Origin of the sequence: Aquipuribacter aurantiacus (assembly GCF_051216895.1) — a bacterium.
Classification (GTDB): domain Bacteria; phylum Actinomycetota; class Actinomycetes; order Actinomycetales; family JBBAYJ01; genus Aquipuribacter.
Window position 1 is genome coordinate 97,612 of sequence record NZ_JBPKAO010000002.1, and the last position, 56,011, is coordinate 153,622.

Here is a 56,011-nt window from a genome sequence, read left to right on the forward strand (position 1 = left end):
TACTTGCCCAGGTAGGTGCCGTCGGCGTCGACGACCGCCGCGGTGTTGTAGAGGAACCCGGCCGCCTCCCGCTCGTACACCGGCAGCACCATGACCATGCCGAGCTCCTTGGCCAGGGCCGAGAAGCGCTGCACGGTGGGCCCGTCCGGGACGGCCTCCGCGTAGTCGTAGTACTCCGTCTCCTGCACCTGGCAGAAGTAGGGGCCGTAGAACAGCTCCTGGAAGCACATCACCTGCGCCCCCTGCGCCGCGGCGTCGCGGGCGTGCTTCTCGTGCCGGTCGAGCATCGACTCCTTGTCGCCCGTCCACGCGGTCTGGACGATGGCGGAACGCACGACGCGGGACATGGGACTCCTCCGATGGGTCTGGACCTGCTCCGGAGCGCCTGACGGTAGGTGAGCGGGCCGCCCTCGTAAAGGCCGGGGCCCAGGGGCCGATACGGTGCCCGGAGGACGTCCCACGACGACGGAGAGGCGACCACGGTGACCGACGAGGTCTTCTGGATGGTCGCGGCCCTGCTCGCGGTGGCCGCAGCCGTCGGCTCGCTGTCGGTCAGGCTCCGGCAGCCGCTCATCATCGGCTTCATCGCGGTGGGGATCCTCGTCGGTCCCACGGTGCTGGGCTGGGTCGACGCCACCGACGGCGGCGGGGAGGTCGTGCTGCTGGCGGAGCTGGGGATCGCGATCCTGCTCTTCCTCGTGGGGCTCAAGCTCGACCTGCACCTGATCCGCACGACGGGGCCCGTGGCCCTGGCGACCGGGCTCGGGCAGGTGGTGTTCACCTCGGTCGTGGGCTTCGGCCTCGGGCTGGCGCTGGGCCTGTCGCTGGTGGCCGCCCTCTACGTGGCCGTGGCGCTGACGTTCTCCAGCACGATCATCATCGTCAAGCTGCTGAGCGACAAGCGCGAGATCGACCAGCTGCACGGTCGGATCGCCGTGGGCTTCCTCATCGTGCAGGACATCGTGGTCGTGGTCGTGATGATCACCCTGACCGCCTTCGGGGGGACGGGGGAGGGGGACCTGGCCACCGAGCTCGCGCTCACCGCGGGACGCGGCCTGCTGTTCCTGGCGGTGATCGCCCTCGCCATGAGGTTCGTCCTCCCGGCGGTGCTCGGCTGGTTGGCGCGCTCGAAGGAGCTGCTGGTCCTGTTCGCCCTGGCGTGGGGAATCTCCTTGGCCGCCGTCGGGGACTGGCTCGGCTTCAGCGCCGAGGTCGGGGCCTTCCTGGGTGGTGTGTCGTTGGCGTCCACGCCCTACCGCGAGGCCATCGGGGCCCGCCTGGTGAGCTTCCGGGACTTCCTGCTCCTCTTCTTCTTCATCGACCTCGGCTCTCGCCTGGACCTCACCCAGGCCGGCGACCAGGTGCTGCCTGCGGTGGTGCTGTCCCTGTTCGTCCTGGTGGGCAACCCGCTCATCGTCCTGACGATCATGGGCGCGATGGGCTACCGACGGCGGACCAGCTTCCTGGCCGGGCTGACGGTGGCGCAGATCAGCGAGTTCTCGCTCATCCTGGCCGCGCTCGGTCTCAGCCTGGGTCACATCGGCAACGAGACCGTCAGCCTCATCACCGTCGTCGGGGTCGTCACGATCAGCGTGTCCACCTACATGATCCTGTACTCGCACCGGCTGCTCCGGTGGCTCTCCCCGGTCCTGGGCGTCTTCGAGCGGGACGGTCGCGACGCGGAGGCGGGGCTGCGCCACGAGCCGACAGGGACCGAGGTGGTGGTGCTGGGGGCCGGCCGCTACGGCGGCCGGCTGGTCGAGGAGCTGGTCGGGGCGGGGACCGACGTCCTGGTGGTCGACGCGGACCCGCACGTGCTGACCCGGATGGACGCGCTGGGCGCGTCGACGCTGTACGGCGACGCGGAGGAGCCGGAGCTGGCCGGGTCCCTGCCGCTCGCCTCGGTGCGATGGGTCGTGAGCACGATCCCCGGGCGCGACGTCAACCTGGCGCTGATGCACGGCCTGGACGAGGTGGGCTACGAGGGGCGGGTCGCCGTCACGGCCCACCTCGACCTGGACCACGACCGGTTGCTCGAGGCCGGTGCGGACCTCGTCCTGCGGCCGTTCGCGGCCGCGGCCGAGGGTGACGCCCGGCGCTTCACGAGCAGCGGCACCTGAGGGGACCGCGCGGCACCGCCCGGGACGGCGGCGCGCGCGGCGCTGCCGGGCGACAAGCCGTCGGCCTCGCTAGCGTGGCGGCATGACCCTCATGCAGCCCCGTGACCTGACCGGCTCCGTCGTCGCCATCACCGGAGCCTCCGCCGGCATCGGCAAGGCCGTCGCCGAGGCCCTCGTCGCCGCCGGCGCGAACGTCGTCGTCGGCGCCCGTCGGATCGAGCGCCTGACCGAGCTCGCCGAGGAGCTCGGCACCGACCGGGTCGTCCCGGTCCAGATGGACGTCCGCGAGCCCGCCGACAACGCCCGCCTGGTGCAGGCCGCCCTGGACACCTGGGGCCGGCTCGACTCCGTGGTGGCCAACACCGGCATCGGCTCCTACGGCTCGGTGCTCGACGGCACCGACGACGAGATCCGCACCATGGTCGACACCAACTTCACCGGCACCGTCTTCACCGTCCGCGCCGCCCTGCCCACCATGCTCGAGGCGGGGGCGGGCGACGTGGTGATCGTCGCGTCCGTGGCCAGCTTCCGCGGCGGGCCCGACGAGGCCGTCTACGCGGGAACCAAGTTCGCGCAGCAGGGCTTCGCCGGGTCGATCGACCGGGAGCTGCGCGAGAAGGGCATCCGCGTCACCACCATCAACCCCGCGGGCGTGGAGACCGAGTTCGCCATCGGCAAGGGCCGCACCGAGGGCGACCCGTCGCTCGCGGAGTACCTGCGCCCGGAGATGGTGGCCCACGCCGTCGTCACCACGCTGCAGCAGCCGCGCGAGATGCGCACCCAGTCCTGGGCGATGTGGAGCATGGGCCAGGGCAGCTGACGCCCTGGACGGCAGGACCGACGCGTGACGGCCGCGGGACGGGGCGGCAGCCTCAGCCCGCGGCCGACAGCGCGACCCCGGCGCCGGTGGCGACGCCCATCAGGGTGAGCTCGACCAGGCCGATGCGGACCAGGTCCGACCAGGGCACCGGCCGGCCCGCCCTGGCCCGGCCCACCACGCGGCGCCGCTGCCGCCGGCCGGCGGCGGCCAGGGCGAGCAGCAGGGCGACCTTGACGGCGGCGAGGCCGGACCACACCGGGCCCGGGTCGCCGCCGTGCCAGCGCAGCAGCACCGCGACCACCCCGGACAGCGCCACCGCCGCGAAGCACAGCCCCGCCAGGCGGGAGAAGCGCGGCAGCAGGGACGCGACGTCGTCCCCGGCGACGACGCGCAGGACGAGCAGCGCCCCCAGGCCGCCGCACCACGCGGACGCGGCCAGGACGTGCACCGCCAGCGCCCCGACGGCCGCGCCGTGGCCGACGGCGTGCCCGGACCCGCCCAGCAGGGCCGTGGCCAGGGCGGCCGCGGCGGCGAGGCGCAGCAGGGTCTGACGCCGCTGCGCCCGGGCGGCGACGGCGGCGACCACCAGCATGGTCAGCGCCGAGTAGGCCAGCATCCGGTAGCCGCCGACCGCTCCCATGAGGACCAGCAGGTCCGACCCGGCCCCACCCGCCCCCAGGGGACGACCGGTGAGGGCGGCGCCCGCCACCACGACGTGGGCGGCGCCGGTGGCCGCGGCGACCGCGGCCGCACCGGCGGCGAGCCGGACGCCGGGGTGGGCGGGCGTCCACGCCGGGGCGGACGCCGAACCCGCACCCCCGGGAGCCGACACGGCGCCCGCGGTGAGCAGCAGCAGACCGAGGGCCGACGCACCGGCGACGTCGCGCCCGGCCCGCAGGGCCGGGGCCAGCCACCAGGGCGGTCCGTCCCGGCCCAGCAGCCCCGGCGTGCCCGCGCCGAGCGCCCACGCGGCCAGCACGGCGGTGGCGACGGTGAGCGTCGTGACGAGGACGGCGACGGCGACGATCGCCGGCCCGGCCGGGACGCGCGTCACCGGACCGGGTCCGGCCGGGGCGAGCAGGGGCGGGCTCGCGGACGGCGGGGTCATCGGGGCGGGGTCATCGGGGCGGGGACGACGGGGACCCGATCAGCCGACCGGCTGGGCGACGCCGCCGGCGGTGCGGGCCCGGCCCAGCGCGTGCTGGACGAGGGTGACCAGCAGGTGGCGCGAGGACGCCGGGTCCCGCGCGTCCCCGGTGGTGATGGGGACGTCGGGGTCGACCGCTAGCGCCTCGCGCAGGACCGCCTCGGGGTAGGCGTCCGAGCCCGGGAACTGGTTGACCGCGATGACGAACGGCAGACCGGCCTTCTCGAAGTAGGCGACCGGGCCGAACGCGTCGGCCAGGCGTCGGGTGTCGACCAGGACGATCGCCCCGACGGCCCCCGTGGCCAGCTCGTCCCACATGAACAGGAACCGGTCCTGCCCGGGGGTGCCGAACATGTACAGGACGAGGTCGGTCGACAGGGCGCTGCGGCCGAAGTCCAGGGCCACCGTCGTCGTGGTCTTGTCCTGCACGGCGCTGGTGTCGTCGACCCCGACCGACAGCGCGGTCATGGGTGCCTCGGTGCGCAGCGGGGTGATGTCGGACATGGTGCCGACCAGGGTGGTCTTGCCGACGCCGAAGCCGCCGGCGACGAGCACCTTGACGGGGACCGGTGTCCGGGTGGTCTCGTGCGGGTCAGGGGGTGCCGAGTGCATGGAGCACCTCTTCCAGGAAGGCCGGGGAGCGGGGGTCGGAGGTGCGGCTGACGATGAGGAAGCCGGAGTCCTGACCGTCGGCGACGAGGATCCGGGCCACGGCCAGCGGCAGCCGCAGCAGGGCGGCGACCTCCGCGACGGAGCGGGGCTCCAGGCACAGCCGGACGACGTCGCCCAGCTCGAAGCGCAGCGCGGCCGCGGCCTCCCGACCGGCGTCGGTGGCGCGGACCTGGGACTCCAGCGGCAGGGTGGCGCGGGTGCGGCCGGACACCATGGCGAACGGCCGCACCATCCGGCCGGTCACAGGTCCTCCCGCTGGGCCTGCCCCACCTGCGCCGGCACAGCGGTGGTGCCCCGCAGCCCGGGGGTGAGCACCCGGCCGATGCGCTGCACGAGCAGGCCGAGCTCGTAGCCCACCAGCCCCAGGTCGACGTCGCGGGAGGTGAGGACGATGACGGCGGCGGTGTCGCCGATGCTGGCCACGATCATGAAGCCCCGGTCGATCTCGACCAGCGTCTGCACGGGCCGCTCGGCGCCGCAGGTGGTCGCCGCCGAGGCGGTCAGGCTGGCCAGGCCCGACGTGATGGACGACAGCAGCTTCTGGGTCGCCGGGTCCAGGCCGGGGGTGCTGGCCAGGTGCAGCCCGTCGGCGGTGGCGGTGAGCGCGTGCAGGACGCCGGGGACCTTCTTCTTCAGCCCGGACATCACCCAGTCCAGATCGGCGCCCGGCGCGTCGGGGGCGACCGGGGTCGCGCTCATGCCTGACCGCCGTCGTCGCTGCCGGCCCAGAGGTCGACCGGGGCCGCCTGGGCCACCTCGTCGTCACGGTTGCGGCGCGGCAGGGCGGGGAGCCCTCCGGCGGGGACACCCTGCTCGGTCGCACCCGGTACGGGATCGGCGTCGGGCCCGGGCCGGCGGGACGTGAAGGCCGCGAAGGCCGAGGCCGCGGGCACGGGCTCGACCGCAGGGACCGGTGCCGGGGCGACCGCCGGCCCCGGGGTCCAGAGGTCGGGGCCCGGGGTCCGCGAGGGCTGCGCCTGCGAGGGGACGCCGTGCGACCGACGACCCGGCAGCCGTCCCGGCACCGCCTGCTGCACGGCCTGCTGGGCGGCCTGCTGGACGGCGGGGGCCGGGACGGCCGCGAACGCCGGCTCGAACGCCGGGGTGACGGGGACCTCCTCCTCCAGGACCAGCCCGGCGGGGACGACGACCTGCACGGCGGTGCCACCGGGGCCGGCCTCGAGGTCCACCTGGAGCCCGTAGCGGCGGGCCAGGGCGCCGACCACCTGCAGCCCCAGCCGGGCGTCGCCGGGGGTCAGGGGGTGGGCGTCGGAGTCGGCGACGGCCCCGGTGCCGAGCAGGGCGCGCGCCTCGGCCAGCGTGCCGGCGTCCATCCCGACGCCGTGGTCGCGGACGACCACGACGAGGTCGCGCGAGGGCGAGGTCTCCGCGGACACCTGCACCCGGGTGCTCGGTGGCGAGCTCGCGGCGGCGTTCTCGACCAGCTCGGCGAACAGGTGGGACAGGTCGGCGGCGGCCCGGCCCTCGACGCTCGGGTCCTCCCCGAGCAGCAGGTCGACCCGCTGGTAGTCCTCCACCTCGCTGATCGCGGCGCGCAGCACGTCGGTCAGCGGGACCGGCTCCCGCCAGATCCGGGCCGGCTCCGCGCCGGACAGCACCAGCAGCGACTCGGCGTTGCGACGCATCCGGGTCGACATGTGGTCGAGGCTGAACAGCCGGTCCAGCACGTCGGGGCGCTGCTCGTCGGTCTCGAGCACCTCGATGGTGTCGAGCTGGCGCTGGACCAGCGACTGGTTGCGCCGGGCCAGGTTGAGCAGCATCTGGCTCTGCGCCTGCCGCTGGGCGATGTCGGCGCGGGCGCGCTCCAGGTCCCGTGCGCTCAGCTCGGTCGCCAGCGACGTCGCCCGGCGCTGCTCGGCCTCGGTGTTGGACCAGAAGATGACGAGGCCGATGCTCAGCATCGCCACCCCGGCGGCGTGGATCGCGGACCACAGCCACGGGTCCGCCTGCCCGGCGGCGTGGTTGAACACCAGGTCGGGGACGACGCCCGAGCCGAGGCCGTGGCTGAGCGCGGTGAACCCGATGTACCAGGTGAACGGCAGCCAGTCCTGGTAGAGCGCGATGAAGCCGAGCACGATGAAGAAGTGGAAGTGGGACTCGATCTGCCCACCCGTCACGTGGACCAGCACGATCGACGTCCAGGACAGCCCCGCGGTGACGAGGACCGCGCGCAGCCGGGGGCGGCGCCGGCCGCCGAAGGACGCGGCGCCGGCCGCGAGCAGCGCGGGCAGCACCTCCAGCGCCGTCAGCAGCGGGTCGTAGCCGCGGGCCACCCCGATGACGAACAGCACGGGGACGTGCGCGAGGAGGATCCGGACCAGCAGCCGGTGCCGGCCGGCGAACACGTCGGGGGCCAGCAGGTTCCCCGTGGGCACGAACCTGGTGATGGGGTGTGCGGCGGACATCGGGGTCCTCGTCTCCGTCGGTCGGGACGGCCCGGGTGGCGACAGGGCCTCGTCCTCCCTTCGGCGCGCGCGGTCCGCCGGATCAGTGCGGCCGCCCGCGGTCACCGGATCGGAGCACCGCCGGTCACCGGATCGGAGCAGGGGGCCGTCCGCTCAGAGCAGGCGCCAGCGCTGCAGCAGCGCCCGGGACAGCGCGACGGCGGCGGGTGAGGGGGCGTCCCAGCGGTGCGGCCCGAGCCGGCCGACCCAGCCGGCACCGCGCAGCGCGTTGGCGCTCAGCAGGGTCTCCGACCGGGCCAGCACGGCGTCGTCCAGCGCGCCGAGGCGCACCTGCCAGCCCATGGCCCGGGCCAGGTCGACCAGCACCTGCCGGGTCACCCCGGGCAGCACGCGGCCGTCGCACGGCGGGGTGAGCAGCGTCGGGGCGTCCCCGCCGTCGGCGGGCAGCACCGCCAGCAGGCAGGTACGGGTGGTCTCCAGCAGCTCACCGGCCCGGGTCCGCAGGGCCACGTCCTCGGCGTCCGGGGTGTCGCTGCGTCCGGCGGCGAGGGCGGCCCCGACCCACCGGCGGTCGGCGAACTTGTGCCGTTCGAGGCCGTGCTCGGGTGCCTCGGCCACCCCCAGCAGCAGGGGGGCGGCGACGTCGGCGGGCACGGGGCGGTCGGCCGGCTCGACCTCCACGACCGTGGGGCCGGGCGTACGGCCGACGACCGGGAGCGGCTGACGCACCCGCAGCCGGTGCGCGCCGGGACCCGCGTCCCGGGCGGCCGCCACGAGCAGGGCCTCGACGTCCTCGGCGAGGGTCAGCCCCGTCAGCTCCCACACCGAACGGTGCAGCCGGGCCACGTGGTCGGCGACCTCGACGGCGCGGGAGTCGACGGCCAGCACGGTCTCGATCAGCCCCTGCCCCGGGTCGGCCACCCCCTTGCGGGCCGCGGTCGTGCGGGCGGGGACCGGCGGCCGCACCCCCAGGGCCCGCAGCAGCGGGGACGCCTTGGTGAGGACCTCGAGCCACTCCTCGGCGGGGGTCGAGTCCGCGACGATCCCGCCCCCCACGCCCAGCGCGGCCGTGCCGTCCGGCGCGACCTCGAGGCTGCGGATGGTGACGGCGAGGTCCTGCAGCCGGGGCCCCAGGAACCCGACCGCCCCGGTGTGGGCCCCGCGCGCGGCCGGTTCGAGCCCGTCGGTGACCTCGGTGGCCCGCTGCTTCGGGGTGCCGGTCACCGACCCCGGCGGGAAGGTGGCCCGGACCACCTCGCCCGGACCGGTCCGCGGCAGCAGCCGGCCGCTCACCTGCGACACCAGGTGCGACACCCCGGTGTGGGAGCGGACCGCGAGCAGCTCCTCGACCCGCACCGACCCCGGCTCGCAGACCCGGGACAGGTCGTTGCGGACCAGGTCGACGATCATGATGTTCTCGCTGGTGTCCTTGGCCGAGGTGCGCAGGGCCGCCGCCTCGTCGGCCGGGCGGGTCCCCTTGATGGGGGCCGAGCGGACCTCCCCGCCCCGCAGCTGCAGGTACAGCTCCGGCGAGGCACCGACCAGGGCCCCCCACGGGCCGGTCATCAGGGCGGCGCGGTCCGGGGCGAGGGCGCGGACCAGGTCGGTCCACGCGTGCACGGCCGCCCCCGCACCGTCGGCCAGTCGCAGCCCGAAGCGGGTGCACACGTTCGCCTGGGCGATGTCGCCGCCGCGGACCGCCGTCACCACCTGCTCGACCGCGGCCATGTGCGCGGCCGGGTCGGGGGCACGCTCCAGACGGGTCCCGGGACGCCGGCCGCCGGCGGGGGACCCGGCGGCCACGCCGGCCCGGGCGTGCTCGGCGAGGGCCAGCGCGCGGGCGGACCCGGTGGAGTCGCCGTCGTCCAGGGCCTCGGCCCACCAGCGCTCGCCGTCGAAGCGGAGCACGTGGTCGTGGAAGCAGGACACCACGACGGGCAGGCGCGGGCCGACCGCCGCAGGTGCCGGGCTCCGCACCCGGCCGGTGGCCCGGCCCAGGGCGTGGCCGAGCAGCGTGAACCAGCCGCCGCCCACCGCGCCGGCCGGGGCGCGCAGGTCGCGGGTCAGGGGGACCTGGGCGGAGTCCAGCGTGGCCACGACGGCCTCGAGGTCCAGGGCCCGGCCGGTCGGGTCCTCGTCGTCGCCCGCCTCCTCCACGACCAGCTGCGGGTCGGCCGAGACGAGGAACGGGGTGCCGCTCCAGGTGCCGCTGAGGGCCGACAACCGTCGGGTGCCGGCCAGCCCGGCCAGGGCGAGCATGACCTGGGCCGGTCCGTCCGGACCGGTGGGCAGGCCGTCGACCGGGTGGGCGACGAGCCTGCGGACGGAGACCAGGGGCACCGGGGGAGACTATTCCGGGGTCCGGCCGGTGGCTCCACGGGCCCGCGTCGCCGGCGGCGTGCAGCACGACGAGGGTGCAGCCGTCGTCGTGGGTCACGGGTGCACCTCCTCCGTCCGTCGTCCGAGCGCTCTCGAGCGCGCGGGACCGGGCCGGGGCCGTCCACACGGTCGGGCGGGCCGACCGGGCCGTCCACACCCGGACCAACCGGGTGGTCGCTCTGTCCGGGGCAGGGCCTAGCGTCGTCGACGTGCCCGCTGCTGCCCCCTCCGTCCCCTCCGTCCCGGTCGACCCGCTCGTCGACCCTGCGACGCTGCCCGCCGACGCCCGCGAGGTGCTCCGCCGGCTGACGGCGCGCGACGACGCGGACTTCCGGGAGGACCAGCTCGAGGCCGTCCACGCCCTGCTGGTGGACCGCTCGCGCGTGCTGGTGGTCCAGCGCACCGGGTGGGGCAAGTCGGCGGTGTACTTCGTCGCCACGGCGTTGCTGCGGGCGGTGGGCGCCGGTCCGACGGTGATCGTCAGCCCGCTGCTGTCGCTGATGCGCAACCAGGTCGAGGCGGCGGCCCGGGCCGGGGTCCGCGCGCACACCGTCAACTCCGGCAACGTCACCGAGTGGGCCTCGGTGCGCGAGCAGCTCGCCGCGGGCGAGGTCGACGTCCTGCTCGTCAGCCCGGAACGCCTCAACAACCCCGACTTCCGCGAGAACTGGCTGCCCGAGCTCGCCCAGGGCATCGGCCTGCTCGTGGTCGACGAGGCGCACTGCGTGTCCGACTGGGGCCACGACTTCCGCCCCGACTACCGACGCATCCGCGACCTGCTGTCCTCGTTGCCGGCGGGCACCCCGGTGCTGGCGACCACGGCCACCGCCAACGCCCGGGTCGTCACCGACGTCACCGAGCAGCTGGCGGTCGGGGTCGGGGCGGACGGGCAGGTCGGGCACGAGCACGAGGTCGTCACCCTGCGCGGTCCGCTGGGCCGCGACTCGCTGCGCCTGGGTGTCCTGCAGCTGCCGGCGGCCGACCGGCTGCCGTGGCTGGCGGAGCACCTGGGGGACCTGCCCGGCTCCGGGATCGTCTACACGTTGACGGTGTCGCAGGCGACCGACGTGGCCGAGGCGCTGCGGGCGGCCGGGCACCAGGTGCGCGCCTACTCCGGCCGCTCCGACACCGAGGAGCGGGTCCAGCTCGAGCAGGCGCTGCTGGACAACAGCGTCAAGGCGCTCGTCGCCACCTCGGCGCTGGGCATGGGCTTCGACAAGCCCGACCTGGGGTTCGTGGTGCACCTGGGCGCCCCGGACTCGCCGATCGCGTACTACCAGCAGGTGGGTCGTGCGGGACGTGCCGTCGAGCACGCCGACGTCCTGCTGCTGCCCGGGCCCGAGGACGAGTCGATCTGGGCGTGGTTCGCCTCGATGGCGTTCCCCGGCCCGCACAGCGTCGAGCGGGTGCTCCAGGTGCTGCGGGCCAGCGACCGGCCGCTGTCCACCCCCGCGCTGGAACCGCGGGTCGAGCTGCGCCGCAACAAGCTCGAGCTGCTGCTCAAGGTGCTCGACGTCGACGGCGTGGTGCGACGGGTGCGGGGCGGCTGGGTGGCCACCGGGGCCGAGTGGCACTACGAGTCGGCCCGCTACGCCCGGGTCGAGGCCGCCCGGGCCGAGGAGCAGCAGGCGATGCGCGACTACGTGCGCTCCGACACCGGGGTCTGCCGGATGCGGTTCCTGCGCGAGCGCCTGGACGACCCGGGCCCGGACGGCGCCGGTGTGCCCGACTGCGGTCGCTGCGACGTGTGCGCGGGGCCCTGGTACCCGACCGCTCTGACCGGGGCCGGACGGGACGCCATGGACGAGGTCGTCAACCGGCCCGGCGTCGTCGTCGAGGCGCGGACGTCCTGGCCCACCGGGATGGCGAGCATCGGCGTGGACGTCAAAGGTCGGATCCCCGAGGCCGAGCGGGCCGCCGACGGGCGGGCCGTGGCCCGGTTCACCGACCTGGGCTGGGGCGCGGCGCTGCGTCGCGCCACGGCGAGGGACGAGGAGGGCCGCGCGGTCGACGGGCCGGTCGCGGACGAGCTGTTCGGCGCGGTGACCCGGGTGCTGCGGGAGTGGGACTGGGCGGAGCGACCGGTGGCCGTCGTCGGGGTCCCGTCACGGGCCCGACCCCAGCTCGTCGCCTCGCTGCGGGCGCGGTTGGCATCGGTCGGCCGGCTGCAGGACCTCGGCGAGCTGCAGCTGCAGCACGGCGGACCCGCCGGGGGAGCGGGCGGCAACTCCGCGGTCCGCCTCGCCGGGGTCTGGGACCGGCTGGCGGTGCCCGCGGCGACGGCCCAGGTGCTCGCCGACCTGCGCGGCCCGGTCCTGCTGGTGGACGACGTCGTCGACTCCCGGTGGACGCTGACCGTGGCCGCGCGCGAGCTGCGCCTGGCCGGGGCGCAGGCGGTGCTGCCGCTGGTGCTCGGCTCGGCGGGGTAGGCGGGTCGTGCCACGCCCGACCTGTCCCTGGAGGTCGTCCTCGTCCGCTGAGCAGCCGGTGGCCGACGGCCCGGGCGTCGCCGGTCAGCGCGCCCGGGACCGCTCGTACAGCGCCACGAAGTCGTCCACGCCGAACCGGCCGACGGTCTCGGCCAGCAGGTCCAGGTCCAGGTCGGCCGCCTTGCGGTAGCGCAGGCACGAGCGGCCCATGTCCAGGCGACGCCCACCGGCGGTCCACCGTGCCCGGAAGTCGCGCTCGCTGTCCGGGTCGGCGTACAGGCTCATCAGGTAGAGGGCGTTGTGCCGCTTCTGCATCGCCAGGCCGGTGTGGCTGAGCGGGGCGCCGTCGTAGGTGTCCGGGTACCTGCTCAGCGGCACGACCCAGCCGATCATCCCGAAGGCCATGGTCTCCTCGAAGCCGGGACGGATGCTCGCCCGGACGACCTCGAGGACGGCCTCGACCTCGCCGCGGCGGTCGTCCGGCAGCGCCGCCAGGTACGCCTCGGGGGTGCTCGCCGCGCTCTGCACGCCACGATGCTAGCCAGGTGGCAGGGTCCGCACCTCGGACGACGTGCTCGTCCTGCGGGCCCGACGGCGGTACCGTCGCCGCGTGGTCCCCCTCACCCCTCCGCCGCCCGCCTGACAGGGGCCCGACGCGCCACGTGCGCAGCCCGCGCCGACCAGCGCGCGGCCGTCGGTGGGTCCCCTGAGACGACGTCCGCAGACTCGCCCAGGCCGCCCGGAGGACCCCTGTGAGCCACGACCGCCCCGCCGCCGGCCCCGCCGCCCTGCCGGTCGAGGGCCACCGGTCCCGTGGCCCGCTGCTGGTGGTCCTGGCCGCCGTCTGCTGGGGGACGGGTGGGCTGGCCGGCAGCGTCCTCGGTGACGTGTCCGGCCTGTCACCCGTCGCCGTCGGGGCCTACCGGCTCGTGGTCGCCGCCGTCGTGCTGCTCGCCCTGCACGCGGCCCGCGGCCGGCTGGGCGACCTGCTCGCCGTCGTCGTGACCCTGGCGCGACGACCGGCCGACGCCGGGCGCGTGGTCGGGGTCGGGGCGGGGCTGGCGCTGTTCCAGCTGTGCTACTTCCTGGCGGTGGAGGCGGTCGGCGTCAGCGTCGCCACCATGCTCACCCTCGGCCTGGCCCCCGTGCTGGTGACGGGGGGCGCCGCGCTGCTGCTGGGCGAACGGGTCGGCACCCGGTTGCGGGTCGTCCTCCCGGTGGCGGTGGTCGGGCTCGTCCTGCTGGTCGGCGCCGGGGGCGGCGCGATCGGCGGTGACGGGCGGACGGCGGCCGGCGCGGTGCTGGCCTGCACCTCGGCGACCGGGTACGCCGCCGTCACGCTGCTGGGACGCTCCCTGGCGGCCCGGGTGCCCAGCGAGAGCGTGACCTCGCTGGGGTTCGTGGTGGCGGCGCTGCTGGCGCTGCCCGTGGGGCTGACGGTCGGCATGAGCGCGCCGCCGGCCCCGGTGACCGTGGCGCTGGTGCTCTACCTGGGCGTCGTCCCGACCGCGCTGGCCTACGGGCTCTTCTTCGCCGGGCTGCGGGGGACCGCCTCGGGGACGGCGTCGGTCCTGACGCTGGCCGAGCCGCTCACCGCCACCGTGCTCTCGGTCGCGCTGCTGGGGGAGCGGCTGGGGCCGTGGCAGTGGGTCGGGGCCGGGCTGCTGGCCGCCGGGGTGGTGGTCCTCTCGCTCGGCGGCGGGTCCGCCCGCCGCCTACCCTCGGCGGGTGGACGGACACGGGCACGGGCAGGCCGCGACGAGCGCTGAGCGACCGGCCGGGACCGACCTGCTCGGCTGGGTGCTCGCCCCGGTCGGTCTGGTCCTGGTCGGGGCCGGGCTCAGCATCAGCATCGACGCCGCGCTCCGTCGGGCCGGAGGTGCGGCCGCGCGTCGCTGGGTCGGGCAGGGGACCACCGGGTTGGTGGTGCTCAACACCGGGCTCTCGGTGTTCGGCGACGCCGTCAGGCGTCGCTCGGTCGCCCCGCGCGTCGGGACCTCGGCGCCGCCCGGACGTGGGCGCGCTCGCCCTGCGGGCCGAACAGGCTGATCAGCTCGACGGGGCCCGGGCCCGCGGCCCCGAACCAGTGCGGCACCCGGGTGTCGAACTCGGCGGCCTCGCCCGAGGTCAGCACCACGTCGTGCTCGGCCAGCACCAGCCGCAGCCGACCCGTCAGGACGTAGACCCACTCGTAGCCCTCGTGGGTCTGCGGGTCGGGCTCGCCGTCGGCGACCGGCACCACCATCTTGAAGGCCTGCAACCCACCGGGCTGCGTGGACAGCGGGATCACCGTCATCCGCCCCAGCGCCCGGGGTCTGAGCCGGACCCTGGGGTCGCCCACCGGTGGGGCGTCGACCAGCTCGTCCAGCGGGACCTGGTGCGCGCGGGCCAGGGGCAGCAGCAGCTCCAGGCCCGGCTTGCGCAGGCCCGACTCCAACCGCGACAACGTGCTCACCGACAAACCCGTCGCCGACGACAGCTCCGACAGGGTCATGCCCCGCTCCTGGCGCAGCCGGCGCAGCCGGGGGCCGACCCGCTCCAGCACGGCGTCGAGGTCCTCCATCGGCGGCTCCGGGCTCATCACGCCATTGCACTCCAGGCAGACCCCTGTGTCGAAGCAGCAGGTCGTGGCGTCGGCTCAGGGCGTCTGGACGGAGTCCTCGCTGACGTCCCGACCGGAGCCGGCGACCTGCGGGTGCCGCAGCCCGGGGTGGTCGGCCGGCAGGACGCGGCGCACGGTCCACCAGCTGAGGGCGACGACGGCGGTGACCAGCGGCCACGACAGCGCCGCCCGGGTGATGCCCAGCGCGACGACCTGACCCGCCGACCACAGCGAGACGAAGACCACGAAGCGCAGCACGTAGCTGCCGACCCACCACCAGCTGGCCAGCGAGTAGGCGCGCACCAGGTGGGGGTCCTGCCGCCACGACGTCCGCTGCCGCAGCACCCCGCCGACGACCAGGCCGAGCAGCGGCCGACGCAGCCAGATCGACAGCGTCCAGGCGACCGCGCTGACCCCGTTGGCCAGCAGCTGCAGGAGGAAGAAGTCCTCGGCCCGGCCCGTGCGCGCCACCACCAGCGCGCTGGCCAGCGTCCCGAGCAGACCCAGCAGCGCCGCCCGTGGGGGCCGTCCGCGCAGCAGCCGCACCGCCCCGAGCGCAGCCGCCACGACGACCGAGACCACGACGGCCAGCCGCAGCTGGTCGGTCGCGACCAGGACCCCGACGAACACGAGCCCCGGGGCGGAGGCGTCCAACGCCCCGGTGCGACCACCCAGCAGGCGGACCAGGCTGTCGGGGTCGGAGGCCACGTCCCGAGGCTAGGCGGCGGGGACGGAGCCCACCAGGACGATCGTCCCGGCCGCCGGCCCGGGCGGTCCGGGACGCTCCCGGGCACCACGCGGCCGCTCGGGACCCGGGGACCCCGGGGGCCCGGTACCTACGATGGCTGTCATGCCCTCACGAGCCGGAAGCCCCGGCCGCACCGCGACGGACCGGCCGAGGACGCGGCCGGGTCGGCCGCCCGCACGACGGCGGCGGTGAGCGGCATGGGTCTGGACGCCGCCCTGGTCCTGGTCTTCATCCTGGTCGGGGGGCTGTTCGCGGGCAGCGAGATCGCCCTGGTCTCCCTGCGCGACAGCCAGATCGAGGGGCTGCGCCGCCGGGGCGGCCGCGGCGAACGGGTCGCGCTGCTCGCCGCCGACCCCAACCGGTTCCTGTCCGCCGTGCAGGTGGGCGTGACCGTCACCGGGTTCTTCTCCGCCTCGTTCGGGGCCGCGACCCTGGCGCCGGCCCTGGCGCCGGGCCTGGTCCGGCTGGGCCTGGGCGAGGGCGCGGCGCAGACCACCGCGTTCATCGGGGTGACGCTGGTCATCGCCGCCCTGTCGCTCGTGCTGGGTGAGCTGGCCCCCAAGCGGCTGGCCCTGCAGCGCGCCGAGGGCCTGTCGCTGCTCGCGGCCGCTCCGCTCGACGTCATCGCGCGGGTGCTGCGTCCGGTGATCTGGCTGCTGTCGAGGGCGACGGACCTGGTGGTGCGCCTGCTGGGCGGCGACCCGGACGCCGGCCGTGAGGAGATGGGCGAGGAGGAGCTGCGGTCCCTGGTCCGCGAGCACGAGGCCCTCGACCCCGACGAGCGTCGCATCGTCAGCGAGGCGCTCGACCTGGCCGACAAGATGGTCCGCGACGTCCTGATCCCGCGCACCGAGGTCACGTTCCTGGACGGGGCGCTGTCGGTGGGCGGTGCCCTCGACGTCGCCGTCGACCAGCCGCACTCCCGATACCCCGTCGTCGGCGACAGCGCCGACGACGTGCTCGGGTTCGTGCACGTGCGCGACCTGTACGGGGCCGTCCGTCGGGGTCGGGCGGCGGAGCCGCTGCGCGACAACCTGCGGGCGGTCCCGTTCCTGCCCGAGACCCTGCCGGTGCTCACCGCCATGAGCGTCATGCGCAGGGCCGCCGTCCACCTCGCCGTCGTCGTCGACGAGTACGGCGGCACCGCGGGCATCGTCACCCTCGAGGACTTCGTCGAGGAGGTGCTGGGCGACATCCGTGACGAGTACGACGAGCAGCTGGTGGAGCGCGCGGAGCTCCCGGCCGGGGTCGTCGAGCTCGACGGGCTGACCCACGTCGACGACGTCGGGGACCACGTCCCCGGCCTGGTGCTCGACCCGGGCAGCAGCGAGGCGGGGTTCGAGACCGTCGCGGGGTTCGTGATGGCCAGGATGAACCGGGTGCCCGAGGTGGGGGACCGGGTCGGGCTGCACGGCTACCAGCTCGTCGTCACCGAGATGGACGGCCGACGGGTGTCCCGGGTCCGGGTCACGCCGCCGGCCGGTGACCTCAGCGGTAGTTGACGAACTGGAGCGCGACGTCCAGGTCGGCGCCCTTGAGCAGGGCGATGACCTCCTGCAGGTCGTCGCGGCTCTTGGCCGAGACCCGCATCTCGTCGCCGGTGATCTGGGCCTTGACGCCCTTGGGGCCCTCGTCGCGGACGATCTTGCCGATCTTCTTGGCGATCTCCTGGCTCAGGCCCTCCTTGAGGGTGGAGTCCAGGACGTAGGTCTTGCCGGAGGCCTTGGGCTCCCCGGACTCCAGGGCCTTCAACGAGATGCCGCGCTTGATCAGCTTGGTCTGCAGCACGTCGAGGGCGGCGGTGGTCCGCTCCTCGCTGCTGGCCTCGATCCGGATGGTGTCGTCACCGGACCAGCGCACCGAGGCGTCGGTGCCCTTGAAGTCGTAGCGCTGGGAGAGCTCCTTGGCCGCCTGGTTGAGGGCGTTGTCGACCTCCTGGCGGTCGAGCTTGCTGACGACGTCGAACGAGGAGTCCGCGGCCACGGTGATGCCTTCCTGATCGGGTGCGGTGGGCGTCCGGGGCGGTCGAGACCTGGTCCCCAGGCTTGCTATCCTCGCACCGCCGCGCAGGAGCACGCTCCTCGTGGCACGACCGGCAGGTTGCCCGAGCGGCCAATGGGAGCGGACTGTAAATCCGTCGGCATAGCCTTCGAAGGTTCGAATCCTTCACCTGCCACACCGAGCCCCGGGGCGCGCGAGCGCCCCGGGGCTCAGTCGTGCCGTCAGCGGTCGACGGGGTCGACAGGGCCGCCCTCGGCCTTCCACACGCCGTAGCGGTAGGTCGGGTCGATCTCGGTCAGCCGGGTGGGGGCCCCGATCATCAGCGGTCGCGGGTCGAGCGTGCCGATGACGAGCTCGCCCGGCTCGACGCGCACCATCTCCTGCGCCGGGTCGACGACCCGCAGGTCACGGTCGCCCAGCCAGTACTGGAACGCGGTGCCGGTCAGCAGCAGCGGTCGGTCGACCACCAGCATCACCGGCGCCGACGGGTACTCCTCCACGGTCTCGCGCAGCGTGAACAGGTCGCGCAGCCGCTGGTCGCGCTCGTCGATGGTGCGGTGCTCGGCCACGAACGTCCCGGTGACCGCCAGCAGCGCGACGACCCCGACCACCAGGGCGCTGGGCAGCCGGCGGACCTGGGCCCAGCGGATGCCGGCCAGCAGGACCAGCGCCGCGACCGTCGCCTGGACGAAGGGGACCCGCAGGTCGTCGGCGCCGTACTCCCAGCGCCACATCTCGATCCCCGGGACGTTCAGCTGCACCAGGCCACGGACGATGCCGCCCACGGCGAACAGCACGACCGCCACGGCGGTCCCCAGCAGCAGCACCGCCAGCATCGCCTGGCGCCAGATGGTCCGGTCCAGCCGCCGCGTCACGAGCACCGTGAGGCCCACGACGGCCAGCAGCGCCCAGATCGGGTCGGTGTACCGGCCGTAGACGACCTGGTCGAGCCGGCCGGCGCCGACCGTGAGACGGGTGGACAGGTAGGACGCGGCGATGACCAGCTGCGCGGCGGTCACCAGCAGCAGCACGGCCCAGGGGCCGGGGGTCCGTTCCCGCCACTCGCCCAGGGCGCGGCGCGCGGCCCAGATGACGCCGACGACGGTCAGCCCGCCCCAGGCCACCGCGCCGTACCAGGCCTGGCCGATGGTCAGCGACGTCATGAACCCGATGTGGAGCTGGCCGATCTGGTCGCCCGCCGCGGAGAACCGGTCGACCTCCCCGTACAGGGCCGCCTCCACGAGCCGGTTGCCGACGACCCCGGCGACCGCGCCGACCGCGGCGACGGCCACCACCAGGGGCCCGGTGCGCGGGCGGACCCGCCACGCCCACCAGGCCAGGACCAGCACCAGCAGGCCGACGGTCGGCAGGAAGCGGGAGTGCACGAGCGACAGGTAGCCGGTCAGCGCGGCCAGGGCGAACGCCGTCCCGGTCCGGCTCGCGACGGGCTCGAGCGGGGCCCCGGAGGCGGGGCTGCGTCCGGTGCCGTCGTCGTACAGCCGCAGCACCAGCAGGAACGCCGTCGCGACGAGCACGCCGAGGAGCGCCTCCGGCAGCGCGTACCCGGTGTACAGCGCCCGGCCGGGGGCGATGCCGACGACCACCGCGACGGCCAGCGCCGCCCGGGGCGTCGCGCCGAGGCGGCGGGCCACGGCCGCCCACACCACGACCGCCAGGGTGGCGAGCAGGACGTTGAACGCCACCGTCAGGTGCATGAACCGGACGGGGTCGTCGACCACGCGCCACAGCGGTGCCACCAACGCGCCCCAGCCGGCGGAGTAGCCGCCCGCGTGCGGCGGCATGATCAGGTCGGCCCCGCCGCCGCCGCCGAGCAGCCGGGCGGCCATCAGGTAGCCGATCTCGTCCTTGGTCTGCACCGGCGCGACGGCGTCCAGGCTCAGCGCGCCGTTGACCGCGGCGGTGGCACCCAGGCCGAGCACCCACTGCCAGGGACGGGCGGCGCCGGCGGGCCGGCTGCGTCCTGTGCGCCCGCGCGAGGCGGTGGTGGAGGTCGAGCCCGAGCCGGAGGTGGGCGTCGCGGGATGCTCCCGGGAGGCGTCGATCGTGGTGTCCATCGTCTCGGATTGTCCCTCACCCAGAGCGATGTCTGGTGACGCGGCGGTGTCGGCGCGGTCACGGATCGGCCACGGACCCGGTGGCGCCGCGGTGCCTCCGCGGTGTGCGCGAGCACGCCGTGGGGTCCTGTACCCTTTTCGTCGTTGCCCCGATAGCTCAGTGGTAGAGCATCTCCATGGTAAGGAGAAGGTCTAGGGTTCAAATCCCTATCGGGGCTCTGACGGGTGTCTGGGTGCAGACGCCCGACCAAGGCGGTGTAGCTCAGTTGGTTAGAGCGAACGACTCATAATCGTTAGGTCGTCGGTTCAAGTCCGATCACCGCTACCGACCGTCCCCAGGCACGACCGCCGAGAAGATCGTTGAAAGGTTCCCGAGATGGCCTCCAAGAGCGCTGACGTGCGTCCCAAGATCACCATGGCGTGCACCGAGTGCAAGGAGCGGAACTACATCACGAAGAAGAACCGGCGGAACGACCCCGACCGGCTCGACCTCGCGAAGTTCTGCCCCCGCTGCAGCAAGCACACCCCTCACCGCGAGACCCGCTGAGCGAGGTCGCGGCCGCACGTCCCGTGACCGACGACGCCGCGCTGGCCGGCCGCCGCTACTCCGCCCCGGCCACCTACGTGGTCGGGCGTGAGGTGGTCCGGCAGTTCGCGGAGGCGCTCGGTGCGGACCACCCCCTGCACCACGACGAGGTGGCCGCACGCGAGGCGGGGTTCGTCGACGTCGTGGCCCCGACCACCTTCGCGGTCGTCGTCGCGCAGCCCGCGACCGACGCCATGATGGCCGACCCCACGGTGGACCTGGAGTACTCCCGGATCGTGCACGGGGAGCAGACGTTCGTGCACCACGCCCCGATCGTGGCCGGTGACGAGCTGACCGCGACGATGACCGTGGCCGGCGTCCGACCGGCCGCGGGTGCCTCCATGCTGACGCTGGTGACCGAGGTCGCCACCGTCGCCGGGGAGCCGCGCAGCACCGTCACGGCCCTGCTGGTGCACCGGTGAGCGCGCGCCGCGGCTTCGACGGCGTCGCCGTCGGGGACACGCTGCCCGCGACCAGCTGCCGCTTCGACCGTGACGGGCTGGTGCGCTACACCGCCGCCAGCCGCGACTTCAACGCCATCCACTACAGCGACCGGGTCGCCACCGAGGTGGGCCTCCCTGGGGTCATCGTCCACGGGATGCTGACCATGGGCGCCGCCTCCCGGTTGCTCACCGAGTGGGCCGGCGACCCGACGGCCGTGGTCGGGTACTCCACCCGGTTCACCCGCCCCGTCGTGGTCCCCGACCCCGGCAGCGTCACGGTGGAGGTGAGCGGCACCGTCCGCTCGACCGACCCCGGGACCCGCCGCGTCGTGGTGGACCTGACCGTCACCTGCAACGGGGCGACGGTGCTCACGAAGACCCGCGCCACCCTCGCCCTGGCCTGACGGGCCCGGCCGCGCCGTACGGCGGCGTCGGGCGGCCGTGCCCCGCTCAGCGGGCAGCAGGCCCGGTCGTCGTGCCCAGGCGGAGCCTGACCTGCAGCGTCGTGTCGGTCCGACCTCCGCCGGCGAGGCGGGCCAGGACGGCCTCGGCGGTGCGCCGGGCCTTGTCCACCACGGGCTGCACCAGCGTGGTGAGCTCGTGCGGGGCGAGCCACGGGATCGACACCCCGTCGAAGCCGACCACGCTGACGTCCTCCGGCACCCGCAGGCCCAGCTCGGAGCAGGCCTGGACCACCCCCGCGGCCAGCACGTCCGACTGCGCCACGACGGCGGTGGGGCGGGCGTCGGCCGGGCCCTGCAGCAGGTGCAGCGCGGCCGTGCGTCCCTGCTCGACGGCGTTGGCCGACGTCTCCCACACCGCGACGGGTGTCAGCACGTCGTGCACGCCGTCCAGGCGGTTGACGTTGTCCGCGAAGCCGCCGCCCGACCGGCGACCGGCCGCCAGCGGACCCTCGTGCCCGTCCAGGCGCCAGGGCATCGTCACCACGGCGACGTCGCGGTGCCCGAGCCCCACCAGGTGACGGACCGCGGCGGCCGTCCCCGCTCGGTCGTCGATGCGCACCATCGACGCCCCGGGCACGTCCGGGCCCTCCACGGCGACCACCGGCACGCCGCGCCCCGTGGCCACCGCCAGCGCGGGGTCGTCGGCGAGGCCTCCGGTGGCGAACACGAGGGCGTCCATCGCCGCGGCCCGGTACTGCTCGGCGGGGGGCGCGCTGACGTCGTGGGTCATCGGCAGCAGCAGGATGGCCAGCCCCTCGCCGGCCAGGACGTCCACCAGGCCGTCGAGCATCGTCACGACGTACGGGTCCCGGAAGGCGTCGCGGAGCCGTTCGCCGACCACGACCCCGACGACCCCCGAGCGCCCCCGCCGCAGCGAGGCGGCGGTGGGGTCGGGGCCCGCGTAGCCGAGCTCCCGGGCGGCGGACATCACCCGCTCACGGGTGGCACCGGCGACGGGACCCGCGCCGGAGAACGCCAACGACGCCGTCGACCGCGAGACCCCGGCCGCGGCGGCGACGTCGCTGAGGGTGGCCCGGCCGCCGGGACGGCGGTCGTTCGGCTGCGCGGGCATGGGCTCCTCGGGGTGGACGGGTTGGCTCCTCGACCAGTGTGACGTAGCATCGCCGGGTCGCGATCGAATCGATTCGACCTTGGCGGTCCGGCCCACCGACCGCCAACCGACGTCGAGCACGAGGAACCTGCCGTGAGCGCCACCACCTCCCTGTCCGAGCGGACCGCTGTCACCGCGGCCCGCAACTCGGTGTACGCCGTCTTCGCCGTCAACGGCCTGCTGCTGTCGTCCCTGCTGGCGCGGTTGCCCGCCGTGCGGGACGACCTGGGGCTCAGCCCCGAGCAGCTGGGCATCACGCTGCTCGCGGCGTCGGTCGGCTCGGTGCTCGCGCTGCCGACGGCGGGGTCGTTGGTCCAGCGCCTGGGCGTGCGCCCGGTGATCGTGGTCGCGGCCGTCCTGGGCGCGCTGGGCGTCGCCGCCGCGGGGTTCGCCCCCGACCGGCTGGTGCTGGCGCTGTCGCTGTTCGCCTGGGGCTTCGCCAACGGTGCCTGGGACGTCGCGATGAACGTGGAGGCCGCCGACGTCGAGCGCCGGCTGGGCATCACGATCATGCCGCGCTTCCACGGCCTGTGGAGCGTGGGGACGGTCCTCGGGGCCACCGGCGCCGTGCTCGCGACGTACCTGTCCATCGGGCGAGGGCCCCACCTGCTGGTGGTGTCCGGCGTCGTCCTCGTCGGCGCGGCCCTGGCGGTGCGCAACTTCCTGCCCGCCGAGCTGGGCGCGCGAGGTGCGACCGCGGAGCACGCCGCCCGCACCGCGACCGCGGGCGACGACGGCGGCCCGGTCCGGGCCTACTCGCTGCGCGACGCCTGGACCGACCCGCGCACGCTGCTCATCGGGGTCACCATGCTCGGCTTCGCGCTGGCCGAGGGGATCGCCGGGGACTGGCTGGCGATCGCGGTGATCGACTCCCGGGGGGCGCAGGAGTGGGTCGGCACGTCGATGTACTGGGTGTTCCTGGCCTCGGTCATGGTCGGCCGGTTCGCCGGCCCGGTGCTGCTGGACCGCTACGGCCGCTACCGGCCGCTGCTGGTCATGGCCGCCATGGTCGCCCTCGGCGTGCTCTGCGTCGTGTTCGTCCCCGGCGTGCTCGGCGCGGCCGTCGGCGCCGTGCTCTGGGGCGTCGGGGTCAGCCTGGGCTTCCCCGTCGGCATGACCGCCGCCGCCGACGACCCGGTCCGGGCCGCGATGCGCGTGTCGGTCGTCGCGTCGGTCGCCTACACGGCGTTCCTGGCCGGGCCGCCCCTGGTCGGCCTGCTGGGCGAGGCGTTCGGCACCGACCTGGCCCTGCTCACCGCCTGCGGCGCGGCGTTGCTGGCGTTCTGCACCGCGGCGTCCATGCGTCCCCCGACCGACGGGACCGACGCGACCGACGGGACCGACGCGACCGACGGGACCGACGGGACCGAGCGGGACGTGCGGGACGGACCGGCGGCGGGCGGGAGCGGGCGCGACGGCTGCGACCAGGACGGCGAGCGGTCGCCTAGCCTGACCCGGTGAGCTCCCTCGCCGACCTGACCACGCTGCGGGTCGGCGGACCCGCCGCCCGGCTGGTCGTGGCCCACGACAGCGACGAGCTGCTCGCCGCCGTCCAGGACGTCGACGCGCGCGGCGAGCGGCTGCTGCTGGTGGCGGGCGGGTCCAACCTCGTGGTGTCCGACGACGGCTTCGACGGCACCGTGGTGCAGGTCGCGGTCCCGCCCGGCGGGGGGGTGGCCGTCGGGGGCGCGGACGCCTGCGGGGGCGCCGACCTCGTGGTGCAGGCCGGCGCCGACTGGGACCAGCTCGTCGCGCTGGCGGTCGCCCACGGCTGGGCGGGCCTGGAGGCGCTGTCCGGCATCCCGGGCAGCGTCGGCGCCACCCCGGTGCAGAACGTCGGGGCCTACGGGGCCGAGGTCGCGGACACCGTGGCCACCGTGCAGGTGTGGGACCGGGTCGAGCAGCGGGTGCGCACCCTGGCCAACCGGGACTGCGCCTTCGGCTACCGCGACTCGGTGCTCAAGCGCGCCGCCTCGACCGGGCCCGACGGGATGGACCGCTACGTCGTGCTCCGGGTGTCGTTCCAGCTGCTGCTGGCCGACCTGTCCGCCCCGGTCCGCTACGCCGAGCTGGCGGGGCGGGTCGGCGTCGCGGTGGGGGAGCGCGCCCCGCTGGCCGAGGTCCGCGACGCGGTGCTGGCGCTGCGCAAGGGCAAGGGCATGGTCCTGGACCCCGACGACCACGACACCTGGAGCGCGGGCTCCTTCTTCACCAACCCCGTCATGCCGGTCGCCGACCTGCCGGCCGCGCTGGTGGACGCGCCCGGCTGGCCCACCGGGGACGGGATGGTCAAGCTGCCCGCGGCCTGGTTGATCGAGCACGCCGGCATCGGCAAGGGCTTCGGCCTGCCGGGACCCGCGGCGGTCTCGACCAAGCACACCCTGGCCCTGACCAACCGGGGCGGGGCCAGCGCGGCGGACGTGGTCGGGCTGGCCCGTCAGGTGCGTGACGCCGTGCGGACCCGGTTCGGCGTCACCCTGGTGCCGGAGCCGCGGTTCGTGGGTCTGACGCTCTGACCTGCTCGCCGCCCGGACGTCCGCCCGGCTCCTGCGGCGGCGGGGCGGCGAGCCACCGGTCCACCTCACCGAGCCAGCGGCGGACGTCGTCGGTCGGGGCGCACGACAGCCGCAGGCTGTGCCGGGCCAGCTCGGCCAGGGCCTCGTCGGTCAGGCCCGCGACGTCCCGGGCGACCTCGTACTGGGCGGTGAGCCGCGAGCCGAACAGCAGGGGGTCGTCGGCGCCCAGCGCGACGGCGGCGCCGGCGGCCAGCAGCGCCCCGAGCGGGACGTGGGCCGCGGTCGGGTAGACCCCCAGCCCGACGTTGCTCGCGGGGCACACCTCCAGGCCCACCCCGGCGGCGACCACGCGGTCCAGGGTCCGCGGGTCCTCGACGCTGCGGACGCCGTGGCCGAGACGGTCCGGGTGCAGCGTGTCCAGCACGTGGTCGACGTGCTCGGCGCCCAGCAGCTCGCCGCCGTGCGGCACGCACGCGAGCCCGGCCCGTCGCGCGATGGCGAACGCGGGGGCGAACGCGGCCGTGTCGCCACGCCGCTCGTCGTTGCTCAGACCGAACCCCACGACCTGGCCGGGACCGTCCCCGACGTGCCGGGCCGCCAGGCGGGCCAGCGTGCGCGCGTCCAGCGGGTGCCGGACCCGGCTGGCGGCCACCACCACCGCGACCTGGCAGCCGGTGGCGGCGCCGGCCTCCCGGGCGGCGTCCAGCACGATCTCCAGGGCCGGCGTCAGCCCCCCGACCAGCGGCGCGTAGGACGTCGGGTCGATCTGCAGCTCGAGCCGGCGGGACCCCTCGGCCGCGTCGTCGGCGGCCGCCTCGTGGACGAGGCGGCGCATGTCGGACTCGTCGCGCACGCAGGCCCGCGCCGCCTCGTACAGCCGCTGGAACCGGAACCAGCCCCGCTCGTCCGCGGGCACCCGGAGCAGGTGGTGCTCGCGCAGCAGCTCCGGCAGCGGCAGGTCGTGCCGCTGCGCCAGCTCCGACAGGGTCTGCGGTCGCATCGACCCGGTGAAGTGCAGGTGCAGGTGCGCCTTGGGCAGCGCCCGCAGGTCGCGCCGCCCCCGGGGGGTGGTGCCCCGGTCGGGGGTCGCGGTGTCCGGCACCGGGCGATCCTGCCAGCCGGGCGCAGGGGAGCGGCTACAGCAGGCCGTGGCGGGAGGCGACGACCACGGCCCGGGTGCGGTCGTCGACGTCCAGCTTGGCGAACACCCGCAGCAGGTGGGTCTTGACGGTCGCCTCGCCGATGTACAGGCGTCGGCCGATCTCGGCGTTGCTCCAGCCCTCGGCGACGCCTCGGAGCACCTCGGTCTCCCGGGCCGTCAGGTGCGGTGCCGCCGGGGCCCGGACCCGGTGCAGCAGGCGTGCCGCGACGGCGGGCGCGAGCACGGTCTCGCCGCGGGCCGCCGCCCGGACGCCGGCGACCAGGACCTCCTGGCCCGAGTCCTTGAGCAGGTAGCCCCGCGCTCCGGCCTCGACCGCGCGCAGGATGTCGGCGTCGGAGTCGTACGTGGTGAGGACCAGCACCGCGGCCCCCGGGTCGCGCCGCAGGATCGCCTCGGTGGCGTCCGTGCCGTCGAGGCCGGGCATCCGCAGGTCGGTGAGCAGCACGTCCGGGTCGAGCTCCTGGTGCAGCCGGACGGCCTCGTGACCGTCGGCGGCCTCACCCACGACCTCCAGGTCCGGTTCGAGACCCAGCAGCGCGACGATGCCGGCCCGGACCACCGGGTGGTCGTCGGCGACCAGCACGGTGACGCCGGTCGTCCCGGTGCCGGCCTGCTCCTCGGCGGCCGCCCGGTCCGGGGCGGTCATCGGCTCGGCACCTCGACGGCCAGGCGGGTCCCGCCCCCGGTGACCGGGTCCAGACCGACCGTGCCGCCCACGTCACCGGCGCGGGCGCGCAGCCCGTCCAGCCCGAAGCCCGCCCCCTGCCGGTCGGGGTCGTAGCCGACCCCGTCGTCGGTGACCTCCAGCCGCAGCGGACCGGCGGGGTCGCGGTGCAGCCGCAGCCCCACGGTGCGGGCGGCCGCGTGCTTGCGCACGTTGGCCAGGCCCTCCTGGGCGCTGCGCAGCAGCACCACCGCGGTCTCCGGCGTCAGCACGTCCTCCAGCGAGTCGTCGACGTCGACCTCGACGGTGGTGCCCGTCTCGGTCGCGAACCGGTCCGCCAGCCGCCCGAGCGCGCCGGCGAGGTCGCTCCCGTGGACGTCGACGGGTGAGAAGGCCGCGACCAGGGCCCGGGCCTCGGCCAGGTTGGTGCGGGCGACCTCCTCCATGGTCTCCAGCCGCCCCGCGACGACCTCCGGCGGCGACGAGACCAGCTCGCGCCGGGCCACCTGCGACAGCATGACCAGGCTCGTGAACCCCTGGGCGAGCGTGTCGTGGATGTCGCGGGCCATCGAGGCCTGCACCTGGGCGGCGCCCGCCGCCCGCTCGGCGGCGGCCAGGTCGGTGCGGGTCGACTCCAGCTGGGCGATGAGGTCCGCCCGGTCGGCCGACTGCTCGACGACCGAGCTGAACCACAGGCCGAGCGTCAGGCTGAACAGGAAGCTGACCACGATCGCGACACCGGCGGTGCGCAGGGACCCGACGTCACCGCCGGCGGCGAGCACGAAGCCGGTCAGCGCGGCCAGCGACACCACCGCCGTGGCCACGGACGCCCGCAGCCGGCCCTCGACCAGCATCCAGACCTGCGGGTAGGCCAGGAACAGCAGGAACGAGGTACCCCCGCCGCTGACCCACAGCAGCACCGGCAGCGCGACCACGAGGACGCCCAGGTAGCCGAGGGCCCGCCACTGGGAGCGGTCGCGGGCGGCCGGGCCGCCCAGCACGGCGTAGGCCAGCGCGAGGGCGCCCAGGGCACCCGCGCCGGCCACCGCCCGGCCGCCGCGGGTCCCGCCGTCCAGGAGCAGGGAGAGCACCGTGAGGCCCAGGACCACCCAGAACGCGGTGTGCCAGCCCACGACCGCGCGGTCCCAGGCGTGGGGGACCGCCCGGTCCCAGGCGTCCCGCTCCGCGACGGCGGCGCCCGGCGCCGGTGAGGGGGTCACGAGCCCGCCCTCAGCCGTGGCGCCGCGGCAGCCAGCGGAACGTCAGCCTGGCCAGCACCAGCCCGGCCAGCAGCCACGCGACGAGCACGACCGCGGTCTCCGTCGTCTGCCACGAGCCCGAGGGTTCCACCTGGAGCCAGCCCGTGTCATCGAGGAAGACCGACCGCATGCCCTGCGCCATCCACTTGAGCGGGAACAGGGAGGCGACGTCGACCATCCAGGTCGGCAGCTGGCTGATGACGAAGTACACCCCGGAGATGAACTGCAGGACGATCATGGGCGGCGTCACGATGGCGCTCGCCGACCGGGCGTTGGGCGGCACGGAGCTGAAGGCGATCCCCAGGACGGTCCCGGCCGCGGCGCCCAGGACGACGATCCAGGTGAACCGGGCCCACAGCTCGGCCGTCGCGGGGAGCGTGACGTCGAACAGCAGGACCGCCACGGTCAGCAGGATCACCAGCTGCAGCGCGGTCGTCAGCAGGACCTGCCCGATCTTGCCCAGGAAGAACGCGACCGGGGGCATGGGGGTGCCCCGCAACCGCTTGAGGGTGCCGTTGTCGCGCTCGATGGCGATCTCGATCGCCATGGTCTGGAAGCTGGTCAGCAGCACGCCGGCCGCCGCGACACCCGCGACGAAGTACTGGCTGAAGCTGACGCCCGGGGCGATCTCGTCGTCGAACACCGAGCCGAAGATGACCATGAGGATGGCCGGGAACAGCAGGCTGAACACCAGCGAGTCCCGCTGCCGGAGGAACTGCAGGGTCTCCACCCGGGTCCGCGAGGCGGCGATCGTCAGGGTGCTCATGCCGTCACCTGCTCCTGCGCGGGGTCGGCGCCCGCACCGGCCTCGTGCCCGACCAGGGTCAGGTAGACGTCCTCGAGCGAGGAGCGCCCGACCGTCAGCCCGGGGACCTCGCCGCGGGCGTCGGGACCGGCGTGCTCGGCGAGGAGGCGGCGCACCACGGCCGACGGGGTCGTCGTCCGTTCCTCCCGGGGTCGTCCGTCCGGGTCGCGCCACCGCACCACGGCCACGTCGCGCAGCGGCCCGCCCAGCTCGTCCGGTGGGCCGCAGGCCACCAGCCGCCCGTCCGCGACGACGGCCACCCGGTCGGCGAGCCGCGCCGCCTCGTCGAGGTAGTGGGTGGTCAGCAGGATCGTGGTGCCCGCGTCGCGCAGGTCCTCCAGCACCGCCCAGAACTGCCGCCGGGCCTCCGGGTCGAAGCCCGTGGTCGGCTCGTCCAGGAACAGGAGCTCGGGCCGGCCGATGACGGCGAGGGCGACGTCGAGGCGACGACGCTGCCCGCCGGACAGCGCGGCCACCCGGGTCCTGAGCCGCTCGCCCAGCCCGACCAGCGCGGCGACCTCGGCCACCGGTCGCGGGTCGGGGTACAGGGTCGCCCAGTGCCGCAGCAGCTCCGCGACGGTCAGGTCGAGCGGCTCGGAGGTGTCCTGCAGCACGATCCCGACCCGCGCGCGCCAGGACAGCGGGGCCCGCCAGGGGTCCGTGCCGAGCACGGCCACCTCACCGGTGTCCCGGTGCCGGTAGCCCTCGAGGATCTCGGTCGTCGTCGACTTGCCGGCCCCGTTGGGCCCCAGCAGGGCGAAGACCTCGCCGTGGGCCACGTCCAGGTCCAGGTCCGCGACGGCCGTCCGGTGGACGCCGCCCCCCACGGCGTAGGTCTTGCTCAGGCCCCGGACCCGGACGGCGAGGTCGACCGCGTCGGGCAGCGTGGCGTCGGGCCGCCCGGGAGCCGGGCCGGTCGCGTCGGGGCTCGCGGCGCCGGGGCTCGCGGTGCCGGGGCGGGGGAGCGGTGCGCCGGTCGTCGACGTGGTCTCGGCTGGTGTGCTCATGAGCCGAGCGTGCTCCAGCGGCGCGGGTCGGCACGAGCACCGGTGCACCGACGCCCGGGTCCACCGGTCGGTGGACCCGGGCGTCGGGTCGGGCGGGTGCGGTGGCCGCGGGGCCTCCGGGGGCGGGTCAGGCCCCCGCGAGGAGGCGCTGGATCCGGGTGACGCCCTCGACCAGGTCGTCGTCACCGAGCGCGTAGGACAGCCGCAGGAACCCGCTGGGCCCGAACGCCTCGCCGGGGACCACCGCCACCTCTGACTCCTCGAGGATCAGCGTCGCGAGCTCGGCCGAGGTCTGCGGGGTGCGCCCGGCGATGGTCCGGCCCAGCACGCCGCGGACGTCGGGGTAGGCGTAGAACGCCCCCTGCGGGACCGGGCAGGTGACCCCGTCGACCTGGTTCAGCATGTCGACCATCAGACCGCGACGGCGGTCGAAGGCCTCGCGCATGGCGTGCGCCGCGTCCAGCGTGCCCGTGACCGCGGCCAGCGCCGCGCGCTGGCTGACGTTGGCCACGTTGCTGCTGAGGTGGGACTGCAGGTTGGTCGCGGCCTTGATGACGTCGACCGGCCCGATCATCCAGCCCACGCGCCAGCCCGTCATGGCGTAGGTCTTGGCCACGCCGTTCAGCACGACGCAGGTGTCGGCCAGCTCGGGCACGACCACCGGCATGGACTCCGCGCTCACGCCGTCGTAGGTGAGGTGCTCGTAGATCTCGTCGGTGACGACCCAGACGCCGTGCTCCAGCGCCCAGCGCCCGATGGCCTCGACCTGCTCGCGCGGGTAGACCGCCCCCGTGGGGTTGGACGGCGAGCAGAACAGCAGCACCTTGGTCCGCTCGGTCCGTGCGGCCTCGAGCTGCTCGACCGTCACCAGGTAACCCTGCTCGGGACCGGCGAACACCTCCACCGGCACGCCGCCGGCCAGGCGGACGGCCTCGGGGTAGGTGGTCCAGTAGGGAGCGGGCAGGAGCACCTCGTCGCCCGGGTCCAGCAGCGTGGCGAACGCCTGGTAGACGGCCTGCTTGCCGCCGTTGGTCACCAGCACCTGCGAGGCCGTGACCTGCAGCCCGGAGTCGCGGGCGGTCTTGGCGGCGATGGCCTCGCGCAGCGCGGGCAGGCCGGCCGCAGGGGTGTAGCGGTGCATCGCGGGCTCACGGGCCGCGACCAGCGCGGCGTCGACCACCTCCGGCGGGGTGGGGAAGTCCGGCTCGCCCGCGCCGAACCCGATCACGGGACGGCCGGCGGCCTTGAGCGCCTTGGCCTTCGCGTCCACGGCCAGGGTGGCGGACTCGCTGATGCCTCCGATCCGGGCGGAGACACGAGGGCGTGCGGACGTGGGCTGCTGCGAGGGCTGCTCAGGCATGACCCCATCTTGCCGCTCCCGGCCTGCCGCCGCCGTCGGGACCGGTCGCGTGGCGCCGAGTTCGACCCACGGGGTCGAAGGGCCGTATGCTGACCGACCGGCGTGCATCCGCCGTCGTCACCGTGCCCTCGGCGCGGTTCCGGCAGCGGGGGTCCGTCGAAGGGCAGTGGCGCAATTGGTAGCGCACCGGTCTCCAAAACCGGCGGTTGTGGGTTCGAGTCCCTCCTGCCCTGCGCATCGATCGGACGAACCAGGGCGACCTGGACCAGCGAGAGAAGGCAGCAGACGGTGACGGACACCCGCGAGGGCACGACCAGCCCGGCCGATCGACGCCGCGGCGGCTTCGTGCTGTTCCTGCGTCAGTGCCTCGCCGAGCTGCGCAAGGTCGTCCGTCCCACCCGGGACGAGCTGGTCGCCTACACGAGCGTCGTGCTCGTCTTCGTCGCCGTGGTCATGACCTACATCAGCATCCTCGACTTCGGGTTCGGCCGGCTCGTCCTGTGGGCGTTCGGCGGCTGAGCCGCTGCGAGGGCCGTCCGACCGGCCACCGTCCCACCCCGATCCCAGGAAGCAGGTTCACCACATGTCCGACCAGCCCGACGTCGCACGCGACGCCGAGGACACCGTCGAGGCGGTCCCGACCGCCGACGACGTGACGACGGACGACCTCTCCCACCTGGACGAGTCCTCGCTGACCGTCCAGGAGGCCGACCTGGCCGCCACCGAGGGCGCCGACGTCCTCACCGAGGGCTACGTCGACGAGCCCGCCGACGCCACGCAGGTCGAGGCGGCCGACGAGGCCGTCCCCGCCGACGGCGAGGCGACGGACCAGGTGGACCCCGACGAGGCCCCGGCCGACCCGGTCGAGGAGCTGCGCACCGAGCTGCGTCGTGCCGTGGGCGACTGGTACGTCGTCCACAGCTACGCCGGCTACGAGAACCGCGTCAAGACCAACCTCGAGGCGCGGATCACCTCCCTCAACATGGAGGAGTACATCCACCAGGTCGAGGTCCCCATGGAGGAGGTGACCGAGATCAAGAACGGGCAGAAGAAGGACGTCCGTCGGGTCCGGATCCCCTCCTACGTGCTGGTCCGCATGGACCTCACCGACGAGTCCTGGGGTGCGGTCCGTCACACCCCCGGCGTCACCGGCTTCCTGGGCTCGGCCCACCACCCCGTCCCGCTCACCCTGGACGAGGTCATGGGCATGCTCGCCCCGACCGTCGCGGTCCCCGCGGCCTCGACCGGCAAGGGCGGCGGGGGCGGTACGAGCTCCTCGTCCGCGGCCACCGTCGACTTCGAGGTCGGCGAGTCGGTCACCGTCATGGACGGCCCGTTCGCCACCCTCCCGGCGTCGATCTCCGAGATCAACGTCGACTCCCAGAAGCTCAAGGTCCTCGTGTCGATCTTCGGCCGCGAGACGCCCGTCGAGCTGTCGTTCAACCAGGTGTCCAAGCTCTGAGGAGCTGCTCCACCCAGGGCGCCGGACGGCACCACCGCACCACCACCACCCACACAGCAGAAGGACCCGAGAAGTGCCTCCCAAGAAGAAGAAGGTCACTGGAGTCATCAAGCTCCAGATCAAGGCCGGCGCGGCCAACCCCGCCCCGCCGATCGGCCCCGCCCTCGGTGCGGCCGGCGTCAACATCATGGAGTTCTGCAAGGCCTACAACGCCGCGACCGAGTCGCAGCGCGGGGACATCGTCCCCGTCGAGATCACGGTCTTCGAGGACCGCTCGTTCACCTTCATCACCAAGACCCCGCCGGCCGCACAGCTGATCAAGAAGGCCGCCGGGATCGAGAAGGGCTCGGGCACCCCGCACACCGACAAGGTCGCCACCATCAGCCAGGAGCAGGTGCGCAAGATCGCCGAGACCAAGCTGGCCGACCTGAACGCGAACGACCTCGACCAGGCCTCCAAGATCATCGCCGGCACCGCCCGCAGCATGGGCGTCACCGTCTCCGACTGATCCACCCGGCACCACGTGGGAGGGCCGCGCGCGGCCCGCCGACCACGACTCCACCACGCCTGCAGCAGCGGGCGGACCCCACCACAGGAGCAGACATGAAGCGCAGCAAGGCCTACCGCGCCGCGGCCGACAAGATCGACGCGGACAACCTGTACACCCCCGCCGAGGCCGTCGGGCTGGTCAAGCAGACCGCGACCACCAAGTACGACGCGACCGTCGAGGTCGCCATGCGTCTGGGCGTCGACCCCCGCAAGGCGGACCAGATGGTCCGCGGCACCGTCAACCTGCCCCACGGCACCGGCAAGACGGCCCGCGTCCTGGTCTTCGCCACCGGTGAGCGCGCGCAGCAGGCCCTCGAGGCCGGCGCCGACCACGTCGGCAGCGACGACCTGCTCGAGAAGATCCAGGGCGGCTGGCTCGACTTCGACTCCGTCGTGGCCACCCCGGACCTGATGGGCAAGGTCGGCCGCCTGGGCAAGGTGCTCGGCCCCCGCGGTCTGATGCCCAACCCGAAGACCGGCACCGTGACGATGGACGTGGCCAAGGCCGTGACCGAGATCAAGGGCGGCAAGATCGAGTTCCGCGTCGACAAGCACTCCAACCTGCACTTCATCATCGGCAAGGCGTCGTTCGACGAGGCCAAGCTCCTCGAGAACTACGCCGCCGCGATGGAGGAGGTCCTCCGCCTCAAGCCGTCCTCGTCCAAGGGGCGCTACATCTCCAAGACGACGATCGCCGCGACGATGGGCCCGGGCATCCCGGTCGACCCGACCGCCTCGGCAGCCGTGGACGCCAACGCCTGAGCACCAGCACCCCAGCACCAGCACCACCCGCACGCGGGGCCCGGACCGACTCGGTCCGGGCCCCGCGTCGTCCGCGGGAGGGTGGGCCGGGACGGGGCGATTTGGTCCGCGGCGCAACCGGGCCGTACCCTGCAACCACCGAAGACCGCTGGTCGGCACCCTCACGGGTGTGTCGAAGGATCCGGGAGACGACCCGGACGGCCCGCGCAGGTGCTGAGCAAGGCCCCCTCGTGGGTCCACGCCCCGTGCCTCGCGCCGGGGCGTTCGTCGTCTCTCCCGGGTCCTCCGTTCGGTCGGGACCGCGCACGCGGTCCTGCAGAAGACGGAAGGAACACCATGCCCACCCAGGAGAAGGCTGACGCCGTCGCCGAGCTCGCGGACCTGTTCCGTGCCTCGAACGCGGCCGTCCTCACCGAGTACCGCGGGCTCACCGTCTCCCAGCTGACGAAGTTGCGCGCCGCCCTCGGCGAGAACGCGACGTACGCCGTCGTCAAGAACACGCTCACGAAGATCGCCGCCGAGAAGGCGGGCTTCGAGGGCCTGGACCCCGCAGACCTCAAGGGCCCCACGGCCATCGCGTTCGTGACCGGTGACCCGGTCGAGGCCGCCAAGGGTCTGCGTGACTTCGGCAAGGAAGCCCCCGCGCTCGTCATCAAGGGCGGTGTGCTCGACGGCCGCCCGATCGACGCGGACGGCCTCAAGAAGCTGGCCGACCTCGAGCCGCGCGAGGTGCTCCTCGCCAAGCTCGCCGGGGCCATGAAGGCGCCGCTGTCCAAGGCGGTCTACCTGGCCAACGCCCCGCTCGCGAAGGCCGCCCGTGCGGTCGACGCGCTGCGGGTCAAGCGCGAGCAGGAGAGCGACGCGGCCTGACGGTCGCCCGCCCGAGACGCACGAGCACGAGACGCACGAGCACCACACCGCGACACCGGCCCGGCCGCACCGCGCGGGGCCTGCACCATCCGTAGACACCAGGAAGAAGGACACCCCATGGCGAAGCTCACCGCCGACGAGCTGCTCGAGCAGTTCAAGGACATGACCCTGATCGAGCTCTCCGAGTTCGTGAAGAAGTTCGAGGAGACCTTCGAGGTCACCGCCGCCGCGCCCGTCGCCGTCGCCGCCGCTGGTGGCGCCGCTGGTGGCGCCGCGGAGGAGGCCGCCGAGCAGGACGAGTTCGACGTCGTCCTCGAGGCTGCCGGCGAGAAGAAGATCCAGGTCATCAAGGAGGTGCGCGCCCTCACGAGCCTGGGCCTCAAGGAGGCCAAGGACCTCGTGGACGCCGCCCCCAAGGCCGTCCTGGAGAAGGTCGACAAGGAGGCCGCCCAGGCCGCCAAGGAGAAGCTCGAGGGTGCCGGCGCGACCGTCACCGTCAAGTGACCCACGCTCTCTGACCCACCCGCCGGGCGCACGCCCGGCACACAGGTCGCCCCGACCCCGCGCGGACACCGTGCGGGGCCGGGGCGATTTGCCTTGCAGGGGCCGACGACCTATCGTTGTCCTTTGCTGCCCAGCCTCTGACTCCCGTGGGATTGACCACGGGTGTCAACCATGCAACGAAAACCCACAGCAGGCCCGTGGAAGGACCCGTCTTGGTCGCCTCGCGCACCGCGCCCGCTCCTCGTGTACAGCCCGTACCGGTGAACCCCCGACCCTCTTTCGCCAAGATCCGTGAGCCGCTCGAGGTCCCCGACCTCCTGGCGTTGCAGACGGAGAGCTTCGACTGGTTGCTCGGCAACGACAACCACGTCGCTCGTCTCGAGGCCCTCGGCGAGGACCCCGGTGCTTCCGGTCTCGCCGAGATCTTCGAGGAGATCAGCCCCATCGAAGACTTCTCGGAGACGATGTCCCTGTCGTTCCGGGACCACCGCTTCGAGCCCCCCAAGTACTCCGTCGAGGACTGCCGCGAGAAGGACATGACCTACGCGGCCCCGCTCTTCGTGACCGCCGAGTTCATGAACATGACCACCGGCGAGATCAAGAGCCAGACGGTGTTCATGGGCGACTTCCCGCTCATGACCGACCGCGGCACCTTCGTCATCAACGGCACCGAGCGTGTCGTGGTGTCGCAGCTGGTGCGCTCGCCCGGCGCCTACTTCGAGCGGGTGCGCGACAAGACCTCCGACAAGGACGTCTTCACCGCCAAGCTCATCCCCAGCCGTGGCGCGTGGCTCGAGTTCGAGATCGACAAGCGCGACGCGGTAGGCGTGCGCGTCGACCGCAAGCGCAAGCAGTCGGTCACGGTCTTCCTCAAGGCGCTCGGCATGACCGAGCAGGAGATCCGCGAGGAGTTCGCCGGCTACGACAGCATGCTGTCGACGCTGGACAAGGACACCACCGCCGACTCCGACGCGGCCCTGCTGGACCTGTACCGCAAGCTGCGTCCGGGCGAGCCGCCCACGCGCGAGGCGGCCCAGACCCTCCTGGACAACCTCTACTTCAACCCGAAGCGGTACGACCTGGCCAAGGTGGGGCGCTACAAGCTCAACCGCAAGCTGGGCGTCGACAAGCCGCTGGCCGACTCGACCCTGAGCCTGGCCGACATCGTCGCGACGCTGAAGTACCTGGTGACGCTGCACCACAACGCGGCCACCGGTGACGACCAGCGGACGATGTCCGGGCACAAGGCGGGCGAGGCCGTCGAGCTTCGCGTCGAGGTCGACGACATCGACCACTTCGGCAACCGTCGCCTGCGCAACGTCGGCGAGCTCATCCAGAACCAGGTCCGCACGGGCCTGTCCCGGATGGAGCGCGTCGTCCGGGAGCGGATGACCACCTCCGACGTCGAGGCGATCACCCCGCAGAGCCTCATCAACATCCGTCCCGTGGTCGCGGCCATCAAGGAGTTCTTCGGGACCTCCCAGCTGTCGCAGTTCATGGACCAGAACAACCCGCTCGCCGGCCTGACGCACAAGCGTCGTCTGTCCGCGCTGGGCCCGGGTGGTCTGTCCCGTGACCGTGCCGGCTTCGAGGTCCGCGACGTCCACCCGTCGCACTACGGCCGGATGTGCCCGATCGAGACCCCGGAGGGCCCGAACATCGGCCTGATCGGCTCGCTCGCCACCTACGCGCGGATCAACTCCTTCGGCTTCGTGGAGACCCCGTACCGCAAGGTCGCCAAGGGCGTCGTCAGCGACGAGGTCCAGTACCTCACCGCCGACGAGGAGGACAACTTCGTCGTGGCGCAGGCCAACGCGCCCCTGGACGAGAAGAGCCGCTTCGCCGAGGACCGCGTGCTGGTCCGGACCCGCTTCGGCGAGGTGGACTACGTCCACGGCGACGAGGTCGACTTCATGGACGTCTCGGCCCGGCAGATCAGCTCTGTCGCGACCGCGATGATCCCGTTCCTGGAGCACGACGACTCCAACCGCGCGCTCATGGGTTCCAACATGCAGCGTCAGGCCGTCCCGCTGGTCCGGGCCGAGGCGCCGTTCGTCGGCACCGGCATGGAGCTGCGGGCCGCGGTCGACGGCGGCGACGTCGTCGTGGCCGAGGCCGGGGGAGTCGTGCAGGAGGTCGCCGCCGACGCGGTGACCGTCGCGCAGGACGACGGGACCTACCGCACCTACCGGGTGCACAAGTTCCGTCGCTCCAACCAGGGCACGTCCTACAACCAGCGCGTGCTGGTGGACTCCGGCCAGCGCATCGAGCCGGGCTCCATCCTGGCCGACGGTCCCTCCACCGACGGTGGCGAGATGGCGCTCGGGCGCAACCTGCTCGTGGCGTTCATGCCGTGGGAGGGCCTCAACTACGAGGACGCCATCATCCTCAGCCAGCGCCTGGTGCAGGACGACGTCCTGTCCTCGATCCACATCGAGGAGCACGAGGTCGACGCCCGCGACACCAAGCTGGGCCCCGAGGAGATCACCCGGGACATCCCCAACGTCGGCGAGGAGGTCCTCGCGGACCTCGACGAGCGCGGGATCATCCGCATCGGTGCCGAGGTCGTCCCGGGCGACATCCTGGTCGGCAAGGTCACGCCCAAGGGCGAGACCGAGCTCACCCCCGAGGAGCGCCTGCTGCGCGCCATCTTCGGCGAGAAGGCCCGTGAGGTCCGCGACACGTCGCTCAAGGTGCCCCACGGCGAGACCGGCACCGTCATCGGCGTCCGGCTGTTCGACCGCGACGAGGGCGACGAGCTCCCGCCGGGCGTCAACCAGCTGGTCCGGGTCTACGTGGCCCAGAAGCGCAAGATCACCGACGGCGACAAGCTCGCCGGACGCCACGGCAACAAGGGCGTCATCTCGAAGATCCTGCCCGTCGAGGACATGCCGTTCATGGAGGACGGCACCCCCGTCGACATCATCCTCAACCCGCTCGGCGTCCCCGGCCGCATGAACATCGGCCAGATCCTCGAGCTCCACCTCGGCTGGATCGCCAGCCAGGGCTGGAAGATCGAGGGTGCCCCCGAGTGGGCGGCCCGGATGCCGGACACCGTCCGCGAGGTCGCACCCGGCACCAACGTCGCCAGCCCGGTCTTCGACGGGGCGCACGAGGACGAGGTCACCGGTCTGCTGAGCTCGACGCTGCCCAACCGTGACGGTGACCGCCTGGTCAACGCCGACGGCAAGGCGAACCTGCTCGACGGCCGCTCCGGTGAGCCGTTCCCCGAGCCGGTGTCGATCGGCTACATGTACATCCTGAAGCTGCACCACCTGGTCGACGACAAGATCCACGCCCGCTCGACCGGTCCGTACTCGATGATCACGCAGCAGCCGCTGGGTGGTAAGGCGCAGTTCGGTGGTCAGCGGTTCGGCGAGATGGAGGTCTGGGCGCTCGAGGCGTACGGCGCGAGCTACGCGCTGCAGGAGCTGCTCACGATCAAGTCCGACGACGTGATCGGCCGCGTGAAGGTGTACGAGGCCATCGTCAAGGGCGACAACATCCCCGAGCCGGGGATCCCGGAGTCGTTCAAGGTCCTCATCAAGGAGATGCAGTCGCTGTGTCTCAACGTCGAGGTGCTGTCGTCCGACGGCACGTCGATCGAGATGCGTGACTCCGACGACGACGTCTTCCGCGCGGCGGAGGAGCTCGGCATTGACCTGTCCCGGCGCGAGCCGAGCAGCGTCGAAGAGGTCTGACGGCCTTCCCGGGAGCACGGCGGCCGGCCCTGACCGGCCGGCCGCCGGCTCCCACCTCCTGACGAGCGACGAACGCAACGAGAGAAGGAATTTGTGCTCGACGTCAACTTCTTCGACGAGCTCCGCATCGGCCTGGCCACCGCCGACAACATCCGCGCGTGGTCGCACGGCGAGGTCAAGAAGCCGGAGACCATCAACTACCGCACCCTGAAGCCGGAGAAGGACGGGCTCTTCTGCGAGAAGATCTTCGGTCCGACCCGGGACTGGGAGTGCTACTGCGGCAAGTACAAGCGGGTCCGGTTCAAGGGGATCATCTGCGAGCGCTGCGGCGTCGAGGTGACCCGCGCCAAGGTGCGTCGTGAGCGGATGGGCCACATCGAGCTCGCCGCCCCCGTCACCCACATCTGGTACTTCAAGGGCGTCCCCAGCCGTCTGGGCTACCTCCTGGACCTGGCGCCCAAGGACCTCGAGAAGGTCATCTACTTCGCGGCCTACATGATCACGTCGGTCGACGACGACGCGCGCCACCGCGACCTGTCGAGCCTGGAGACGGGCATCGTCAACGAGAAGGCCGAGATCGAGCGCCGTCGTGACGGCGAGATCGACGAGCGCGCCAAGCGTCTCGAGGGCGACCTGGCCGAGCTCGAGGCCGAGGGCGCCAAGGCCGACGTGCGCCGCAAGGTGCGCGAGGGCGCCGAGCGCGAGATGTCGCAGATGCGCCGTCGCGCCACGCAGGAGCTCGACAAGCTCGAGGCGGTCTGGGACCGGTTCAAGAACCTCAAGGTCCAGGACCTCGAGGGCGACGAGCAGCTCTACCGCGAGATGCGCCTGCGCTTCGGCATGTACTTCGAGGGCGGGATGGGTGCGGCTGCGCTGCAGAAGCGCCTGGAGACCTTCGACCTGGACGCCGAGGCCGTGTCGCTGCGCGAGACGATCGCCACGGGCAAGGGCCAGAAGAAGACCCGTGCCCTCAAGCGGCTCAAGGTCGTCAGCGCGTTCCTGTCCACCACCAACTCGCCCATGGGCATGGTGCTGGACTGCGTCCCGGTCATCCCGCCGGACCTGCGCCCGATGGTGCAGCTGGACGGTGGCCGGTTCGCGACGTCGGACCTGAACGACCTGTACCGCCGGGTCATCAACCGCAACAACCGCCTCAAGCGGCTGCTGGACCTCGGTGCGCCCGAGATCATCGTCAACAACGAGAAGCGCATGCTCCAGGAGGCCGTCGACGCGCTGTTCGACAACGGCCGCCGCGGGCGGCCCGTCACGGGTCCCGGCAACCGTGCGCTCAAGTCGCTGTCCGACATGCTCAAGGGCAAGCAGGGCCGGTTCCGCCAGAACCTGCTGGGCAAGCGCGTCGACTACTCCGGCCGTTCGGTCATCGTCGTCGGCCCGCAGCTCAAGCTGCACCAGTGCGGCCTGCCCAAGCAGATGGCGCTGGAGCTGTTCAAGCCCTTCGTCATGAAGCGCCTGGTCGACCTCAACCACGCCCAGAACATCAAGTCCGCCAAGCGGATGGTCGAGCGCTCGCGCTCGGTCGTGTGGGACGTGCTGGAAGAGGTCATCAGCGAGCACCCCGTGCTGCTGAACCGGGCGCCCACGCTGCACCGCCTCGGCATCCAGGCCTTCGAGCCCCAGCTGGTCGAGGGCAAGGCCATCCAGATCCACCCGCTCGTCTGCACGGCGTTCAACGCCGACTTCGACGGTGACCAGATGGCCGTGCACCTGCCGCTGAGCGCGGAGGCGCAGGCCGAGGCCCGCATCCTCATGCTCTCCAGCAACAACATCCTCAAGCCGTCGGACGGTCGTCCGGTGACCATGCCCACCCAGGACATGATCATCGGCCTGTACCACCTGACCAAGGACATGCCCGAGGAGACCGTCGGCACCGGCCGCGTCTTCTCCTCGGTGTCCGAGGCCCTGATGGCGCTGGACCGCAAGGAGATCCACATCGGCTCCAAGGTCCGGATCCGCATCCCGGACCTGGTCCCGCCGCTGGACTGGCAGGCGCCGGAGGGCTACGTCGAGGGCGAGAACATCACCCTGGACACCACCCTCGGTCGCACGCTGTTCAACGAGGCGCTGCCGTTCAGCTTCCCCTTCGTCAACTACACCGTCGACAAGAAGAAGCTGTCCTCGATCGTCTACGACCTCGCCGAGCGCTTCCCCAAGGTGCAGGTCGCGGCGTCCCTGGACGCGCTCAAGGAGGCCGGTTTCCACTGGGCCACCCGTTCGGGCACGACGGTCGCGCTGTCGGACGTCATCGCCCCGGCGAACAAGAAGGAGCTCCTCGAGGCCTTCGAGACCCGGGCCGACAAGGTCCAGAGCCAGTACGAGCGCGGTCTGATCACCGACGACGAGCGTCGTGGTGAGCTGATCGAGATCTGGACCGAGGCGACCGACGTGGTCTCCCAGGCCATGGAGGACAACCTCACCGACACCAACACCATCTACCGCATGGTCACCTCGGGAGCCCGGGGCAACATGATGCAGATGCGTCAGATCGCCGCCATGCGCGGCCTGGTCGCCAACCCCAAGGGCGAGATCATCCCGCGGCCGATCAAGTCGAACTTCCGCGAGGGCCTGTCGGTGCTCGAGTTCTTCATCTCCACCCACGGTGCCCGCAAGGGCCTCGCGGACACCGCCCTGCGCACCGCCGACTCGGGGTACCTGACCCGTCGTCTGGTGGACGTCAGCCAGGACGTCATCGTCCGCGAGGAGGACTGCGGCACCGAGCGCGGCCTGGTCATGCCGATCGCGTCCGACAACGCCGAGGGCGTCCTCACCAAGGACGAGCACGTCGAGTCCACGGTGTACGCCCGCAGCCTGGCCACGGACGTGGAGGTCGACGGCGAGACCATCGCCACGGCCAACACCGACCTGGGCGACATCGTCATCGACTCGCTCATCGCGGCGGGGGTGCACGAGGTCAAGGTGCGCTCCGTCCTCACCTGCGAGAGCCACGTCGGTACGTGCGCGCTCTGCTACGGCCGTTCGCTGGCCGCCGGCAAGCTCGTCGACATCGGCGAGGCCGTCGGCATCGTCGCGGCCCAGTCGATCGGTGAGCCCGGTACGCAGCTGACCATGCGTACCTTCCACACCGGTGGCGTGGCCGGCGACGACATCACGCAGGGCCTGCCCCGCGTCGTCGAGCTGTTCGAGGCGCGCACCCCCAAGGGCAACGCCCCGATCGCCGAGGTGACCGGGCGCGTGCGCCTGGAGCGCAACGAGGCCGACGTCGTCACCGCCGTCACGGTGGTGCCGGACGACGGCAGCGAGGAGATCGAGGTCGCCGTCAGCTCCCGCTCCAAGCTCCTCGTCAAGGACGGCCAGAACGTGGTCGTCGGCGAGCAGCTGACCGCGGGTGTGGTCGACCCCAAGCAGGTCCTGCGCCTGCTGGGGCCGCGCAAGGTGCAGCAGCACCTGGTGGACGAGGTCCAGCGGGTCTACCGCAGCCAGGGCGTGACGATCCACGACAAGCACATCGAGGTCATCGTCCGCCAGATGCTCAAGCGGGTGACGATCATCGACTCCGGCGACGCGAACCTGCTGCCGGGCGAGCTGACCGAGCGCACGCGCTTCGAGACGACCAACCGCGAGGTGGTGCGCAACGGCGGCAAGCCCGCGTCGGGCCGCCCCGAGCTGATGGGCATCACGAAGGCCTCCCTGGCGACGGAGTCGTGGCTCTCCGCGGCGTCGTTCCAGGAGACCACCCGGGTGCTCACCGACGCGGCGATGAACGCCAAGTCGGACCCGCTGGTCGGGCTCAAGGAGAACGTCATCATCGGCAAGCTCATCCCCGCCGGCACCGGCCTGGCTCGCTACCGCGACGTCACGGTCGAGCCGACGGAGGAGGCGAAGGCAGCCATGTACACGCTGCCCAGCTACGACGACGCCGACTACACGCCGTTCGGTTCCGGCAGCGGGCAGGCAGTGCCCCTGGAGGACCTGGACTTCGGCGGCAGCTACCGCTGACGCACCTCGGGCCGGCATCCCCCTGACGGGGGGTGCCGGCCCGGTGCGCAGGCGTTTTGACCGGGCAGGCTCGGGATAGGTACCCTCTCCCGAGTCGCCCGGTCTGACCGGGTCATCGCGCGTGCCACAGCAACACACGTGCAGCAAGCGCGACACGCCCGAGTGCGGGGGTCAGACGGACCCCGCCGGCCAGGCAACATCCACGACATCAAGTAGGGAGTACCGCAGCGGTGCCCACGATCCAGCAGCTGGTCCGCAAGGGCCGCCAGGACAAGCCGGTGAAGAACAACACGCCTGCGCTCAAGGGTTCGCCCCAGCGCCGTGGTGTCTGCACCCGCGTCTACACGACCACGCCCAAGAAGCCGAACTCGGCGCTGCGCAAGGTCGCTCGCGTGCGCCTGAGCAACGGCATCGAGGTCACCGCCTACATCCCCGGTGTCGGCCACAACCTGCAGGAGCACTCCATGGTGCTCGTGCGCGGCGGCCGGGTGAAGGACCTGCCCGGCGTCCGCTACAAGATCGTCCGCGGCTCGCTCGACACCCAGGGTGTCAAGAACCGCAAGCAGGCTCGCTCGCGCTACGGCGCGAAGAAGGAGAAGAGCTGATGCCCCGCAAGGGTCCCGCCCCGAAGCGGCCGCTCGTCGTCGACCCGGTGTACAACTCGCCGCTGGTCACGCAGCTGGTCAACAAGGTGCTCCTCGACGGCAAGAAGTCCGTCGCCGAGCGCACGGTGTACGGCGCGCTCGAGGGCGCCCGCGCCAAGACCGGCAACGACCCGGTCATCATCCTCAAGCGCGCGCTCGACAACGTGAAGCCGGCCCTCGAGGTCCGCTCGCGTCGCGTCGGTGGCTCCACCTACCAGGTGCCCGTCGACGTGCGTCCCGCCCGGTCCACCACGCTGGCCCTGCGCTGGCTCGTGGGCTTCTCCCGCGCCCGTCGCGAGAAGACGATGACCGAGCGGCTCATGAACGAGATCCTGGACGCCAGCAACGGCCTCGGCGCCTCCGTCAAGCGACGCGAGGACATGCACAAGATGGCCGAGTCCAACAAGGCGTTCGCGCACTACCGCTGGTGAGGTCGGCGGCGCCCACGAGGCGCCGCCCCTCCCGCGGCGAAGGGTGCCCGCAGACGGTCACCCCACCGCCAGCTCCATCGGCACGCATCAGCCAGACGGCTCATCTGCTCTTCAGTCAGCCCAGCGAGGAAGGCCCACCGTGGCTCAGGACGTCCTGACCGACCTCACCAAGGTCCGCAACATCGGGATCATGGCGCACATCGACGCCGGCAAGACCACCACGACCGAGCGGATCCTGTTCTACACCGGGATCAACTACAAGATCGGCGAGGTGCACGACGGCGCCGCGACGATGGACTGGATGGAGCAGGAGCAGGAGCGCGGCATCACCATCACGTCGGCCGCGACGACCTGCTTCTGGGAAGGCGCCCAGATCAACATCATCGACACGCCCGGCCACGTCGACTTCACCGTCGAGGTCGAGCGGAGCCTCCGCGTGCTGGACGGCGCCGTCGCGGTGTTCGACGGCAAGGAGGGCGTGGAGCCCCAGTCGGAGACCGTCTGGCGTCAGGCCGACAAGTACGACGTCCCCCGCATCTGCTTCGTCAACAAGATGGACAAGCTGGGCGCGGACTTCTTCTTCACGGTCAAGACGATCGTCGACCGCCTGGGCGCGACGCCGCTGGTCATCCAGCTGCCGATCGGCGCCGAGAACGACTTCATCGGTGTCGTCGACCTCGTCTACATGCGTGCCCTGACCTGGCGCGGCGACACCGGCAAGGGCGAGGCGTACGAGATCGAGGAGATCCCGGCCGACCTGGCCGACCAGGCCGCGGAGTACCGGGCCGCCCTCATCGAGGCCATCTCCGAGGCGGACGACGTCCTGCTCGAGAAGTACATGGCCGGCGAGGAGCTCACGCCCGAGGAGATCAAGGCCGCGATCCGGAAGATGACGATCGCCTCCGACGTCTACCCGGTGCTGTGCGGCTCGGCGTTCAAGAACAAGGGCGTCCAGCCCATGCTCGACGCCGTCCTGGACTACCTGCCCACGCCGCTGGACGTGCCGCCGATGATCGGCCACGACGTCCGCGACGAGGAGAAGGAGATCATCCGCAAGCCGGACGCCTCCGAGCCCTTCTCCGCGCTGGCGTTCAAGGTCGCCTCGCACCCGTTCTTCGGCAAGCTCACCTACGTCCGGGTCTACTCCGGCCGGGTGGCTGCGGGCTCCGGTGTCGTCAACTCGACCAAGGGCAAGAAGGAGCGCATCGGGAAGCTCTTCCAGATGCACTCCAACAAGGAGAACCCGGTCGACGACGCCCAGGCCGGCCACATCTACGCGATGATCGGCCTGAAGGACACGACGACCGGCGACACCCTGTGCGACCCGCAGGACCAGGTCGTCCTGGAGTCCATGACCTTCCCGGACCCGGTCATCTCGGTGGCCATCGAGCCCCGGACGAAGTCCGACCAGGAGAAGCTCTCCATCGCCATCCAGAAGCTGGCCGAGGAGGACCCCACCTTCCAGGTCGAGCAGGACGAGGAGACCGGCCAGACCATCATCAAGGGCATGGGCGAGCTGCACCTCGACATCCTCGTGGACCGCATGCGGCGCGAGTTCAAGGTCGAGGCCAACGTCGGCAAGCCCCAGGTGGCGTACCGCGAGACGATCCGCCGCACGGTGGAGAAGTACTCGTACACCCACAAGAAGCAGACCGGTGGCTCGGGTCAGTTCGCCAAGATCCAGTTCACGATCGGCCCGCTGGTGGACCCCGAGGAGGGCGCCACCTACGAGTTCGAGAACAAGGTCACCGGTGGTCGTGTCCCGCGCGAGTACATCCCCAGCGTCGACGCCGGCTTCCAGGACGCCATGCAGGTCGGCATCCTGGCCGGTTACCCGATGACCGGCGTGAAGGCGACGCTGACCGACGGGGCCGCGCACGACGTCGACTCCTCGGAGCTGGCCTTCAAGATCGCCGGCTCGGCCGGGTTCAAGGAGGCGGCCCGCAAGGCGGACCCCGTCCTGCTGGAGCCGATCATGGCCGTCGAGGTGCGCACGCCCGAGGAGTACATGGGCGACGTCATCGGCGACATCAACTCCCGCCGTGGGCACATGCAGTCCATGGAGGACGTGTCGGGGGCCAAGAGCGTCAAGGCCACCGTCCCGCTGTCGGAGATGTTCGGCTACGTCGGCGACCTGCGGTCGAAGACCCAGGGGCGCGCGGTGTACACCATGCAGTTCGACTCCTACGCCGAGGTCCCCAGGAACGTCGCCGACGAGATCGTCAAGAAGATCCGCGGCGAGTGAGACCTCGCGGGCGGTCTAGTCTTTGACCGGCCGTGCGTGAAGAACGACTGAACGAGACCACCACCGCACTGCACACCTACGACCACCGTCGGGCGAACCCGTCGGCGGAGATCAGTCCGAGGAGGAGCCCCAGTGGCTAAGGCGAAGTTCGAGCGGACCAAGCCGCACGTCAACATCGGCACCATCGGTCACATCGACCATGGCAAGACGACGCTGACCGCGGCCATCACCAAGGTGCTCCACGACAAGTACCCGGAGCTGAACGCCGCTTCGGCGTTCGACCAGATCGACAAGGCGCCGGAGGAGCGCGAGCGGGGCATCACGATCTCGATCGCGCACGTCGAGTACCAGACCGAGTCGCGGCACTACGCGCACGTCGACTGCCCCGGTCACGCCGACTACATCAAGAACATGATCACCGGTGCGGCCCAGATGGACGGCGCGATCCTCGTGGTCGCCGCGACCGACGGCCCGATGCCCCAGACCAAGGAGCACGTCCTCCTGGCCCGCCAGGTCGGCGTCCCCTACATCGTCGTCGCCCTGAACAAGGCCGACATGGTGGACGACGAGGAGATCCTCGAGCTCGTCGAGGTCGAGGTCCGCGACCTCCTCAACCAGTACGAGTTCCCCGGCGACGACCTTCCCGTGGTGCGCGTCTCCGCGCTCAAGGCGCTGGAGGGCGACAAGGAGTGGGGCGACAAGCTCCTCGAGCTCATGGACGCGGTCGACACCGCCATCCCCGAGCCCGAGCGCGCCATCGACCAGCCGTTCCTCATGCCCATCGAGGACGTCTTCACCATCACCGGTCGTGGCACGGTTGTCACCGGTCGCGCCGAGCGTGGTGTCCTCAAGGTCAACGAGGAGATCGAGATCGTCGGCATCAAGGACACCTCGACCCGGACCACGGTCACGGGCGTCGAGATGTTCCGCAAGCTGCTCGACGAGGCCCGTGCGGGTGAGAACGTCGGTCTGCTGCTGCGCGGCATCAAGCGCGAGGACGTCGAGCGCGGCCAGGTCGTCGTCAAGCCCGGCTCGATCACGCCCCACACGGACTTCGAGGCCCAGGTCTACATCCTGAGCAAGGACGAGGGTGGGCGTCACAACCCCTTCTACTCGAACTACCGTCCGCAGTTCTACTTCCGCACCACCGACGTCACCGGCGTCATCACGCTGCCCGAGGGCACCGAGATGGTCATGCCCGGCGACGACACCCAGATGACGGTGGCGCTGATCCAGCCCATCGCCATGGAGCAGGGTCTGCGCTTCGCCATCCGCGAGGGTGGCCGCACGGTCGGCGCGGGTCGCGTCACCAAGATCATCAACTGATCCTCAGACGGCGGCGTCCCGGTTCTCCGGGGCGCCGCCGTCGTGCGTCGGGGGAGCGGGCGGTCGTCGGCGGGCCGTGACCCCGACGCGAGGACCAGCCGGTTTGGATCAGGCGCCGCGGTCTGTCAGACTGTCGCGGTTGCCCGGTGCACCTCGGTGCCCACCAACGGCCTCAGGGTCGGGGGGACGGCAGCACACACGAAGAACGCGAGCCGACCAGAACGTGGACAGGGCGACACGCCCGACCGCGGGGGTCGGACACCGGGCCGGAGTACCGGCCCACCCCAGACCAGAGCACGACCACCGGATGGCGGCCCCACGCGGCCGGGAACCGGTACCGAAGAGAGAGAGTGGATGACGCCATGGCGGGACAGAAGATCCGCATCAGGCTCAAGGCCTACGACCACGAGGTGATCGACTCCTCGGCGCGCAAGATCGTCGAGACCGTGATCCGTACCGGTGCCTCCGTGGCCGGCCCCGTGCCGCTGCCGACGGAGAAGAACGTGTACTGCGTCATCCGCTCGCCGCACAAGTACAAGGACAGCCGCGAGCACTTCGAGATGCGCACCCACAAGCGGCTCATCGACATCCTCGACCCGACGCCCAAGACGGTGGACTCGCTCATGCGGCTGGACCTCCCCGCGGGCGTCGACATCGAGATCAAGCTCTGAGGGATCGACTGTGACTGTGGAGAGAGAAGTGCGGGCCCTGCTGGGCCGCAAGCTCGGCATGACCCAGGTGTGGAACGCGGACAACGTCCTCGTGCCCGTCACGGTCGTCGAGGCAGCCGGAAACGTCGTCACCGACGTCAAGACCAAGGACAAGGACGGCTACGCGGCCGTGCAGCTCGGCTACGGGCGCATCGACCCGCGCAAGGTCAACAAGCCGATGTCCGGTCACTTCGAGCGTGCGGGTGTCCCGCCGCGCCGTCACCTGGTGGAGGTGCGCACCACCGGTGCGTTCGACCTCGGCCAGGAGGTGGGGCTGGAGTCCTTCGTGGACGGTGACGTCGTCGACGTCGTCGGGACCACCAAGGGCAAGGGCACCGCGGGCGTCATGAAGCGCCACGGGTTCAAGGGCGTCAGCGCCAGCCACGGCTCCCACCGCAACCACCGCAAGCCCGGGTCGATCGGCGCCTGCGCCACCCCGGGTCGCGTCTTCAAGGGCGTGCGGATGGCCGGGCGGATGGGTCACGAGCGTCAGACCACCCAGAACCTGCTGGTGCACGCCGTGGACGTCGAGCGCGGCTACATCCTCGTCAAGGGCGCCGTCCCCGGCCCCCGGGGCTCCGTCGTGCTCGTCGCGACCGCCTCGAAGAAGACCCGGAAGGAGGCCTGACATGGCCACGGCCACCAAGCCGGCCGCCGCGTCGACCGACACCGACGGCACGCTGAGCGTCAAGGTGCTCGCGGCGGACGGCTCGAGCTCGCGCACCATCGACCTGCCCGCGGAGCTGTTCGCCGTCCAGACGAACATCCCGCTGATCCACCAGGTCGTCGTCGCGCAGCTCGCTGCCGCCCGTCAGGGCACGCACAAGACCAAGAACCGTGGGGAGGTCTCCGGCGGCGGCAAGAAGCCGTACCGCCAGAAGGGGACCGGCCGGGCCCGTCAGGGCTCGACCCGCGCGCCGCAGTTCGCCGGTGGTGGCGTCGTCCACGGCCCCACCCCGCGCGACTACTCGCAGCGGACCCCCAAGAAGATGAAGGCCGCCGCCCTGCGCGGGGCCCTGTCGGACCGGGCCCGCCACAGCCGCATCCACGTGCTGGAGTCCCTGGTGACCGGTGAGCTGCCCTCGGCGGCCTCCGCCCGCAAGGCTCTCGCCGCGGCCAGCAGCCGCAGCAACCTGCTCGTCCTGGTCAGCCGGGACGACGAGCTGTCGTGGAAGAGCGTGCGCAACCTCGCGGGGCTGCACGTGCTCGCCGTGGACCAGCTCAACACCTACGACGTGCTGTGCAGCGACGACCTCGTGTTCGTGGGCTCGTCCCTGGACGAGTTCATCGCGGCCCGCACCACCGGCAACGAGGAGGCGACGAAGTGACCGAGTCGAGCTTCGCCCACGTCGGCAAGGACCCGCGCGACATCCTGCTGGCGCCCGTCGTCAGCGAGAAGTCCTACGGCCTGCAGGAGGAGGGGAAGTACACCTTCCTCGTCGACCCGCGCGCCTCGAAGACCGAGATCAAGATCGCGGTCGAGAAGGTCTTCGGCGTCAAGGTCGCCGGCAAGGGCGTCAACATCATCAACCGTCAGGGCAAGGCGCGTCGCACGCGCTACGGCACCGGCAAGCGCAAGGACACGAAGCGCGCGATCGTCACCCTCCGCGAGGGCACGATCGACATCTTCGGTCCGGTCGCGTGATCTCGAGGACTGACTGACATGGCTATCCGCAAGTACAAGCCGACGACCCCCGGTCGCCGCGGCTCCTCCGTCGCAGACTTCGTCGAGGTCACGCGCAGCACGCCCGAGAAGTCGCTCGTCCGCCCCCTCACCAAGAAGGGCGGCCGCAACAACTCGGGCCGGATCACCACCCGCCACCAGGGCGGTGGCCACAAGCGCGCCTACCGCATCATCGACTTCCGTCGCCACGACAAGGACGGCGTCAACGCCAAGGTCGCGCACATCGAGTACGACCCCAACCGCACGGCGCGGATCGCGCTGCTGCACTACGTGGACGGCGAGAAGCGCTACATCCTGGCGCCGAACCGTCTGTCCCAGGGCGACGTCATCGAGAACGGCCCCGGGGCCGACATCAAGCCCGGCAACAGCCTGCCGCTGCGCAACATCCCGGTCGGCACCGTGCTGCACGCCATCGAGCTCCGTCCCGGTGGGGGCGCCAAGATCGCCCGCTCCGCCGGCACGAGCGTCCAGCTGGTCGCCCGTGAGGGCACCAACGCCCAGCTGCGGATGCCCTCGGGCGAGATCCGGAACGTGGACGTCCGCTGCCGCGCCACCATCGGCGAGGTCGGCAACGCCGAGCAGTCGAACATCAACTGGGGCAAGGCCGGCCGGATGCGGTGGAAGGGCAAGCGCCCGACCGTCCGCGGTGTCGTCATGAACCCCGTCGACCACCCGCACGGTGGTGGTGAGGGCAAGACCTCCGGTGGTCGCCACCCGGTCAGCCCGTGGGGCAAGCCCGAGGGTCGTACGCGCCGGTCGAACAAGGCCAGCGACAAGCAGATCATCCGTCGCCGCAAGTCCGGCAAGAAGCGCTGAGAGGAGTTGCGACGATGCCACGCAGCCTGAAGAAGGGCCCGTTCGTCGACGACCACCTGACCAAGAAGGTGGACACGCAGAACGAGGCCGGGACCAAGAACGTCATCAAGACGTGGTCCCGCCGCTCGATGATCGTGCCGGACATGCTCGGGCACACCATCGCCGTGCACGACGGCCGCAAGCACGTCCCGGTGTTCGTCACCGAGTCGATGGTCGGCCACAAGCTGGGCGAGTTCGCCCCCACCCGCACCTTCCGCGGGCACGAGAAGGACGACCGGAAGGGCCGTCGCCGCTGACGCGGCGACGCCCTCCGAGACAGGTCAGGAGCCAGATATGGAAGCCACGGCGAAGGCGCGCCACGTCCGCGTCACGCCCATGAAGGCCCGACGCGTCGTCGACCTCGTGCGCGGCAAGCGTGCGACCGATGCGGTCCAGGTCCTGCGGTTCAGCCCGCAGACCGCGGCCGAGCCGGTCCGCAAGCTCGTCGAGAGCGCGATCGCGAACGCACGGGTGGAGGCGGACAAGTACGGCGAGCGTTTCGTCGCCGACGAGCTCGTCGTCACCACGGCGTTCGTGGACGAGGGCCCCACGCTCAAGCGGTTCCAGCCGCGAGCGCAGGGTCGTGCGTTCCGCGTCCGCAAGCGAACCAGCCACATCACCGTGGTCGTCGCCTCTCCCGAGGTCTCCGCGGCCGGTGCCGGCACCGAGAGCACGAAGGGAGCCCGCTGATGGGTCAGAAGGTCAACCCGAACGGGTACCGGCTCGGCATCACGACCGAGCACAAGTCGCGTTGGTTCGCCGACTCGACCACCACGGGTCAGCGCTACAGCGACTACGTGGGCGAGGACGTCAAGATCCGCAAGCTCATGACCGTCGGTCTCGAGCGCGCCGGCATCGCCAAGGTCGAGATCGAGCGCACCCGTGACCGGGTCCGCGTCGACCTGCACACCGCGCGTCCGGGCATCGTCATCGGTCGCCGCGGCGCCGAGGCGGACCGCCTGCGCGGCGAGCTGGAGAAGCTCACGGGCAAGCAGGTCCAGCTGAACATCCTCGAGGTCAAGAACCCCGAGGGCGACGCCCAGCTGGTCGCCGTCGGAATCGCCGAGCAGCTGTCCAGCCGCGTGTCCTTCCGTCGTGCGATGCGCAAGGGCATGCAGTCCTCGCAGCGCGCCGGCGCCAAGGGCATCCGCGTGCAGGTCTCCGGTCGCCTCGGCGGCGCGGAGATGAGCCGCACGGAGTTCTACCGCGAGGGCCGGGTCCCCCTGCACACCCTGCGCGCCAACATCGACTACGGCTTCTTCGAGGCCAAGACGACGTTCGGTCGCATCGGCGTGAAGGTCTGGATCTACAACGGCGACAAGACCGCCAAGGAGCTCGCCCGCGAGCAGGCCTCGGCCGCGCCCCGTGGCGCCGGTCGTCGTCCCCCGCGTGGTGACCGTCCCGAGCGTCCCCAGCGCACCGAGCGCGGTCCCCGCAGCGAGGCCCCCGTCGAGGCAGCGGCTCCCGCCGCCGCCGAGGCACCCGCGGCCGCTCCCGCTGCGGAGGCGCCCGCCACCACCGGATCGGAGGCCTGACAGATGCTTATCCCGCGTCGCGTCAAGCACCGCAAGCAGCACCACCCGAGCCGCTCCGGAGCGGCCAAGGGCGGTACGCAGGTGACGTTCGGCGAGTGGGGCCTCCAGGCCCTCGAGCCGGCGTACGTCACCAACCGGCAGATCGAGTCCGCTCGTATCGCCATGACCCGCCACATCAAGCGTGGCGGCAAGGTCTGGATCAACATCTACCCGGACCGCCCCATCACCAAGAAGCCCGCCGAGACCCGCATGGGTTCGGGCAAGGGCTCGCCGGAGTGGTGGGTCGCCAACATCAAGCCGGGCCGTGTCATGTTCGAGCTGAGCTACCCCAGCGACGACGTCGCCAAGGAGGCGCTCACCCGTGCCATGCACAAGCTGCCCATGAAGTGCCGCATCGTGCAGCGTGAGGGTGGTGACATCTGATGTCGGTCGGTAGCAAGGACCTCGCCCCCGAGAACCTCCGCACCTTCGACGACGCCAGGCTGGTCGAGGAGCTCCGCAAGGGCAAGGAGGAGCTGTTCAACCTGCGCTTCGCCTCGGCCACGGGGCAGCTCGAGAGCCACGGCCGCCTCAAGGCGGTCAAGCGAGACATCGCTCGGATCTACACCGTGATGCGTGAGCGCGAGCTCGGCATCACCACCCAGGAGGTCGCATCATGAGCACCGACGCACCCAAGGCTGTCGAGGCCGCTCAGGCTGCGACGTCCGAGCGTGGCAACCGCAAGACCCGTCGCGGCTACGTCGTCAGCGACAAGATGGACAAGACCGCAGTGGTCGCCGTGGAGGACCGGGTCAAGCACCCCCTCTACGGCAAGGTCCTTCGTCGCACGAGCAAGGTCAAGGCGCACGACGAGGCCAACGCGGCCGGTGTCGGCGACCTCGTCCTGATCATGGAGACCCGCCCGCTGTCCGCGACCAAGCGCTGGCGCGTGGTCGAGGTCCTCGAGAAGGCTAAGTGAGGCAGCAGTGATCCAGCAGGAGTCCAGGCTCAAGGTCGCCGACAACACCGGTGCGAAGGAGATCCTCTGCATCCGCGTGCTCGGCGGTTCCGGCCGTCGCTACGCGGGTATCGGGGACACCATCGTCGCCACCGTCAAGGACGCGATCCCCGGTGGCAACGTCAAGCGGGGTGACGTCGTCAAGGCCGTCATCGTGCGCACCGTCAAGGAGCGCCGCCGTCCCGACGGCTCGTACATCAAGTTCGACGAGAACGCCGCCGTCATCCTCAAGGGCGACGGCGACCCCCGCGGCACCCGCATCTTCGGCCCGGTGGGCCGCGAGCTGCGTGACAAGCGGTTCATGAAGATCATCTCGCTGGCACCGGAGGTGCTCTGATGGCTAGTCGCGGCACGTTCCGCATCAAGAAGGGCGACACGGTGGTCGTCATCGCCGGCGCCCGCCAGTCGCGCGGTGGTGACCGGGGCAAGACCGGCAAGGTCCTGTCCGTCAACCACGAGACCAACCGGGTCCTCGTCGAGGGCATCAACCGGGTGACCAAGCACGTGAAGGCCGGCCAGACCGGTCGCGGCTCGCGCACCGGCGGCCTCATCCACACCGAGGCCCCGGTCCACGTGTCGAACGTGGCCCTGGTCGACCCCGAGTCCGGCAAGCCCACGCGCGTCGGCATCCGCGTCGAGACGCAGGAGCGCGGCGGACGGGAGCGCAACGTGCGCGTCCGCGTCGCCCGTCGCTCCGGCAAGGACATCGCATGAGCACCGAGACCACCGAGACCACCGAGACCCAGACCGACACCACCGAGGCCGCGCCCAAGCCCCGGCTCCAGGCGCGCTACCGCGAGGAGATCCTCCCCGCGCTGCTCGAGGAGTTCGGCTACGGCAACGTCATGCAGGTGCCGGGTGTCGTCAAGGTCGTCGTGAACATGGGCGTCGGCGAGGCCGCTCGCGACTCCAAGCTGATCGACGGCGCCGTCCGCGACCTCACGGCCATCACCGGCCAGAAGCCGCAGGTCACCAAGGCCCGCAAGTCGATCGCGCAGTTCAAGCTGCGCGAGGGCATGCCCATCGGGGCCCACGTCACCCTCCGCGGTGACCGCATGTGGGAGTTCCTCGACCGGCTGCTCACCGTCGCCCTGCCCCGTATCCGCGACTTCCGCGGTCTGTCGGGCACGCAGTTCGACGGTCGCGGCAACTACACCTTCGGTCTCGTGGAGCAGGCGATGTTCCACGAGATCGACCAGGACAAGGTCGACCGCGTCCGCGGGATGGACATCACCGTGGTGACGTCCGCGACCAACGACGACGAGGGCCGGAGCCTGCTGCGCAAGCTCGGCTTCCCCTTCAAGGCTGTCTGAGGAGAGGAGGACCGACCATGGCGAAGACCGCTCTGATCAACAAGGCCAACAAGACCCCGAAGTTCAAGGTGCGCGGCTACACCCGCTGCCAGAAGTGCGGGCGACCGCACTCGGTCTACCGCAAGTTCGGGCTGTGCCGCATCTGCCTGCGCGAGATGGCGCACGCCGGCGAGCTGCCCGGCGTCACCAAGTCGAGCTGGTGAGCAGGGCTCGTCCCTGACCCACCGCACCCGCACCACCCCCTGAACCACTCTCCACAGCGCCGAAGGTCCGAACCCGGAAACCGCGGCGAGAAAGGGCAGAAGCCCGATGACGATGACTGATCCGATCGCAGACATGCTCACGCGTCTGCGCAACGCCAACTCGGCGTACCACGACGACGTCTCCATGCCGTTCAGCAAGCTCAAGGCGAGCGTGGCCGACATCCTCAAGCAGGAGGGCTACATCGCCGGCTGGACCGTGGCCGACGCCGAGGTGGGCCGCACGCTCACCCTCCAGCTGAAGTTCGGCCCCTCCCGGGAGCGCTCGATCGCCGGCCTGCGCCGCGTGTCGAAGCCCGGCCTGCGGGTCTACGCCAAGTCGACCAACCTGCCCAAGGTCCTGGGTGGCCTCGGCGTCGCGATCCTGTCGACGTCGTCCGGGCTGCTGACCGACCGCCAGGCCGCCAAGAAGGGCGTGGGTGGGGAAGTCCTCGCCTACGTCTGGTGAGTCGAGAGCGGAGCTGAGGAGACACACATGTCGCGCATCGGCAAGAACCCCGTGCCCGTCCCCTCGGGCGTGACGGTGGACCTCGACGGTCCCCACGTCACGGTCAAGGGGCCCAAGGGCCAGCTCAGCCACGTCGTGGCCGAGCCCATCACCGTCATCAACGAGGACGGGTCCATCACCGTCAGCCGGCCGAACGACGAGCGTCGTTCCAAGTCGCTGCACGGCCTGACCCGGACCCTCATCGCCAACATGGTCACCGGCGTCACCGACGGATACGTGCGCAAGCTCGAGATCCACGGCACCGGCTACCGGGTCCAGGCCAAGGGCAGCAACCTCGAGTTCGCCCTCGGCTTCAGCCACCCCGTCACGATCGTGCCGCCCGCCGGCATCTCCTTCTCGGTCGAGAGCCCGACCCGTTTCACGGTGTCCGGCATCGACAAGCAGCAGGTGGGCGAGGTCGCCGCCAACATCCACAAGCTCCGTAAGCCCGACCCCTACAAGGGCAAGGGCATCCGCTACGAGGGCGAGCAGATCCGCCGCAAGGTCGGAAAGGCTGGGAAGAAGTAATGCCCACAGTCGTCGAGCGCAGCACGCGCCACGGTGGTCGGGGTCGCGTCGCGGCCCGTAGCCGTCGTCATCAGCGCGTCCGCAAGCACATCACCGGGACCACCGAGCGTCCGCGCCTGGTCGTCACCCGCTCCCTGCGCCACATCGTGGCGCAGGTGGTGGACGACACCACCGGCCGCACCCTGGCCTCGGCCTCCACCCTCGAGGCGGACCTGCGGGCCGCCTCCTCCGACAAGGTCGCCAAGGCCCGTGCGGTCGGCGAGCTCGTCGCCGAGCGCGCCCAGGCCGCCGGTGTGACCGCCGTGGTCCTGGACCGCAGCGGCAACAAGTACCACGGCCGTGTCGCGGCCGTGGCGGACGGCGCCCGCGAGAAGGGG

The 56,011-nt window shown here is 72.4% G+C and carries 58 protein-coding genes, 4 tRNA genes and 1 pseudogene (2 of these 63 running past the window's edge); 44 read left to right on the forward strand and 19 right to left on the reverse strand.

The window, feature by feature from the left end:
* Positions 1-347, reverse strand: partial view of a nitrilase-related carbon-nitrogen hydrolase gene (locus tag ACR80Q_RS03225; protein WP_435376127.1) — the 5' end (the start) only. 496 nt of this gene lie to the left of the window's left edge; 347 of the gene's 843 nt are visible here — the first part of the coding sequence; its start codon is at positions 345-347; its stop codon lies off the left edge, out of view.
* A gap of 135 nt (positions 348-482) precedes the next feature.
* Between ACR80Q_RS03225 and ACR80Q_RS03230 the strand changes: the two genes are divergently transcribed.
* Together ACR80Q_RS03230 and ACR80Q_RS03235 are read left to right on the forward strand one after the other, a co-directional pair.
* Positions 483-2,120, forward strand: a complete 1,638-nt coding sequence (locus ACR80Q_RS03230) for a cation:proton antiporter (RefSeq protein WP_435376128.1) — start codon at positions 483-485, stop codon at positions 2,118-2,120.
* Between the two features lie 82 nt (positions 2,121-2,202).
* Positions 2,203-2,940: an SDR family oxidoreductase gene (locus ACR80Q_RS03235; protein WP_435376129.1), complete on the forward strand. Its 738-nt coding sequence runs from the start codon at positions 2,203-2,205 to the stop codon at positions 2,938-2,940.
* Positions 2,941-2,992: 52 nt separating this feature from the next.
* Here the strand turns inward: ACR80Q_RS03235 and ACR80Q_RS03240 are convergent, their stop codons facing one another.
* The 6 genes from ACR80Q_RS03240 to ACR80Q_RS03265 all read right to left on the reverse strand — a co-directional run bounded on the left by ACR80Q_RS03240 (position 2,993) and on the right by ACR80Q_RS03265 (position 9,525).
* The gene (locus ACR80Q_RS03240) at positions 2,993-4,048 is read right to left on the reverse strand and encodes a CopD family protein (protein ID WP_435376130.1); all 1,056 of its coding nucleotides are present in this window, start codon (positions 4,046-4,048) and stop codon (positions 2,993-2,995) included.
* Positions 4,049-4,087: 39 nt separating this feature from the next.
* Complete coding sequence (locus ACR80Q_RS03245) at positions 4,088-4,699, reverse strand: GTP-binding protein (protein WP_435376131.1); 612 nt, start codon at positions 4,697-4,699, stop codon at positions 4,088-4,090.
* Complete coding sequence (locus ACR80Q_RS03250; RefSeq protein WP_435376132.1) at positions 4,680-5,003, reverse strand: DUF742 domain-containing protein; 324 nt, start codon at positions 5,001-5,003, stop codon at positions 4,680-4,682. Before ACR80Q_RS03250 ends, ACR80Q_RS03245 begins: the two co-directional genes overlap by 20 nt.
* Positions 5,000-5,458 carry a roadblock/LC7 domain-containing protein gene (locus ACR80Q_RS03255; RefSeq protein ID WP_435376133.1) on the reverse strand — a complete coding sequence of 153 codons (459 nt, stop codon included), beginning with the start codon at positions 5,456-5,458 and terminating at the stop codon, positions 5,000-5,002. The genes ACR80Q_RS03250 and ACR80Q_RS03255 overlap by 4 nt, the downstream gene beginning before the upstream one ends.
* Positions 5,455-7,185 carry a sensor histidine kinase gene (locus tag ACR80Q_RS03260; RefSeq protein ID WP_435376134.1) on the reverse strand — a complete coding sequence of 577 codons (1,731 nt, stop codon included), beginning with the start codon at positions 7,183-7,185 and terminating at the stop codon, positions 5,455-5,457. The genes ACR80Q_RS03255 and ACR80Q_RS03260 overlap by 4 nt, the downstream gene beginning before the upstream one ends.
* Before the next feature lie 153 nt (positions 7,186-7,338).
* The gene (locus ACR80Q_RS03265; protein ID WP_435376135.1) at positions 7,339-9,525 is read right to left on the reverse strand and encodes a chorismate-binding protein; all 2,187 of its coding nucleotides are present in this window, start codon (positions 9,523-9,525) and stop codon (positions 7,339-7,341) included.
* 248 nt (positions 9,526-9,773) lie between these two features.
* Between ACR80Q_RS03265 and ACR80Q_RS03270 the strand changes: the two genes are divergently transcribed.
* Positions 9,774-11,993, forward strand: coding sequence for a RecQ family ATP-dependent DNA helicase (locus tag ACR80Q_RS03270; protein ID WP_435376136.1), 2,220 nt, complete (start codon positions 9,774-9,776; stop codon positions 11,991-11,993).
* Between the two features lie 84 nt (positions 11,994-12,077).
* Here ACR80Q_RS03270 and ACR80Q_RS03275 read toward each other — a convergent pair whose 3' ends face one another.
* Complete coding sequence (locus tag ACR80Q_RS03275; RefSeq protein WP_435376137.1) at positions 12,078-12,521, reverse strand: DUF1801 domain-containing protein; 444 nt, start codon at positions 12,519-12,521, stop codon at positions 12,078-12,080.
* A gap of 224 nt (positions 12,522-12,745) precedes the next feature.
* Here ACR80Q_RS03275 and ACR80Q_RS03280 point away from each other — a divergent pair, with 224 nt between their 5' ends.
* Positions 12,746-13,762 (forward strand): DMT family transporter, encoded by a 1,017-nt coding sequence (locus tag ACR80Q_RS03280; RefSeq protein ID WP_435376138.1) that lies wholly within the window; start codon positions 12,746-12,748, stop codon positions 13,760-13,762.
* A gap of 194 nt (positions 13,763-13,956) precedes the next feature.
* Here the strand turns inward: ACR80Q_RS03280 and ACR80Q_RS03285 are convergent, their stop codons facing one another.
* Both ACR80Q_RS03285 and ACR80Q_RS03290 read right to left on the reverse strand, forming a co-directional pair.
* Entirely contained in the window at positions 13,957-14,574 is a 618-nt protein-coding gene (locus tag ACR80Q_RS03285; protein WP_435376139.1) for a helix-turn-helix domain-containing protein, read from the reverse strand.
* A gap of 57 nt (positions 14,575-14,631) precedes the next feature.
* Entirely contained in the window at positions 14,632-15,303 is a 672-nt protein-coding gene (locus ACR80Q_RS03290) for a DUF3159 domain-containing protein (RefSeq protein WP_435376140.1), read from the reverse strand.
* Positions 15,304-15,540: 237 nt separating this feature from the next.
* On the opposite strand from ACR80Q_RS03290, the gene ACR80Q_RS03295 reads away from it, so the two are divergent.
* Positions 15,541-16,845 carry a hemolysin family protein gene (locus ACR80Q_RS03295; protein ID WP_435376432.1) on the forward strand — a complete coding sequence of 435 codons (1,305 nt, stop codon included), beginning with the start codon at positions 15,541-15,543 and terminating at the stop codon, positions 16,843-16,845.
* Here the strand turns inward: ACR80Q_RS03295 and ACR80Q_RS03300 are convergent.
* Positions 16,832-17,326 (reverse strand): YajQ family cyclic di-GMP-binding protein, encoded by a 495-nt coding sequence (locus ACR80Q_RS03300; protein ID WP_435376141.1) that lies wholly within the window; start codon positions 17,324-17,326, stop codon positions 16,832-16,834. The genes ACR80Q_RS03295 and ACR80Q_RS03300 overlap by 14 nt on opposite strands.
* A 111-nt stretch (positions 17,327-17,437) precedes the next feature.
* On the opposite strand from ACR80Q_RS03300, the gene ACR80Q_RS03305 reads away from it, so the two are divergent.
* Positions 17,438-17,519, forward strand: a tRNA-Tyr gene (locus ACR80Q_RS03305).
* Between the two features lie 46 nt (positions 17,520-17,565).
* Here ACR80Q_RS03305 and ACR80Q_RS03310 read toward each other — a convergent pair.
* The gene (locus ACR80Q_RS03310; protein ID WP_435376142.1) at positions 17,566-19,419 is read right to left on the reverse strand and encodes a hypothetical protein; all 1,854 of its coding nucleotides are present in this window, start codon (positions 19,417-19,419) and stop codon (positions 17,566-17,568) included.
* Between the two features lie 146 nt (positions 19,420-19,565).
* Here ACR80Q_RS03310 and ACR80Q_RS03315 point away from each other — a divergent pair.
* The 5 genes from ACR80Q_RS03315 to ACR80Q_RS03335 all read left to right on the forward strand — a co-directional run bounded on the left by ACR80Q_RS03315 (position 19,566) and on the right by ACR80Q_RS03335 (position 20,852).
* Positions 19,566-19,637 (forward strand) — tRNA-Thr (locus ACR80Q_RS03315).
* A 33-nt stretch (positions 19,638-19,670) separates the two neighbouring features.
* Positions 19,671-19,744 (forward strand) — tRNA-Met (locus ACR80Q_RS03320).
* 51 nt (positions 19,745-19,795) lie between these two features.
* Entirely contained in the window at positions 19,796-19,966 is a 171-nt protein-coding gene (gene rpmG / locus ACR80Q_RS03325; protein ID WP_380167053.1) for a 50S ribosomal protein L33, read from the forward strand.
* Between the two features lie 23 nt (positions 19,967-19,989).
* Positions 19,990-20,427: an FAS1-like dehydratase domain-containing protein gene (locus ACR80Q_RS03330; protein ID WP_435376143.1), complete on the forward strand. Its 438-nt coding sequence runs from the start codon at positions 19,990-19,992 to the stop codon at positions 20,425-20,427.
* Positions 20,424-20,852 carry a MaoC/PaaZ C-terminal domain-containing protein gene (locus ACR80Q_RS03335; protein ID WP_435376144.1) on the forward strand — a complete coding sequence of 143 codons (429 nt, stop codon included), beginning with the start codon at positions 20,424-20,426 and terminating at the stop codon, positions 20,850-20,852. Before ACR80Q_RS03330 ends, ACR80Q_RS03335 begins: the two co-directional genes overlap by 4 nt.
* 46 nt (positions 20,853-20,898) lie before the next feature.
* Here the strand turns inward: ACR80Q_RS03335 and ACR80Q_RS03340 are convergent, their stop codons facing one another.
* On the reverse strand, positions 20,899-21,984 hold the full coding sequence (locus ACR80Q_RS03340; protein WP_435376145.1) for a LacI family DNA-binding transcriptional regulator: 1,086 nt from the start codon (positions 21,982-21,984) through the stop codon (positions 20,899-20,901).
* Between the two features lie 132 nt (positions 21,985-22,116).
* Between ACR80Q_RS03340 and ACR80Q_RS03345 the strand changes: the two genes are divergently transcribed.
* Together ACR80Q_RS03345 and ACR80Q_RS03350 are read left to right on the forward strand one after the other, a co-directional pair.
* A complete protein-coding gene (locus ACR80Q_RS03345; protein ID WP_435376146.1) occupies positions 22,117-23,484 on the forward strand; it encodes an MFS transporter in 1,368 nt (455 codons plus the stop codon).
* Entirely contained in the window at positions 23,481-24,539 is a 1,059-nt protein-coding gene (locus tag ACR80Q_RS03350) for a UDP-N-acetylmuramate dehydrogenase (RefSeq protein ID WP_435376147.1), read from the forward strand. The genes ACR80Q_RS03345 and ACR80Q_RS03350 overlap by 4 nt, the downstream gene beginning before the upstream one ends.
* On the opposite strand, the gene ACR80Q_RS03355 is transcribed toward ACR80Q_RS03350, so the two are convergent.
* From ACR80Q_RS03355 to ACR80Q_RS03380, 6 genes are all read right to left on the reverse strand, one after another.
* Positions 24,496-25,641, reverse strand: coding sequence for an adenosine deaminase (locus ACR80Q_RS03355; RefSeq protein ID WP_435376148.1), 1,146 nt, complete (start codon positions 25,639-25,641; stop codon positions 24,496-24,498). The two genes, ACR80Q_RS03350 and ACR80Q_RS03355, sit on opposite strands and share 44 nt — an antisense overlap.
* Positions 25,642-25,675: 34 nt before the next feature.
* Positions 25,676-26,347 (reverse strand): response regulator, encoded by a 672-nt coding sequence (locus tag ACR80Q_RS03360; RefSeq protein ID WP_435376149.1) that lies wholly within the window; start codon positions 26,345-26,347, stop codon positions 25,676-25,678.
* Complete coding sequence (locus ACR80Q_RS03365) at positions 26,344-27,585, reverse strand: sensor histidine kinase (protein WP_435376150.1); 1,242 nt, start codon at positions 27,583-27,585, stop codon at positions 26,344-26,346. Before ACR80Q_RS03365 ends, ACR80Q_RS03360 begins: the two co-directional genes overlap by 4 nt.
* Before the next feature lie 10 nt (positions 27,586-27,595).
* A complete protein-coding gene (locus ACR80Q_RS03370; RefSeq protein ID WP_435376151.1) occupies positions 27,596-28,390 on the reverse strand; it encodes an ABC transporter permease in 795 nt (264 codons plus the stop codon).
* On the reverse strand, positions 28,387-29,436 hold the full coding sequence (locus tag ACR80Q_RS03375) for an ABC transporter ATP-binding protein (protein WP_435376152.1): 1,050 nt from the start codon (positions 29,434-29,436) through the stop codon (positions 28,387-28,389). The genes ACR80Q_RS03370 and ACR80Q_RS03375 overlap by 4 nt, the downstream gene beginning before the upstream one ends.
* Positions 29,437-29,563: 127 nt before the next feature.
* A complete protein-coding gene (locus ACR80Q_RS03380) occupies positions 29,564-30,796 on the reverse strand; it encodes a pyridoxal phosphate-dependent aminotransferase (protein ID WP_435376153.1) in 1,233 nt (410 codons plus the stop codon).
* A gap of 160 nt (positions 30,797-30,956) precedes the next feature.
* Between ACR80Q_RS03380 and ACR80Q_RS03385 the strand changes: the two genes are divergently transcribed.
* The 31 genes and pseudogenes from ACR80Q_RS03385 to rplR form a co-directional block, all read left to right on the forward strand.
* Positions 30,957-31,029: transfer RNA gene (locus tag ACR80Q_RS03385), tRNA-Trp, on the forward strand.
* A gap of 55 nt (positions 31,030-31,084) precedes the next feature.
* The gene (gene secE, locus ACR80Q_RS03390) at positions 31,085-31,315 is read left to right on the forward strand and encodes a preprotein translocase subunit SecE (RefSeq protein WP_435376154.1); all 231 of its coding nucleotides are present in this window, start codon (positions 31,085-31,087) and stop codon (positions 31,313-31,315) included.
* Between the two features lie 64 nt (positions 31,316-31,379).
* Complete coding sequence (gene nusG, locus ACR80Q_RS03395) at positions 31,380-32,258, forward strand: transcription termination/antitermination protein NusG (protein WP_435376155.1); 879 nt, start codon at positions 31,380-31,382, stop codon at positions 32,256-32,258.
* Between the two features lie 73 nt (positions 32,259-32,331).
* A complete protein-coding gene (gene rplK, locus ACR80Q_RS03400) occupies positions 32,332-32,766 on the forward strand; it encodes a 50S ribosomal protein L11 (protein ID WP_435376156.1) in 435 nt (144 codons plus the stop codon).
* A gap of 95 nt (positions 32,767-32,861) precedes the next feature.
* Positions 32,862-33,569 carry a 50S ribosomal protein L1 gene (gene rplA / locus ACR80Q_RS03405; RefSeq protein ID WP_435376157.1) on the forward strand — a complete coding sequence of 236 codons (708 nt, stop codon included), beginning with the start codon at positions 32,862-32,864 and terminating at the stop codon, positions 33,567-33,569.
* A 336-nt stretch (positions 33,570-33,905) separates the two neighbouring features.
* A complete protein-coding gene (gene rplJ / locus ACR80Q_RS03410; RefSeq protein WP_435376158.1) occupies positions 33,906-34,439 on the forward strand; it encodes a 50S ribosomal protein L10 in 534 nt (177 codons plus the stop codon).
* 117 nt (positions 34,440-34,556) lie between these two features.
* Positions 34,557-34,943, forward strand: a complete 387-nt coding sequence (gene rplL, locus ACR80Q_RS03415) for a 50S ribosomal protein L7/L12 (RefSeq protein ID WP_435376159.1) — start codon at positions 34,557-34,559, stop codon at positions 34,941-34,943.
* Positions 34,944-35,155: 212 nt separating this feature from the next.
* Positions 35,156-38,644: a DNA-directed RNA polymerase subunit beta gene (rpoB, locus tag ACR80Q_RS03420; RefSeq protein ID WP_435376433.1), complete on the forward strand. Its 3,489-nt coding sequence runs from the start codon at positions 35,156-35,158 to the stop codon at positions 38,642-38,644.
* A 93-nt stretch (positions 38,645-38,737) separates the two neighbouring features.
* Positions 38,738-42,619, forward strand: coding sequence for a DNA-directed RNA polymerase subunit beta' (locus tag ACR80Q_RS03425; RefSeq protein WP_435376160.1), 3,882 nt, complete (start codon positions 38,738-38,740; stop codon positions 42,617-42,619).
* 230 nt (positions 42,620-42,849) lie between these two features.
* A complete protein-coding gene (gene rpsL, locus ACR80Q_RS03430) occupies positions 42,850-43,224 on the forward strand; it encodes a 30S ribosomal protein S12 (RefSeq protein ID WP_380167093.1) in 375 nt (124 codons plus the stop codon).
* The gene (gene rpsG / locus ACR80Q_RS03435; protein WP_380167095.1) at positions 43,224-43,694 is read left to right on the forward strand and encodes a 30S ribosomal protein S7; all 471 of its coding nucleotides are present in this window, start codon (positions 43,224-43,226) and stop codon (positions 43,692-43,694) included. Before rpsL ends, rpsG begins: the two co-directional genes overlap by 1 nt.
* 139 nt (positions 43,695-43,833) lie before the next feature.
* Entirely contained in the window at positions 43,834-45,939 is a 2,106-nt protein-coding gene (fusA, locus tag ACR80Q_RS03440) for an elongation factor G (protein WP_435376161.1), read from the forward strand.
* 132 nt (positions 45,940-46,071) lie between these two features.
* Positions 46,072-47,265: an elongation factor Tu gene (gene tuf, locus ACR80Q_RS03445; RefSeq protein ID WP_435376162.1), complete on the forward strand. Its 1,194-nt coding sequence runs from the start codon at positions 46,072-46,074 to the stop codon at positions 47,263-47,265.
* Between the two features lie 362 nt (positions 47,266-47,627).
* Complete coding sequence (gene rpsJ, locus ACR80Q_RS03450; RefSeq protein WP_340290715.1) at positions 47,628-47,936, forward strand: 30S ribosomal protein S10; 309 nt, start codon at positions 47,628-47,630, stop codon at positions 47,934-47,936.
* A 16-nt stretch (positions 47,937-47,952) separates the two neighbouring features.
* Positions 47,953-48,603 (forward strand): 50S ribosomal protein L3, encoded by a 651-nt coding sequence (gene rplC / locus ACR80Q_RS03455; protein ID WP_435376163.1) that lies wholly within the window; start codon positions 47,953-47,955, stop codon positions 48,601-48,603.
* Position 48,604: 1 nt separating this feature from the next.
* Positions 48,605-49,303 carry a 50S ribosomal protein L4 gene (gene rplD / locus ACR80Q_RS03460; protein WP_435376164.1) on the forward strand — a complete coding sequence of 233 codons (699 nt, stop codon included), beginning with the start codon at positions 48,605-48,607 and terminating at the stop codon, positions 49,301-49,303.
* The gene (gene rplW, locus ACR80Q_RS03465) at positions 49,300-49,620 is read left to right on the forward strand and encodes a 50S ribosomal protein L23 (protein ID WP_380167103.1); all 321 of its coding nucleotides are present in this window, start codon (positions 49,300-49,302) and stop codon (positions 49,618-49,620) included. Before rplD ends, rplW begins: the two co-directional genes overlap by 4 nt.
* An 18-nt stretch (positions 49,621-49,638) precedes the next feature.
* On the forward strand, positions 49,639-50,475 hold the full coding sequence (rplB, locus tag ACR80Q_RS03470) for a 50S ribosomal protein L2 (protein WP_435376165.1): 837 nt from the start codon (positions 49,639-49,641) through the stop codon (positions 50,473-50,475).
* Positions 50,476-50,489: 14 nt separating this feature from the next.
* Positions 50,490-50,771, forward strand: coding sequence for a 30S ribosomal protein S19 (gene rpsS / locus ACR80Q_RS03475; protein WP_435376166.1), 282 nt, complete (start codon positions 50,490-50,492; stop codon positions 50,769-50,771).
* Positions 50,772-50,808: 37 nt separating this feature from the next.
* A complete protein-coding gene (gene rplV, locus ACR80Q_RS03480) occupies positions 50,809-51,204 on the forward strand; it encodes a 50S ribosomal protein L22 (RefSeq protein ID WP_435376167.1) in 396 nt (131 codons plus the stop codon).
* Complete coding sequence (gene rpsC / locus ACR80Q_RS03485; RefSeq protein ID WP_435376168.1) at positions 51,204-52,049, forward strand: 30S ribosomal protein S3; 846 nt, start codon at positions 51,204-51,206, stop codon at positions 52,047-52,049. Before rplV ends, rpsC begins: the two co-directional genes overlap by 1 nt.
* Positions 52,050-52,052: 3 nt before the next feature.
* Entirely contained in the window at positions 52,053-52,472 is a 420-nt protein-coding gene (gene rplP, locus ACR80Q_RS03490; protein ID WP_380167115.1) for a 50S ribosomal protein L16, read from the forward strand.
* Positions 52,472-52,702 (forward strand): annotated as a pseudogene (rpmC, locus tag ACR80Q_RS03495) (50S ribosomal protein L29); the annotation flags it as partial. The gene rplP and the pseudogene rpmC, both read left to right, overlap by 1 nt.
* Positions 52,703-52,704: 2 nt before the next feature.
* A complete protein-coding gene (rpsQ, locus tag ACR80Q_RS03500) occupies positions 52,705-53,007 on the forward strand; it encodes a 30S ribosomal protein S17 (protein ID WP_435376169.1) in 303 nt (100 codons plus the stop codon).
* Between the two features lie 7 nt (positions 53,008-53,014).
* Positions 53,015-53,383 (forward strand): 50S ribosomal protein L14, encoded by a 369-nt coding sequence (rplN, locus tag ACR80Q_RS03505; protein WP_380167121.1) that lies wholly within the window; start codon positions 53,015-53,017, stop codon positions 53,381-53,383.
* A complete protein-coding gene (gene rplX / locus ACR80Q_RS03510) occupies positions 53,383-53,760 on the forward strand; it encodes a 50S ribosomal protein L24 (RefSeq protein ID WP_435376170.1) in 378 nt (125 codons plus the stop codon). The genes rplN and rplX overlap by 1 nt, the downstream gene beginning before the upstream one ends.
* Positions 53,757-54,359, forward strand: a complete 603-nt coding sequence (gene rplE / locus ACR80Q_RS03515) for a 50S ribosomal protein L5 (protein ID WP_435376171.1) — start codon at positions 53,757-53,759, stop codon at positions 54,357-54,359. The genes rplX and rplE overlap by 4 nt, the downstream gene beginning before the upstream one ends.
* A 17-nt stretch (positions 54,360-54,376) precedes the next feature.
* A complete protein-coding gene (locus tag ACR80Q_RS03520; RefSeq protein WP_380167127.1) occupies positions 54,377-54,562 on the forward strand; it encodes a type Z 30S ribosomal protein S14 in 186 nt (61 codons plus the stop codon).
* A gap of 106 nt (positions 54,563-54,668) precedes the next feature.
* Positions 54,669-55,067, forward strand: a complete 399-nt coding sequence (gene rpsH, locus ACR80Q_RS03525; protein ID WP_380167129.1) for a 30S ribosomal protein S8 — start codon at positions 54,669-54,671, stop codon at positions 55,065-55,067.
* A gap of 27 nt (positions 55,068-55,094) precedes the next feature.
* A complete protein-coding gene (rplF, locus tag ACR80Q_RS03530; RefSeq protein WP_435376172.1) occupies positions 55,095-55,634 on the forward strand; it encodes a 50S ribosomal protein L6 in 540 nt (179 codons plus the stop codon).
* Positions 55,634-56,011: the 5' portion of a 50S ribosomal protein L18 gene (rplR, locus tag ACR80Q_RS03535; protein WP_435376173.1), read on the forward strand. The gene runs 12 nt beyond the window's last position; 378 of the gene's 390 nt are visible here — the first part of the coding sequence; its start codon is at positions 55,634-55,636; its stop codon lies beyond the right edge, outside the window. Before rplF ends, rplR begins: the two co-directional genes overlap by 1 nt.

Coding starts and splice junctions, on each gene's coding strand:
- ACR80Q_RS03255 (WP_435376133.1), bottom strand. CDS start 5,458: ATGAGCGCGACCCCGGTCGCCCCCGACGCGCCGGGCGCCGATCTGGAC.
- rplB (WP_435376165.1), top strand. CDS start 49,639: ATGGCTATCCGCAAGTACAAGCCGACGACCCCCGGTCGCCGCGGCTCC.
- rplD (WP_435376164.1), top strand. CDS start 48,605: ATGGCCACGGCCACCAAGCCGGCCGCCGCGTCGACCGACACCGACGGC.
- ACR80Q_RS03370 (WP_435376151.1), bottom strand. CDS start 28,390: ATGAGCACCCTGACGATCGCCGCCTCGCGGACCCGGGTGGAGACCCTG.
- ACR80Q_RS03380 (WP_435376153.1), bottom strand. CDS start 30,796: ATGCCTGAGCAGCCCTCGCAGCAGCCCACGTCCGCACGCCCTCGTGTC.
- ACR80Q_RS03520 (WP_380167127.1), top strand. CDS start 54,377: ATGGCGAAGACCGCTCTGATCAACAAGGCCAACAAGACCCCGAAGTTC.
- rpsQ (WP_435376169.1), top strand. CDS start 52,705: ATGAGCACCGACGCACCCAAGGCTGTCGAGGCCGCTCAGGCTGCGACG.
- ACR80Q_RS03375 (WP_435376152.1), bottom strand. CDS start 29,436: ATGAGCACACCAGCCGAGACCACGTCGACGACCGGCGCACCGCTCCCC.
- rplF (WP_435376172.1), top strand. CDS start 55,095: ATGTCGCGCATCGGCAAGAACCCCGTGCCCGTCCCCTCGGGCGTGACG.
- rpsS (WP_435376166.1), top strand. CDS start 50,490: ATGCCACGCAGCCTGAAGAAGGGCCCGTTCGTCGACGACCACCTGACC.
- nusG (WP_435376155.1), top strand. CDS start 31,380: ATGTCCGACCAGCCCGACGTCGCACGCGACGCCGAGGACACCGTCGAG.
- ACR80Q_RS03235 (WP_435376129.1), top strand. CDS start 2,203: ATGACCCTCATGCAGCCCCGTGACCTGACCGGCTCCGTCGTCGCCATC.
- rpsG (WP_380167095.1), top strand. CDS start 43,224: ATGCCCCGCAAGGGTCCCGCCCCGAAGCGGCCGCTCGTCGTCGACCCG.
- rplJ (WP_435376158.1), top strand. CDS start 33,906: ATGCCCACCCAGGAGAAGGCTGACGCCGTCGCCGAGCTCGCGGACCTG.
- rpmG (WP_380167053.1), top strand. CDS start 19,796: ATGGCCTCCAAGAGCGCTGACGTGCGTCCCAAGATCACCATGGCGTGC.
- ACR80Q_RS03310 (WP_435376142.1), bottom strand. CDS start 19,419: ATGGACACCACGATCGACGCCTCCCGGGAGCATCCCGCGACGCCCACC.
- ACR80Q_RS03295 (WP_435376432.1), top strand. CDS start 15,541: ATGGGTCTGGACGCCGCCCTGGTCCTGGTCTTCATCCTGGTCGGGGGG.
- rplL (WP_435376159.1), top strand. CDS start 34,557: ATGGCGAAGCTCACCGCCGACGAGCTGCTCGAGCAGTTCAAGGACATG.
- rplX (WP_435376170.1), top strand. CDS start 53,383: ATGGCTAGTCGCGGCACGTTCCGCATCAAGAAGGGCGACACGGTGGTC.
- ACR80Q_RS03240 (WP_435376130.1), bottom strand. CDS start 4,048: ATGACCCCGCCGTCCGCGAGCCCGCCCCTGCTCGCCCCGGCCGGACCC.
- rpsJ (WP_340290715.1), top strand. CDS start 47,628: ATGGCGGGACAGAAGATCCGCATCAGGCTCAAGGCCTACGACCACGAG.
- rplE (WP_435376171.1), top strand. CDS start 53,757: ATGAGCACCGAGACCACCGAGACCACCGAGACCCAGACCGACACCACC.
- rplV (WP_435376167.1), top strand. CDS start 50,809: ATGGAAGCCACGGCGAAGGCGCGCCACGTCCGCGTCACGCCCATGAAG.
- ACR80Q_RS03340 (WP_435376145.1), bottom strand. CDS start 21,984: ATGCCCGCGCAGCCGAACGACCGCCGTCCCGGCGGCCGGGCCACCCTC.
- rplA (WP_435376157.1), top strand. CDS start 32,862: ATGAAGCGCAGCAAGGCCTACCGCGCCGCGGCCGACAAGATCGACGCG.
- rpsC (WP_435376168.1), top strand. CDS start 51,204: ATGGGTCAGAAGGTCAACCCGAACGGGTACCGGCTCGGCATCACGACC.
- rpsH (WP_380167129.1), top strand. CDS start 54,669: ATGACGATGACTGATCCGATCGCAGACATGCTCACGCGTCTGCGCAAC.
- rplP (WP_380167115.1), top strand. CDS start 52,053: ATGCTTATCCCGCGTCGCGTCAAGCACCGCAAGCAGCACCACCCGAGC.
- ACR80Q_RS03360 (WP_435376149.1), bottom strand. CDS start 26,347: ATGACCGCCCCGGACCGGGCGGCCGCCGAGGAGCAGGCCGGCACCGGG.
- ACR80Q_RS03245 (WP_435376131.1), bottom strand. CDS start 4,699: ATGCACTCGGCACCCCCTGACCCGCACGAGACCACCCGGACACCGGTC.
- ACR80Q_RS03285 (WP_435376139.1), bottom strand. CDS start 14,574: ATGAGCCCGGAGCCGCCGATGGAGGACCTCGACGCCGTGCTGGAGCGG.
- ACR80Q_RS03260 (WP_435376134.1), bottom strand. CDS start 7,185: ATGTCCGCCGCACACCCCATCACCAGGTTCGTGCCCACGGGGAACCTG.